The organism is Corynebacterium sp. HMSC058E07, from assembly GCF_001809885.1.
In the GTDB taxonomy this organism is placed as follows: Bacteria; Actinomycetota; Actinomycetes; order Mycobacteriales; family Mycobacteriaceae; genus Corynebacterium; species Corynebacterium macclintockiae.
Genome location: NZ_KV799268.1, coordinates 1 through 57,285, shown reverse-complemented (window position 1 = coordinate 57,285; position 57,285 = coordinate 1). Strand labels below are relative to the sequence as shown.

At 63.6% G+C, this 57,285-nt stretch carries 49 protein-coding genes, 2 tRNA genes and 1 other RNA gene (1 of these 52 only partly in view); 30 read left to right on the top strand and 22 right to left on the bottom strand.

The genetic code is table 11. From position 1 onward, the window contains the following. Both HMPREF2678_RS03510 and HMPREF2678_RS03505 read left to right on the top strand, forming a co-directional pair. Positions 1-401, top strand: the 3' portion of a protein-coding gene (locus HMPREF2678_RS03510; RefSeq protein ID WP_034968785.1) for a phage holin family protein. The gene continues 109 nt to the left of window position 1, outside the view; 401 of the gene's 510 nt are visible here — the last part of the coding sequence; its start codon lies off the left edge, out of view; the stop codon is at positions 399-401. A gap of 18 nt (positions 402-419) precedes the next feature. Further along, entirely contained in the window at positions 420-1,343 is a 924-nt protein-coding gene (locus HMPREF2678_RS03505; RefSeq protein WP_070550913.1) for an alpha/beta fold hydrolase, read from the top strand. 6 nt (positions 1,344-1,349) lie between these two features. On the opposite strand, the gene HMPREF2678_RS03500 is transcribed toward HMPREF2678_RS03505, so the two are convergent. Genes HMPREF2678_RS03500 through nth form a run of 4 tightly spaced genes read right to left on the bottom strand, consistent with a single transcriptional unit; the run spans position 1,350 to position 4,971 of the window. Beyond that, the gene (locus HMPREF2678_RS03500; RefSeq protein ID WP_034971934.1) at positions 1,350-2,567 is read right to left on the bottom strand and encodes a MarP family serine protease; all 1,218 of its coding nucleotides are present in this window, start codon (positions 2,565-2,567) and stop codon (positions 1,350-1,352) included. Then, positions 2,564-3,445: an NUDIX hydrolase gene (locus tag HMPREF2678_RS03495; RefSeq protein WP_034993165.1), complete on the bottom strand. Its 882-nt coding sequence runs from the start codon at positions 3,443-3,445 to the stop codon at positions 2,564-2,566. Before HMPREF2678_RS03495 ends, HMPREF2678_RS03500 begins: the two co-directional genes overlap by 4 nt. Beyond that, positions 3,442-4,137: a TlpA family protein disulfide reductase gene (locus tag HMPREF2678_RS03490; RefSeq protein ID WP_070550911.1), complete on the bottom strand. Its 696-nt coding sequence runs from the start codon at positions 4,135-4,137 to the stop codon at positions 3,442-3,444. The genes HMPREF2678_RS03495 and HMPREF2678_RS03490 overlap by 4 nt, the downstream gene beginning before the upstream one ends. A gap of 9 nt (positions 4,138-4,146) precedes the next feature. Continuing rightward, positions 4,147-4,971 carry an endonuclease III gene (gene nth, locus HMPREF2678_RS03485; protein WP_043012394.1) on the bottom strand — a complete coding sequence of 275 codons (825 nt, stop codon included), beginning with the start codon at positions 4,969-4,971 and terminating at the stop codon, positions 4,147-4,149. 188 nt (positions 4,972-5,159) lie between these two features. Between nth and glxR the strand changes: the two genes are divergently transcribed. Beyond that, positions 5,160-5,843 carry a CRP-like cAMP-activated global transcriptional regulator GlxR gene (gene glxR, locus HMPREF2678_RS03480; protein ID WP_034968775.1) on the top strand — a complete coding sequence of 228 codons (684 nt, stop codon included), beginning with the start codon at positions 5,160-5,162 and terminating at the stop codon, positions 5,841-5,843. Between the two features lie 72 nt (positions 5,844-5,915). Here the strand turns inward: glxR and HMPREF2678_RS03475 are convergent, their stop codons facing one another. From HMPREF2678_RS03475 to HMPREF2678_RS03465, 4 genes are read right to left on the bottom strand one after another with little or no spacing between them, the layout of a single operon-like run. Continuing rightward, positions 5,916-6,746, bottom strand: a complete 831-nt coding sequence (locus tag HMPREF2678_RS03475; RefSeq protein WP_034968773.1) for an MBL fold metallo-hydrolase — start codon at positions 6,744-6,746, stop codon at positions 5,916-5,918. A 28-nt stretch (positions 6,747-6,774) separates the two neighbouring features. Further along, entirely contained in the window at positions 6,775-7,242 is a 468-nt protein-coding gene (locus HMPREF2678_RS03470; RefSeq protein WP_070550909.1) for a RidA family protein, read from the bottom strand. A gap of 43 nt (positions 7,243-7,285) precedes the next feature. Further along, on the bottom strand, positions 7,286-7,444 hold the full coding sequence (locus tag HMPREF2678_RS10175) for a Sp36 family protein (RefSeq protein ID WP_011274258.1): 159 nt from the start codon (positions 7,442-7,444) through the stop codon (positions 7,286-7,288). 41 nt (positions 7,445-7,485) lie between these two features. Further along, a complete protein-coding gene (locus HMPREF2678_RS03465; protein ID WP_034980087.1) occupies positions 7,486-7,860 on the bottom strand; it encodes a WhiB family transcriptional regulator in 375 nt (124 codons plus the stop codon). A gap of 451 nt (positions 7,861-8,311) precedes the next feature. Here HMPREF2678_RS03465 and HMPREF2678_RS03460 point away from each other — a divergent pair, with 451 nt between their 5' ends. The 13 genes from HMPREF2678_RS03460 (at position 8,312) to HMPREF2678_RS03400 (ending at position 24,101) form a co-directional block, all read left to right on the top strand. Beyond that, positions 8,312-10,546 (top strand): transglycosylase domain-containing protein, encoded by a 2,235-nt coding sequence (locus HMPREF2678_RS03460; RefSeq protein WP_246817872.1) that lies wholly within the window; start codon positions 8,312-8,314, stop codon positions 10,544-10,546. 73 nt (positions 10,547-10,619) lie between these two features. Beyond that, entirely contained in the window at positions 10,620-11,612 is a 993-nt protein-coding gene (locus tag HMPREF2678_RS03455; RefSeq protein ID WP_371325829.1) for a metallophosphoesterase, read from the top strand. Between the two features lie 123 nt (positions 11,613-11,735). Then, positions 11,736-11,812 (top strand) — tRNA-Pro (locus HMPREF2678_RS03450). Positions 11,813-12,241: 429 nt separating this feature from the next. Beyond that, positions 12,242-13,603, top strand: coding sequence for an MATE family efflux transporter (locus HMPREF2678_RS03445; protein ID WP_246817871.1), 1,362 nt, complete (start codon positions 12,242-12,244; stop codon positions 13,601-13,603). A 161-nt stretch (positions 13,604-13,764) separates the two neighbouring features. Beyond that, entirely contained in the window at positions 13,765-14,922 is a 1,158-nt protein-coding gene (locus HMPREF2678_RS03440; RefSeq protein WP_083303404.1) for an ABC transporter substrate-binding protein, read from the top strand. Beyond that, positions 14,919-16,046 (top strand): FecCD family ABC transporter permease, encoded by a 1,128-nt coding sequence (locus HMPREF2678_RS03435; RefSeq protein ID WP_034993171.1) that lies wholly within the window; start codon positions 14,919-14,921, stop codon positions 16,044-16,046. The genes HMPREF2678_RS03440 and HMPREF2678_RS03435 overlap by 4 nt, the downstream gene beginning before the upstream one ends. Before the next feature lie 67 nt (positions 16,047-16,113). After that, positions 16,114-16,884 carry an ABC transporter ATP-binding protein gene (locus HMPREF2678_RS03430; RefSeq protein ID WP_034968754.1) on the top strand — a complete coding sequence of 257 codons (771 nt, stop codon included), beginning with the start codon at positions 16,114-16,116 and terminating at the stop codon, positions 16,882-16,884. A 217-nt stretch (positions 16,885-17,101) separates the two neighbouring features. Then, complete coding sequence (locus HMPREF2678_RS03425) at positions 17,102-20,341, top strand: DUF4040 family protein (RefSeq protein WP_371325828.1); 3,240 nt, start codon at positions 17,102-17,104, stop codon at positions 20,339-20,341. Continuing rightward, on the top strand, positions 20,338-20,841 hold the full coding sequence (locus HMPREF2678_RS03420; RefSeq protein WP_070550903.1) for a cation:proton antiporter subunit C: 504 nt from the start codon (positions 20,338-20,340) through the stop codon (positions 20,839-20,841). Before HMPREF2678_RS03425 ends, HMPREF2678_RS03420 begins: the two co-directional genes overlap by 4 nt. Then, positions 20,841-22,523: a monovalent cation/H+ antiporter subunit D family protein gene (locus HMPREF2678_RS03415; RefSeq protein ID WP_070550901.1), complete on the top strand. Its 1,683-nt coding sequence runs from the start codon at positions 20,841-20,843 to the stop codon at positions 22,521-22,523. Before HMPREF2678_RS03420 ends, HMPREF2678_RS03415 begins: the two co-directional genes overlap by 1 nt. 3 nt (positions 22,524-22,526) lie before the next feature. Then, positions 22,527-23,420 (top strand): Na+/H+ antiporter subunit E, encoded by an 894-nt coding sequence (locus tag HMPREF2678_RS03410; RefSeq protein ID WP_070550899.1) that lies wholly within the window; start codon positions 22,527-22,529, stop codon positions 23,418-23,420. Continuing rightward, positions 23,421-23,699 (top strand): monovalent cation/H+ antiporter complex subunit F, encoded by a 279-nt coding sequence (locus HMPREF2678_RS03405; protein WP_034975626.1) that lies wholly within the window; start codon positions 23,421-23,423, stop codon positions 23,697-23,699. Continuing rightward, a complete protein-coding gene (locus HMPREF2678_RS03400; protein WP_034968740.1) occupies positions 23,700-24,101 on the top strand; it encodes a Na+/H+ antiporter subunit G in 402 nt (133 codons plus the stop codon). Between the two features lie 75 nt (positions 24,102-24,176). Here the strand turns inward: HMPREF2678_RS03400 and HMPREF2678_RS03395 are convergent, their stop codons facing one another. Both HMPREF2678_RS03395 and HMPREF2678_RS03390 read right to left on the bottom strand, forming a co-directional pair. Continuing rightward, entirely contained in the window at positions 24,177-24,602 is a 426-nt protein-coding gene (locus HMPREF2678_RS03395; RefSeq protein ID WP_034971955.1) for an organic hydroperoxide resistance protein, read from the bottom strand. A gap of 74 nt (positions 24,603-24,676) precedes the next feature. Next, positions 24,677-26,287, bottom strand: coding sequence for a catalase (locus tag HMPREF2678_RS03390; protein ID WP_070550897.1), 1,611 nt, complete (start codon positions 26,285-26,287; stop codon positions 24,677-24,679). Positions 26,288-26,424: 137 nt separating this feature from the next. Between HMPREF2678_RS03390 and HMPREF2678_RS03385 the strand changes: the two genes are divergently transcribed. Further along, complete coding sequence (locus tag HMPREF2678_RS03385) at positions 26,425-27,042, top strand: RNA polymerase sigma factor (protein ID WP_070550895.1); 618 nt, start codon at positions 26,425-26,427, stop codon at positions 27,040-27,042. Positions 27,043-27,108: 66 nt separating this feature from the next. Beyond that, positions 27,109-28,383: a ferrochelatase gene (locus HMPREF2678_RS03380; protein ID WP_070550892.1), complete on the top strand. Its 1,275-nt coding sequence runs from the start codon at positions 27,109-27,111 to the stop codon at positions 28,381-28,383. 37 nt (positions 28,384-28,420) lie between these two features. Here the strand turns inward: HMPREF2678_RS03380 and HMPREF2678_RS03375 are convergent, their stop codons facing one another. Beyond that, positions 28,421-29,500 (bottom strand): aspartate-semialdehyde dehydrogenase, encoded by a 1,080-nt coding sequence (locus HMPREF2678_RS03375; protein ID WP_035007747.1) that lies wholly within the window; start codon positions 29,498-29,500, stop codon positions 28,421-28,423. A 38-nt stretch (positions 29,501-29,538) separates the two neighbouring features. After that, entirely contained in the window at positions 29,539-30,804 is a 1,266-nt protein-coding gene (locus tag HMPREF2678_RS03370) for an aspartate kinase (protein WP_034975637.1), read from the bottom strand. Between the two features lie 249 nt (positions 30,805-31,053). Between HMPREF2678_RS03370 and HMPREF2678_RS03365 the strand changes: the two genes are divergently transcribed. The 3 genes from HMPREF2678_RS03365 (at position 31,054) to HMPREF2678_RS03355 (ending at position 36,162) form a co-directional block, all read left to right on the top strand. Beyond that, positions 31,054-31,992, top strand: coding sequence for a DMT family transporter (locus HMPREF2678_RS03365; RefSeq protein WP_034968714.1), 939 nt, complete (start codon positions 31,054-31,056; stop codon positions 31,990-31,992). Between the two features lie 301 nt (positions 31,993-32,293). Continuing rightward, positions 32,294-34,081: a 2-isopropylmalate synthase gene (leuA, locus tag HMPREF2678_RS03360; protein WP_070550890.1), complete on the top strand. Its 1,788-nt coding sequence runs from the start codon at positions 32,294-32,296 to the stop codon at positions 34,079-34,081. 62 nt (positions 34,082-34,143) lie between these two features. Next, positions 34,144-36,162, top strand: a complete 2,019-nt coding sequence (locus tag HMPREF2678_RS03355; protein WP_070550888.1) for a hypothetical protein — start codon at positions 34,144-34,146, stop codon at positions 36,160-36,162. Positions 36,163-36,461: 299 nt separating this feature from the next. Here HMPREF2678_RS03355 and HMPREF2678_RS03350 read toward each other — a convergent pair whose 3' ends face one another. After that, positions 36,462-36,890: an arsenate-mycothiol transferase ArsC gene (locus tag HMPREF2678_RS03350; protein ID WP_034968694.1), complete on the bottom strand. Its 429-nt coding sequence runs from the start codon at positions 36,888-36,890 to the stop codon at positions 36,462-36,464. Positions 36,891-36,907: 17 nt separating this feature from the next. After that, positions 36,908-37,999 (bottom strand): ACR3 family arsenite efflux transporter, encoded by a 1,092-nt coding sequence (gene arsB, locus HMPREF2678_RS03345; protein ID WP_070550886.1) that lies wholly within the window; start codon positions 37,997-37,999, stop codon positions 36,908-36,910. 79 nt (positions 38,000-38,078) lie between these two features. Here arsB and HMPREF2678_RS03340 point away from each other — a divergent pair, with 79 nt between their 5' ends. The 3 genes from HMPREF2678_RS03340 (at position 38,079) to HMPREF2678_RS03330 (ending at position 40,805) form a co-directional block, all read left to right on the top strand. Further along, a complete protein-coding gene (locus HMPREF2678_RS03340; RefSeq protein ID WP_034968915.1) occupies positions 38,079-38,426 on the top strand; it encodes an ArsR/SmtB family transcription factor in 348 nt (115 codons plus the stop codon). Positions 38,427-38,492: 66 nt separating this feature from the next. Then, entirely contained in the window at positions 38,493-39,983 is a 1,491-nt protein-coding gene (locus HMPREF2678_RS03335) for a Mur ligase family protein (protein WP_035002482.1), read from the top strand. Next, positions 39,984-40,805, top strand: coding sequence for a type 1 glutamine amidotransferase (locus HMPREF2678_RS03330; protein WP_070550884.1), 822 nt, complete (start codon positions 39,984-39,986; stop codon positions 40,803-40,805). It begins immediately after the preceding gene. 9 nt (positions 40,806-40,814) lie between these two features. Here the strand turns inward: HMPREF2678_RS03330 and recR are convergent, their stop codons facing one another. The 4 genes from recR to HMPREF2678_RS03310 all read right to left on the bottom strand — a co-directional run bounded on the left by recR (position 40,815) and on the right by HMPREF2678_RS03310 (position 45,462). Beyond that, positions 40,815-41,555, bottom strand: a complete 741-nt coding sequence (recR, locus tag HMPREF2678_RS03325) for a recombination mediator RecR (protein WP_034975648.1) — start codon at positions 41,553-41,555, stop codon at positions 40,815-40,817. Positions 41,556-41,585: 30 nt separating this feature from the next. After that, positions 41,586-41,900, bottom strand: coding sequence for a YbaB/EbfC family nucleoid-associated protein (locus HMPREF2678_RS03320; RefSeq protein ID WP_034968685.1), 315 nt, complete (start codon positions 41,898-41,900; stop codon positions 41,586-41,588). Between the two features lie 110 nt (positions 41,901-42,010). Continuing rightward, positions 42,011-44,881, bottom strand: a complete 2,871-nt coding sequence (locus HMPREF2678_RS03315) for a DNA polymerase III subunit gamma and tau (RefSeq protein WP_070550882.1) — start codon at positions 44,879-44,881, stop codon at positions 42,011-42,013. Positions 44,882-44,925: 44 nt separating this feature from the next. Further along, positions 44,926-45,462, bottom strand: coding sequence for a suppressor of fused domain protein (locus HMPREF2678_RS03310; protein ID WP_246817870.1), 537 nt, complete (start codon positions 45,460-45,462; stop codon positions 44,926-44,928). A 25-nt stretch (positions 45,463-45,487) separates the two neighbouring features. Here HMPREF2678_RS03310 and HMPREF2678_RS10335 point away from each other — a divergent pair, with 25 nt between their 5' ends. Beyond that, positions 45,488-45,655: a hypothetical protein gene (locus HMPREF2678_RS10335; RefSeq protein WP_168163082.1), complete on the top strand. Its 168-nt coding sequence runs from the start codon at positions 45,488-45,490 to the stop codon at positions 45,653-45,655. Here HMPREF2678_RS10335 and HMPREF2678_RS03305 read toward each other — a convergent pair. Then, positions 45,652-46,935: an aspartate aminotransferase type Ic gene (locus HMPREF2678_RS03305; RefSeq protein ID WP_070550880.1), complete on the bottom strand. Its 1,284-nt coding sequence runs from the start codon at positions 46,933-46,935 to the stop codon at positions 45,652-45,654. The genes HMPREF2678_RS10335 and HMPREF2678_RS03305 overlap by 4 nt on opposite strands. Positions 46,936-47,210: 275 nt before the next feature. On the opposite strand from HMPREF2678_RS03305, the gene HMPREF2678_RS03300 reads away from it, so the two are divergent. After that, entirely contained in the window at positions 47,211-48,254 is a 1,044-nt protein-coding gene (locus tag HMPREF2678_RS03300; protein WP_070550878.1) for a magnesium and cobalt transport protein CorA, read from the top strand. A 34-nt stretch (positions 48,255-48,288) separates the two neighbouring features. On the opposite strand, the gene ffs is transcribed toward HMPREF2678_RS03300, so the two are convergent. Further along, positions 48,289-48,383: signal recognition particle sRNA small type (gene ffs, locus HMPREF2678_RS03295), an RNA gene on the bottom strand. A gap of 163 nt (positions 48,384-48,546) precedes the next feature. On the opposite strand from ffs, the gene HMPREF2678_RS03290 reads away from it, so the two are divergent. Both HMPREF2678_RS03290 and HMPREF2678_RS03285 read left to right on the top strand, forming a co-directional pair. Further along, positions 48,547-48,635, top strand: a tRNA-Ser gene (locus HMPREF2678_RS03290). A 153-nt stretch (positions 48,636-48,788) separates the two neighbouring features. Then, positions 48,789-49,619, top strand: coding sequence for a crotonase/enoyl-CoA hydratase family protein (locus HMPREF2678_RS03285; protein ID WP_070550876.1), 831 nt, complete (start codon positions 48,789-48,791; stop codon positions 49,617-49,619). On the opposite strand, the gene HMPREF2678_RS03280 is transcribed toward HMPREF2678_RS03285, so the two are convergent. Next, positions 49,616-50,803: a glutamate--tRNA ligase family protein gene (locus tag HMPREF2678_RS03280; protein ID WP_070550946.1), complete on the bottom strand. Its 1,188-nt coding sequence runs from the start codon at positions 50,801-50,803 to the stop codon at positions 49,616-49,618. The genes HMPREF2678_RS03285 and HMPREF2678_RS03280 overlap by 4 nt on opposite strands. A gap of 98 nt (positions 50,804-50,901) precedes the next feature. Here HMPREF2678_RS03280 and HMPREF2678_RS03275 point away from each other — a divergent pair, with 98 nt between their 5' ends. Both HMPREF2678_RS03275 and tgt read left to right on the top strand, forming a co-directional pair. Next, positions 50,902-51,990: a hypothetical protein gene (locus HMPREF2678_RS03275; RefSeq protein ID WP_070550874.1), complete on the top strand. Its 1,089-nt coding sequence runs from the start codon at positions 50,902-50,904 to the stop codon at positions 51,988-51,990. Between the two features lie 641 nt (positions 51,991-52,631). Further along, entirely contained in the window at positions 52,632-54,026 is a 1,395-nt protein-coding gene (gene tgt / locus HMPREF2678_RS03270; RefSeq protein ID WP_070550871.1) for a tRNA guanosine(34) transglycosylase Tgt, read from the top strand. Between the two features lie 59 nt (positions 54,027-54,085). Here tgt and HMPREF2678_RS03265 read toward each other — a convergent pair whose 3' ends face one another. Then, positions 54,086-56,764 (bottom strand): MMPL family transporter, encoded by a 2,679-nt coding sequence (locus HMPREF2678_RS03265; protein WP_070550869.1) that lies wholly within the window; start codon positions 56,762-56,764, stop codon positions 54,086-54,088. Between the last annotated feature and the right edge of the window lie 521 nt (positions 56,765-57,285).

Sequence of the window (57,285 nt, the reverse complement as noted above, 5' to 3'; positions counted from 1 at the left end):
GCATCAGCGATCTGGTGAAGGACGCTTCCGCACAGGTCTCCTCCCTCGTCCGTTCTGAGGTCGAACTGGCGAAGACCGAGATCGCTACCTCCGCCAAGAAGGCCGGCATCGGTGTGGGCCTGTTCGGCGCCGCCGCCATCATCCTGGCCTACAGCTCCTTCTTCCTCTTCTTCACCATCGCCGAGGCTCTGGATACCTTCCTGCCGCGCTGGCTGGCATTCCTGATCGTCTTCCTGTTCATGCTGCTGCTGGTCATCATCCTGGCTCTGGTTGGTGTGAAGCAGGTCAAGGGCGTGAAGAAGCCGGAAAAGACCATCGAGTCCGTCAGCGAGCTAAAGACCGTCATCCCGCAGGGTGGCAAGAACTCTGCGTCTGGCCGCAAGTCGGGAATGTACACCTAAATTCCTTAAGCTCTTTACATGACGTCCGAAGACCCCCACGCTTCAGATCCGCACACCCCGCATGCCACTTTCGTGCATTCGCGGGGTGTGCGCCTTCGTGTAGACGTACAAGGCCCCCGCTACGCACCGTTGGTGTTGTTCATCCACGGCTTCGGCGGTGGCGCCTTCGACTGGCACCCGCTAATGCAGCAGCTGGCTGGCGAGGATCTGCGCCTGGCCGCCGTCGACCTTCGCGGCTATGGGCGCTCGGACAAAACGCCACGCGGCTACGACCTGACCACCGCAGCCAGCGACATGGCCGGGGTGATCCGGGGCCTGGGCTACACGACCGCCACGGTGGTCGGTCACGGCTACGGCGGCATGGTCGCCTGGACGTTGGTGGCGCACCACCCGGATCGCGTCCGCCGCTTCATCACTTTGTCTTCAATTAACCCGCTGTTGCGCTTCCGCGGCATTCTGGCGCAGCCTTTTTCCCAGCCGCACTTCGCCCGTCGCATTCTTTCCGCCCAGCTGCCGCGCCTTCCGGAGCGCAAGTTGCTGGCGGACAACGCTGCGGCCGCCGAAAAGATCTTTAGGGCTGGTGTGGCCCCAGGTTTTAGGGATACGGACGCCTACTTCCGCAACGCCACACTTCGCCGCGAAGCTATGCAGGTGGATAAGGTCGCACATCTTTCCTGCGAATACCTACGTTGGCCCTTCCGCAGCCGCTTCCGCCCCGAGGGCACTAGGTTCGAGCGGACTTTCCCCGACCACGTTGAGGTGCCGCTGCTAGCCATCGACGGCAACATGGATCCCGTTTTCGACGAAGCCTTGGCGGAGAAGTCCGCTCGGCGCGCCGCAACGGCCGACCGGCGGGTGCTGTTCGGCGTGGGGCATTATCCGCACGTCGAAGATCCCCACTGCATTGCAGAGATCATCCGCGAACAGGCGAACGCACGCTAGGCGGCACTACTCCGCCACGCAGGCCCCGGTGTCGGCACTGTCGTGGTGCTTGTTCACGTCCCCGACATGGCTGAGGACTTCCTGCTTCGTCAAAGCGTAGCCCGTGTCCTTCTCATTCACGTCCGCACCGAAGACCAACCCCAGCACGTGCCCGTTCGTGTCAATCAGCGGACCGCCGGAGTTCCCCTGCACCACGGATCCGCGCAGCGAGTAGCTTTCGCGCTCCACGCGGGCATTGGCATAGATATTCGGGCCACTGACCACGAACTTCTCGCGGATACGCGCGGGCGATGCCTGGAACGGCCCGCCGTGCGGGTACCCCATGACGATTGCGTCCTGCCCTTGCTTACCCTCGTCCTCGGCCCACTTCATCGGCACGAAGGGCAGGTCGGCGCTGTGCAGCAGCGCGATATCCTGCTGCGGGTTGTAGTAGACAACCTTGGCCTCGTGTGGCCCGTCCTTGGTGGCCAGCGTGACCTTGTCGGTACCGGCAACGACGTGGGCGTTCGTCATCACCATATCCTTGTCGATCACCCATCCACTGCCCTGCAGGATGCGGCTGCATTGTTCCGCCTCTCCCACAACGCGCACCACGCTTTCGCGTGTGTTCTTGACCGCCGGGGATCGCATTAAGGCGTTGTCAGGCGGGTCGACTTCCGTGGTCGGGAGGTTCTCCATCGGATCCGCGATCATCGGGAAGCCCGAGTCGTTGATCAGCTGGGATGTCTGCGCCGGTAGCTGCTTAAACCAGGCTGGGGCGGAATTGCCGACCGCGCCGAGGATCTTGCTGCCCTTGATCGCTTTGCCGAACCCGCCGACGTTTCCGGTGGCAATTGGCACCAGCACTAGCCACACGATCAGCAGCGTCGTAAAAACCTGCACGATCGCGCCGACGACCGATTCCAATCGCAGCAGCTCGCGGGTGCGGATCTTATCCCGCAGGTTCGCGCCGATGCTGGAGCCAATGGCGTAGCCCACGACCACGACCACCGTCACCGTGATCAGCGCCGCAAAGAAGCGGGCGCTGTGGTTATCGCTGAAGTTTTCCTCCGCCACTCGCACCGCGATCGGCACCAGTTTCACGCCGAAGAAGCCGCCGAGGATCACGCCCACAAAGCTCAGCGCAGCGCTAAACCCGCCCTGGCGGTACCCGGAGGTCAACGCGCCGAGGCACACGAACACCAGCACGATGTCGAGGATCGTTGCTCCCGTCATCCCGGTCATGGTGCGCCTCCGTTTCTGCCTTGTTCTTCTGCTCTGTCGAACCCTTCTTTCATCTCCCCTAGCGCCTCGCCGTTGGCGGAGCTGGCCAGGGTTGTAAAGAGGTTATGCGGCCTTTCGGTATCATCTTCGCTTCCGCCGCTGGACCAGGGTTCCTCCCAGCCTGCGCGGCGTAAGAGCGCGTTGATCACGCCTCCGGTGAAGCCCCACAGCACCAGCGGTTTCTCCTCACCGATGGGCAGCGTCCAGGCGGGGCCACGCCAGCCGTACACCCCGACCTCGAAGCGCTGTTGAGGGTTGACCAGCTCGGGCAGCGGGTAGGGCTCTACCCAATCGTTTTCGGTCGTGGGGCACTCTACTCGATGGGGATGACGCCACCACGCCACCACCGGCACCACCGCGAAGTTCGTGCGATCAATGTAGATCGGCTGCAGCACTGCAAACGGCTCCACCGTGTCCGGGTTCAGCCCTGTTTCCTCTTCGGCCTCCCGCAGGGCAGTGTCGATCGGCCCAGCGTCCGCTTCCTCCACGCCTCCCCCGGGGAAGGCCACTTGTCCGCTGTGGTTGCGCATCGTCGGCGCGCGGTGGGTCAGCAGCATGGTTGCGTCGGCGGGGATGGCCTGCCTTCCTGTGGCGCCGGCGGGGCGGATGAAGGTGGCGTCACCTGAAAGAAGAATCAGCACCGCAGAGTAGCGCGGCGGGCGGCCGTGCTCGTCGGTCTCCGGGACGATGCGGGCGGAGTCGTTGAGGTATTGGTGGATGTCCACCTCGCGGCAGTCGCGGGCGAAGCCGCGCAGCCATTCGGGCAGGTCGGCGGACAGTTCCGGTTGGGTCTGCGCATGGGCGAGCCACTGGGCTAGGTGCGAACTCGGGCGGGTCATAGGGCTTCCTTCACCGCCTTTTCCATCTCCTCTGCACTGCGGAAGGTCTGCGCGTACAGGCGCGCCCGGGTGCCGTCGGGGCGGTAGACCACGGTCAGCGGCACGACCTTCGGCAGCTTCGCCGCGGAGTCGAAGGTGTGGTTGGAATCCTGGAAGCTCGGCAGGCCATCCACGCCCAGATCCCGCAGCATGTCGGCACCGGCCTGGCCCTTCACATCCAGGTGCACGCCCACGACGTTCCACTCGGGGTGGTCGGCGGCGAGCTGCTGAATCATCGGCAGTTCCTTGCGGCACGGCGCGCACCACCAGGCCCACACGTTCACGACGGCGGGCTTGCCGGCCAGGCGCTCGGCCAGGGAGGTACTCGCCTTCGCGTCGGCGCTGCTCTTACCGTCCGTGCTGCCCTCCGTCAGGCACGGCAGGCGCACGTCCTGCAGCTCAGCGTGAGGGCTCACGGAGGCCTCCCCCGCGCCTTCCGGGCAGCGGACCTTGTGCGTGACCTCGACAGGACCTTCGGCGGCGGAGGCCGAGGGGGCGTCCTCCACCGAAGAACTAGCCCCACCCGCGTTGTCCGCAGAATCCCCGCGCAACGCCATGACCAGCGGCACGCAAGCAATCGCAATACCGACGACCAGCGTGACGGCGATGATGATCGCGCGCGTGCGAGCGGAGTGTTCGACAGGTGCAGACATAACAAGAAATCAGTCTACCTGGCCACTCGGCCCGAACCCCGCCATATCCAGGAGGTGCTCGCGGTCGTCCGACTTAATCATTGTGGACGCCACCTCGGGGTCAGCCGGCCCCGCGACCCCGAAGCTAGGGCACTGGTGTGCCAGGAAGCAGGCTCCACAGGCTGCCCGGCGGGAGTGGCAAATGCGGCGGCCGTGGAAGATCGCCCGGTGGGAAAAGAGGGTCCATTCTTTTCGCTCGATGAGCTCCATGAGGTCGCGTTCGACCTGCACGGGGTCTTCGTGCTCCGTCAGCTTCCAGCGACGAGCCAAACGCCCCAGGTGCGTATCGACGGTGATGCCCGGGGTGTCGAAAGCGTTGCCGAGCACCACGTTGGCGGTTTTGCGCCCCACGCCGGGGAGCTTCACCAGCTGCTCTAACGTGTCCGGGACTTCGCCGCCGTAGTTGTCCTCGATGGCCTGGCCGAGGCCGACGATGCTCTTAGCCTTGGAGCGATAAAAGCCAGTGGACTTGATGATCTGTTCGACCTCCTCGAGGTTGGCCTCCGCATAGTCGGCCGCGGTGCGATAGCGACGGAACAGCGCCGGGGTCACAGCATTCACGCGCTTGTCCGTGCACTGGGCGGACAGAACGGTGGCTACCAGCAGCTCCAGGGGATTGCTAAAGTCCAGCTCACAGAATGCATTCGGGTAGGCCACGGCGAGGGTGCGGTTGATTTTCCGGGCGCGACGCTTGCGCCCCAGAGGGGTTTCCTTTCCCTTCGCCGCGATGTGCGAGCCGATGCGGGGTAGCGTCGGGGGCGTGGGCTGAGCAGACATGGAACCTTCAGCGGACATGGAACCTGTGGAACCTTCAGAATCGGCAGAACTGATCGATAATATTCCTAATGTACCCGGGCTCGGATTAGGTCTGTGACATAGTTGGGTATGGTTTAACAAAAGAGACGAACCCTACATTCGAGCGCGACATAGACCAGGTGGTCACCCCAGCCACCGCGACGCCAGAAACGGAAGTGAAACTTAGGATGGCAGAAGTATCCGAGATACTATCAAGGGCAGGCATCTTCCAAGGTGTTGAACCCACCGCGGTGCGTACCCTTATTGACCAGCTGGATACCGTCAAGTTCCCGCGTGGCACCACCATTTTCGAAGAAGGCGAGCCCGGCGACCGTCTGTACATCATCATCAGCGGCAAGGTGAAGCTCGCCCGTCATTCGGTCGATGGGCGCGAAAACCTACTGACGGTCATGGGGCCATCCGACATGTTCGGCGAGCTGTCTATCTTCGATCCGGGCCCGCGCACCTCATCTGCCGTCTGCGTGACGGAGCTCCACGCAGCGACGATGGATTCCGTCATGCTGCACAACTGGATCAGCGAGCACCCGGAGATCGCCGAGCAGCTGCTGCGCGTGCTGGCTCGCCGTCTGCGCCGTACCAACAACTCCCTGGCGGACCTGATTTTCACGGACGTTCCCGGCCGCGTGGCCAAGGCTCTGCTGCAGCTGGCCAACCGCTTCGGCACGCAGGAGGGCACGGCGCTGCGCGTGCACCACGACCTGACGCAGGAAGAGATCGCCCAGCTGGTGGGCGCTTCGCGCGAGACGGTGAACAAGGCGCTGGCAGAGTTCGCCCACCGCGGTTGGATCCGCCTGGAGGGCAAGTCGGTGCTGATCTCCGACACTGAGCGCCTGGCTAAGCGCGCTCGTTAAGCGCTAAACGCTAAGCGGTGCAAGCCAGCGCTAGCGCTGCACTGGGGGTTGAGCGCTAGGGGGTAGCGCGCGCTAGTTTTCATCGCCGCGCAGGAAGCGCAGCGTCACGCGAGTGGACTGTGCGGCTGCGTTACGCAGAACCGGGTCGACATCCGTGTAGATCTCATCCACAATGTCGTTCACCGAGGCATCGTCGCCCAGCTTCTTCAGAGCTTCCTTGACCTGCTCCAGGCGCTGCTCGCGACGGTCGATGTACTTCTGTGCCACCTCGGCCAGGTTCGGCTGATCCGGACCGTGGCCCGGCAGCAGTGGCTTGTCCTGTCCGCGCTCGCGCAGCTTAGCCAGCGTCTCCAGGTAAGCCCCCAGGTCGCCGTCGGTCTCGGAGATCATGGTGGTGTGGCGACCGGCCAGAGTATCGCCGGTGATGATGCCCTCCACGTCGGAATCATCGGTACCACCGTTGGAGTGGATGAAGAAGGCCACGCAGTCGGAGGTGTGACCAGGGCAGTGCACAACCTCAATGGTCGGGGTCAGGCCTTCGAAGGAGATGATCTCCCCGTCCTTAAGCTCGTCAGCGGCAATGCAGTACTGCTTGTCGAAGGCGCGGATCGGCGCACCGGAGATCTGACGGAAGCGCTGGGCACCATTGGCGTGATCCGCATGGCGGTGCGTCAGCAGCACAACTCCGATGTTTGCGCCCCCTTCGGTGGCCTTGGTGTTCAGCACGTTCAGGTGACCTTCGTCTTGCGGACCCGGATCCACCACAACGGATACTGTGTCGTTTTCCCCTCGAATCACCCAGGAGTTCGTACCTTCCAGGGCAGCGTAGCTGGGGTTCGGCGCGAGTACGACGCCGACGTTCGGGGTTACTGGGCGTAGTTGGCTATAAGCAGGGTGCTCCATGCCTCCCAGTGTAGATCGAACCGCCAAATTATGCGCTGATCTGCGCGATGATTTCTACCTCTACGGGGGCATTCAGCGGCAGTGCGGCCACACCGACTGCGGCGCGGGCGTGCACACCAGCCTCGCCGAAAATCTGGCCTAACAGTTCCGAAGCCCCGTTAATCACTCCCGGCTGGCCACCGAAGTCGGCCGTAGAGGCTACGAATCCGTTGACCTTCACGATCCGCTCGATGTTTTCGATACCCACCAGGTCGTCGATGGCGGCAATGGCGTTCAGTGCGGCGGTACGGGCGGCGTCATAAGCCTGCTCCTCTGTCACATCGGCGCCTACCAGACCCGTGACGGGCAATGCACCGTCGACGAAGGGCAGCTGGCCGGAAGTGTAGACGATATTGCCGCTGCGCACGGCGGGAACATAGGCGGCCACTGGTGCGGCCACCGGCGGTAGTTGCAGACCCAGTTCCTCGAGCTTTGCGTGGAAATTGTTCTGTGCCATGTGTTTTCGTGTGCTTGAGCTTGTGGTTTCTAGCTTTTAGTTTTTACTGCTCCAGCGGGCGCTTCATGTATGCCACGTGCTGCTCGCCGGTCGGGCCAGGCAGGACGGATACGAGCTCCCAGCCATCCTGACCCCAGTTGTCCAGGATCTGCTTAGTGGCGTGAGTGAGCAGCGGTACGGTTACGTATTCCCAGTTAGTCATGGCCACCACTGTAGCGCGTGCGGAAGTTCTTACTGCGGCAATTACTGCTTTGCTGCCTGGGTAGCCTCCAGCTGGCCTGCGAAGAAGTCCGCCCAGCTGTTGATTTCGGGGTGCTTGCGCAGAAGTGCACGACGCTGGCGCTCGGTCATGCCACCCCACACGCCGAATTCCACCTTGTTATCCAGAGCATCGGCACGGCACTGCAGCACCACTGGGCAGTGGCGGCAGATCGCTACGGCCTTGCGCTGCGCTGCACCCTTTACAAATAGCTCGTCCGGATCCACGTTGCGGCAGTGCGCCTGCGTAATCCACTCACCGCGGTTGTTGAAGGACTCGCGGGTCGTGATTTGTTCGGCTGGCTGGCAGGTCGGCTTGGCGCCACTGTTGGCCGTCGTGCGGGCAAGCGATGCAGTCATTCTCTTCCTCCGAAACGTGCCCCTGACAGTGTGGCTGTGGCGCCTTGTGCGCCGGCTGGTTTCTGTTGCCGCCAACTGCCTTGGAGGCTTGCTCTACTGGTAATTTTATTCACAAGTTTTTAGAAGTGTCGAATGCGTCACATTTTGGGGGTAATTGATATCCACATGACATTTCGCTGTAAGCATTCAGGGAGCCACCTTCAGCCATACGCCTAACTTCCTGCGTTTTCGCTCTTCTTTTTGACGCCCTCACAATCCCGCTGGTCACACCACCAAACAAAGTGGCGTAAATCACATGGCTGGTTGGATCCAGCCCTGTAGCCCGAACAGGCGTTGCCTACTTATATGCGCATACCCCGTCGGGGGGACGCAGCACCCCCAGCGGTGGGGAAGGAGGGCGTCCTAAAGAAAGGGCAAAGGGTTGTCCGGGGCGTGGGTTAAGGTGTTACGCGTGGACGCACCGAAGCCATTTCTTAAACTCTTCCTCGCCATCCTGGCCGGTGGCGTGCTGCTCGCTGCCGCAATCCTGCCTTTCGCGGGCGCAAGCGGATGGGTGGTAAACGCCAGCACGGACACCATGAACTCCAACGTTCAGGACATCTCGGAGAACAACACTGTGCCGCTGCGCTCGCGGATCACCGACCGGGATGGCCAGACGATTGCCTGGATATACAACCAAAACAGGACGGAGGTGCCGTCGAAGAAGATCTCTCGGGCCATGAAGGACAGCATCGTGGCCATCGAGGATCGACGGTTCTACGACCACAAGGGCGTGGATATCCGTGGCACCATGCGTGCGGCTCTGGCGAACCTTTCCAGCGGCGGGGTCTCCGAGGGCGCCTCGACGATTAACCAGCAGTATGTGAAGAACTACCTGTGGTTGATTGATGCGGAGAACGAGGACGAGGCAGCGCAGGCCATCGAGACCTCCCTGCCCCGCAAGCTGCGCGAGATGAAGATGGCGAGAGACCTGGACAGGGAGCTATCTAAGGATGAAATCCTAACCCGGTACCTCAACCTGGTCTCTTTCGGCAATAGCGCGTTCGGTGTGCAGGCGGCTGCGCAGACATATTTCGGTGTCAACGCAGAGGACCTGGATGATAACCAGTCGGCCTTCCTGGCCGGCATTGTGCAATCGACCAGCGCGCTAGACCCGTACACCAACCCGGAAGGCGCCAAGAAACGCCGCAACGCCGTTCTGCAGGCGCGCGTGACGGCGAAGACGTTGCCCCAGAGCAAGGCCGATGAGCTAGCCGCCAAGCCTTTGGGCGTGTTGGAAGAGCCAGCGATACCAACCAACGGCTGCATCGGCGCTGGCCGTTCCGGATTCTTCTGCGACTACGTCCTGCAGTACCTGGAAGGAAAGGGAATCTCCAAGGACGAGATCACGAAGGGCGGATACACCATCCGCACCACCCTCGATTCGAAGGCGCAGAGGAGCGCGGAGAACGCTGCCCGCGGTAAGGTCGCCCCCGATCAGGACGGTGTAGCGGCCGCGACCGACTATCTGGCCCCGATCGATGGAAAACACCAGGTGTTGGCCATGGCATCGTCGCGCACGTACGGGCTGAACCAGAAGAAGCGGGAATCCGTGTTGCCGCTGACGCACTCCCTGCAGGGCCACGGCGCGGGCTCCGTGTTCAAGATTTTCGCCGCGGCCGCCGCGATGGAGGAAGGAATGGGTCTGAACACCAACCTTGCCGTGCCCGCCCGCGCCGAAGTTGAAGGCATGGGCGCCGGCGGTGCGCGAGGTTGCCCCGCAAACAAGTACTGCGTGGAGAATGCGGGCGCTTACAAGCCGAATATGACATTGAAGGAGACCCTGGCGACCAGCCCGAACACCCCCTTCATCGAAATGGCTGAGAAGATCGGTATGAAGCGCATCGTGGATATCGCCATCAAGCTGGGTCTGCGCTCTTACAAGGACAAGGGCAGCTTTGACGGCGAAAACTCCGTGGAAAGCTATGTGAAAGACAACAACCTGGGATCCTTCGTGCTGGGACCGACCGCCGTCGACCCGCTGGAACTATCCAACGTGGCAGCCAGCCTGGCCGACCACGGGCGCTGGTGCGAACCCCTGCCCGTTCTGTCTATTAAGGATCGCAACGGCGAGGCCGTTGAACTGAAGGAGGCCGACTGCGAGCAGGCCATCGACAAGTCCATCGCCGACGCGCTGGCCAACGGCATGGGCAGCGATGCACAAAGCGGTACGGCCGCAGCCGCCGCGCGGGCGGAAGGCTGGAGTGCCTCGGTATCCGCCAAGACCGGTACGACGGAAACCAGCTTCTCTGCCGCATTCCTGGGCTTCACGCCTGGCTGGGCTGGCTCCACCTACATCTTCAACGACGGTGGAACTCCCCAGAACCTGTGTACCTCCCCGGTGCGCCAGTGTGGCTCTGGCAACCTCTACGGCGGTAACGAGCCCGCCCGGATCTTCTTCGAAGCCTCCAAGCCGATGATCGACAAGTACGGTGGCGGGAAGCTACCTAGCTACGACAAGAAGTACGACGCGGGCACGGATCCCGGCAAGTGGGGTTCGTCATCCAATTCGGGAAATGGCTCCGGTGGAGGGGAGGGCACAACCCGCCCACAGCCAGCGGATAGCCCGCCGCCGGAACTCAACCTGCCGCCGGAAGTCCAGCGGGGACTGGAAGACCTCGACGATTTCCTGCGCCAGTTCCAGTAGCCACCACCCGGCACTGAGCCACCCAGCCCGGCGCACACTTCCCGCCAGCGCGGGAAGCGATACGCTGGAGAGCGTGAAGAATCAACGCCGAACCTCCCAACCCCAGTCCCGCACACGCCTACTCACCCCCGCCAACGTGCTGAAATGCGCGCTCGGAATTGGGGCGGTCGGCGCGGCGGTCGCTGCGGCGTCATATAGAGAAACCCTCAAGTTCCAGCTACACGAGGTAACGGTGCCACTGCTAGAACCCGGCACGCTACCCGACGATTGGGACAGCTTCCGGGTGCTGCACGTCAGCGACCTGCACATGCTGGACAGCCAGCGACAAAAGCAGGAGTGGGTCGCTGCGCTGGACCGCCTGGACCCGGACCTGGTGGTCAACACGGGCGACAACCTCGGCGAGAAGGAAGGCGTGCCGGGGGTACTGCGCGCGCTCGGGCCACTGCTGGAGCGCCCCGGCGTGTTCGTCTTCGGCAGCAACGACTACTTCGCGCCGCGGCCGGTGAATCCGTTCATCTATCTGCTCGGAAAGAAGCGCAAGCCCTCCAAGGAGGAGCTGCCGTGGAAGGGCATGCGCGCGGCCTTCATCGAACGGGGCTGGCGTGATGCCTCGAACGCCACCGTCGAGTTCGCCATCGACCCCGCCGCCACAGGATCCCTCGCCAGCCCGGCCAAGATCAAGCTGGCCATCGCGGGAGTGGACGACCCTCACCACGATCTGGACGATTACTCGCGGATCGCTGGTCGCCCTAATAATGACGCCAACCTGGCCATCGGGCTAAGCCACTCCCCGGAACCGCGCGTTCTGGATAGCTTTGCCGCCGATGGATACCAGCTGGTGCTGAGCGGTCACACGCACGGCGGGCAGCTATGCCTGCCGGGTGGGCGCGCGATTGTGACGAATTGCGGCATCGACAGGAGCCGGGCGCGCGGGCTTTCCCGCTGGACCGAGCGCATGTGGCTGCATGTGACCAACGGGCTGGGCAGCTCTAAGTACGTGCCCTTCCGCATTTTCTGCCGCCCGTCGGCGACGTTGATCCACATCGTGGAGAAGCCGGCGGAGTAGCTGGGTAGCCGAAAAGGTGCGATACGCTGCCATTTTGAAAAATACACCTCGTGCGGGCTATAGTAATTCGAGTTGCAGCCGTTGGCTTTGCACAGTTTGCAAAACTAGCGTGCCGCTCCAGACCGGGATATGGCGCAGCTTGGTAGCGCACCTCGTTCGGGACGAGGGGGTCGCAGGTTCAAATCCTGTTATCCCGACCAGATTTTGCCCCAGTCAGTGGCCCACACGGGTCACAGGCTGGGGCTTTTTCGCATCCTTGCACTCCCCATTGCCCACCGTGTAAGAAGTTAATAGCCCCCGCGTTAGTAGCCTAGCCTTACCTAATGTTTCCAAAGGTTTGTTTCCGCAAGGCTCACTACCACTGTGGCCACCGGGATTGCATCGCAGGCAGCCCGGGACAATTAGAAACTTCCCCTCACGAGACAAGGCTCAACAAGCGCAACCATGGAACACCTAGCCAATTCCGGCCCGTCGCTACGTGTCCTCACCCGTAATGCCCCGCATCTCCTGGGCGGGAAGAAAGCGACCGGTTCCGTCTTGCTGCGCACCTACCACGATTCGCGTTCCTTGTGTGCCAACTGCCAGGCGCCACGATGCAGCGCGGTGCGGAGATGAGGGTGGCTGCGAGGTTGAACTCCATTCAGAAGTACCGCGAAGTCCTTGGAATTTCTCTTCCCATCGCCGGGGTGCAGCTCGCCGGGGTGGCGCTGACCACCACGGACGTCTTGATGCTGCAATCCGTGGGGGTGCTGGCGATCGCTGGCGGTGGCTTGGCCATGCAGCTATACAACCAGATCCGCACGATGTGCGTGGGCATGGTGACGGCCAGCTCAAATCTCGTGGCCGAGGCTGCGGCAGAGATGGAGCGGGAGGAAGCCTCTGGTCAGCCCTCGGAGGAAGGCGCGGAGCGGATCCGGCGAGCCGTGCGATCCTCCTTCGCCGTAGGCACAGGCACTGCGATCCTCGGCGCGCTACTGGTCATCACCTTCGGCGCACTGGTTCTTGCTCTGCCTATCGACGAGCAGGTCGCCCGTCTCACCTTCGCCATGACCCTCACATTGGCGCCGGGACTCATCCCCATGTTGTGGCTCAACGTCTTGCGCCAGTTCGCGGTGGGCATGCGCAAGCCTGGCTCCCTGCTTGCCATCACGCTGGTATCAATCTTCGTCAACATCGCCCTGAACTGGTCGTTTATGGCTTGGGCAACGTCGGACACATGGAAGGTGGCGGGCATCGGGCTATCCACGACCACCGTCCAACTATTCACGTTGCTAGCCTTCCGCGTGGTCGTGCTGCGTATACCCGAGCTGCAACCCTACTTTCAGGTTCTGCCCCGCGCCGGCGACGGGGAGACTATACGCCACCTCGTGCGCCTCGGAGTACCAGTTAGCCTGACCTATGGCTCGGAGGCAGCGATTACGACAATCGCCGGGTTGGTGATGGGAACCCTCAGCCCACAGATGTTGGCAGCGCATAACGTTGTCAACCAGCTGGCGTACATCGTCTACCAGGTTTGCATCGGCTTCTCCCACGGCGGGTCGGTGCTCATCACGAGGGCACGAGCCGAAGGTGCCAACGCGGTGCGTGCGGTGACCCGGCACGTGCTACTCGTCGTGGTCGTGTACCTGGGGGTTATGGGCGCACTGTGGCTCCTGTTGGGGCGGTGGGTACTGCGCCCGTTCCTGGGAAGTGCAGACGCCACCACCTTCCATATCGCCGTCCTGCTTCTGTGCCTCGCCGTGCTTCAGCAGTTCTCTAAGGGAATTCAGAACGTGACAGTGGGCTTGTTGAGGGGTCTCAAGGACACCACTTCTGGGCTGCGCTGCACTCTCATTGGATATTGGCTAGTCGGCGTACCCGGAATTCTGGTGATGGGCAAGCTCCTGAGGTGGGAGGGCTACGGCGTGTGGTGGGGACTGATCGCGGGCTTCGCAACCACTGCCGTGCTGCTATTGCGGACCTATTCTCGACACCTCGCTTCAATTTCCTAACGGGGCGTGGGGCGGTGGAAGAACGGCTTCTACCTCCAAGCATTGCCATTGCTTTAAGGTGTGGCTAACCTAAGTAAGTCAACCCAAAGAAAGGAACACAGTTGTCCCTCACGACACTTAGGGCTCGCAGTTCTCGAACCCCCATGCGCCCTCATCTTCGCATGGCTCGCGCAGTTGTCTCGGCCGTCGCCGCCGCCGGCCTCTTCATGACCGCCGCCTGCAGCGCCAGCGACGGACCACACTCCGCAATCAGCGGAGAAAAACAGCAGATCACCGACATCCTCGGGCGCAATGTTGAGGTTCCGAAGAAGGTCGAGCGGATCCTCATGGGTGGGCAGAGAATGCTCTACACCACCGCTATCCTCAACAAGGAAAACCCGCTCCAGGGGATCGTCGCCTGGCCCGATGACCTGCAGCAGAACGATCCCGGCACGTACAAAAAGTACCAACAGAAATTCTCGAAGATCGGGGATATCAAGCAGACCGGCGAGGTTTACGACGGCTCGATGTCCGTCGAACAGGCCCTGGAGTCCCGCCCAGATGTCTTCATTGTCTCTGCGAACAGTTTTGAGGCAGCCCAAGACGCTGGCATCGTCGACGGCCTTGAAAAGGCCGGAATCCCCACTGTCACCGTCGACTACTTCACCGACCCGGTGAAAAACACCGCACCGAGCGTGCGATTGCTCGGCAAAGTGCTCGGGCACGAAAAGGAGGCGGAGAAGTACGCCCGATTCTACGAATCCAAGGTGGACATGGTTCACGACCGGTTGGAAAAAGCCAAGGCCACTCCCACCCCGACCTTCCTCTGGCGGGCTCCCGGCTACTTCGACTGCTGCTCCACTTTCGCCAAGTCCAACCTGGCTCAACTGGTCACCGCAGCGGGCGGCAAGAACCTGGGAGACGACATGATTGAAGGTAAGCAAGGCCAAGTCTCCCCCGAAGCGCTGGCTGGAAAAGACCCGGACGTCATCATCGCCACCGGCGCTGACTGGACTGATGCCAAGCAGCAGCCAAAAAAGACTGGCTTTGTCCCCCTCGGCTACGACGAGTCCGCCGATCAGGCAGCCCAGGATTTTCAGCGCGTCGTTAACGGGCAACCTGTCCTCAAGGAAATGCGAGCCGTCAAGGACAAGAGAGCCTACGCCGCGTGGCATCACTTCTACGACTCTCCGTACAACTACCTGGCCATCGAGTGGTTCGCCAAGGCCATGCACCCCGACCTGTTTGCCGACATTGACCCGCAGGCTGACATGAAGGAACTGCACGAAAAATTCCTCCCCGTGGAGGCGAGCGGCACCTTCTGGACTGGTTTGCCATGAGCCACGTCGCCCCGACACGGTCAATCCCTGCCGTAAACGGAAAGGATCACAAAGACAGCATCCCGCGACGTCAACGTCCCGGCGTGAGCTGGTACCGAGCAGCCAGCAGGCGCAAGGTGGCAATCATCGCCGGGCTCGCGGCTCTGCTATGTGCAGTCACCGCCACAGATTTCCTCATCGGCAGCAGTATGCCTGCTAATGAGGCGATATATGTGCTATTTCACCCCAGCGATTCCCGCCCTGTTGACCGACAGATCATCTTTGATATTCGCCTGCCAATGACCATTACGGCGGTCCTCATCGGCGCTGCCCTCGCTGCCGCTGGTGCAGAGATGCAAACCATCCTGGGCAACCCCCTCGCAGAGCCCTATACACTGGGCATTTCCGCTGCCTCCAGCTTCGGCGCCGCTTTCGCCACCGTCTCCGGATTCACCGCGGCAGGAATTGGAGCAACGCTGGGGATGGCCGGCAGCGCGTGGGTGTTCGGCATCGCAGCCTGCGCGGTGATTGTCCTCTTCTCCCGGTCAAAGAGCGCCGGCACCGAGGGAATGATCTTGTTAGGCATTGCAATCGTGTTCCTTTTCGACGCGCTCCTGGCACTGATGCAGTACCTCGCCTCGCAGACCCAGCTAGAGCAGGTGGTCTTCTGGACGATGGGCAGTCTCACGCGCGCCAAATGGCCCCAGATCGGCCTCCTGGCACTCGTCTCGCTGATCGTCATTGCATTCTTCTACCGCAATGCGTGGACGCTGACGGCGTTTCGAATGGGAGACGACCGCGCCAGGTCCATGGGAATCAACGTCAACAGGCTGCGCACGCTCACACTGGTGGGCGTCTCCCTCATGGCTGCGACTGCCGTTTCTATGGCCGGGACGATTGGCTTTATCGGCCTCGTCGGCCCGCACATCGCCAGGATGCTCGTCGGCGAGGATCAGCGCTTTTTCCTCACTACATCCATCTTCTCCGGGGCACTCTTGCTTACCTCAGCCTCCGTGGTCTCCAAGCTGATCCAGCCCGGCGCGATCCTGCCCGTCGGCATCATCACGGCGATTGTGGGCGTGCCAGCGTTCGTCGTCCTCATTGTTCTGCGCCGCCGGCCCCGAACCGTCTCCTCTCCCACCTAAAGCTCCGTCGCCGCGCCTCACTTCTTCTCGCTCCAGCCCCCTCCCTCACCCCAGAAAGGACAACCTCGTGGAACAGCCCGCCAAGGTTCCGTCAGCCACCGCGCTGCAGGTCACCGACCTGAGCTTTTCCCATGGAGCAGCGCAGATCCTGAATGGCGTGTCTCTTCCGGGGATCGACGCCGGAACCGTCACCGCACTTGTAGGCCCCAATGGCGCTGGTAAATCCACCCTGCTGCGCTGCATGGCTCAGCTGTGCCGATTCAGCGGCAGTGTCACCGGACCCGACGCGGTGTATTTGCCACAGGATCCCCCGCCGGAAAGCACCCTTACAGTGTTTGAATCGGTGCTGCTGGCGCTCCAGCACTCACGCACGGGATTCAGTGGGCTGCGCGTGGCCACATCCACCCAGGATAGAGTCAGCGCGGTACTCACACGACTGGGTCTGAATGAGTTCGAGTCTCGCACGATGTCCCAGCTCTCCGGCGGCCAGCGCCAGCTGGTGAGCTTCGCACAGGCGATCGTGCGCCGTCCCCGAGCTCTTCTGTTGGACGAGCCAACCAGTGCCCTCGACCTGCGCAATCAGCTGACCCTCATGGAGCACATTTGCACCTACGCCGTTGAAGCACCCGCGGCAGTGGTGGTCACGATGCACGACCTCTCGCACGCGGCACGCTTCGCCGATCGCATCGCAGTGCTTCACAACGGCGCCGTTTACGCACATGGAGCCGTGGAGGATGTGCTCACCGAAGAAATGCTGCGCGAGGTCTACCGAGTCGATGGAACGATTACGCCCACCGGTGATGGAAATGTAGCGATCACCACGTCAAGGGCAATATGAGGGTCTGCTAAACTTTGGCGAGTCGCATAAAATATTTCCGTTCATGTTCCGACGTGACGGACCGCCCAATTTTTTCTAGCCCTCCGAGGTCACCCTCCCGCGCATCTTGGAGACACTAGGAGCGATCGATCGGCTCCGCAGTTCGGGACGTTGAAGGCGATTGTGCGTTTGCCTAAGATATCGTCGTCGAACTCATTGGTTAGGGTGTTTTAGACACGTGGCAGTGCTGGCCATCCCCGTCACCATAGCGGTGGCGCTCATCCTCGTCCCCTTGCTGGTCAAAACACTTGATCGTAAAGCCGGTTGGCCTTTAGGCCTGACTTTCCTGGCACTCGCAGGGTACGTGATCAAGCATGCGGATCCGATACTCAACGGCAAGACCGCCACGTGGTCCGTGACATGGATCCAAGGTTTCCTCACAGGCGCGGGCGGTGCAGCGGGCACAGCAGGCGCGGGCGGCACAGCGGGCGCGGGCGGTGCAGGCAACGCAAACTCAGGCGCCCTCGACCTGGCCCTGAAGATGGATTCCCTGGGGCTGTTCTTCACCCTCCTAGCGCTGCTCATCGGCGCGGTTGTTTTCATCTACTCCACCGCTTACCTGCACAAGGGCGACAAGATCATGAGCTTCTACGTGCTCATGACCTCCTTCATGCTGGCAGTCCTCCTGCTGGTGCTGGCGGACGACGTTGCGCTGCTGTTCATCGGCTGGGAGCTAGTCTCCCTGGCCTCGTTCTTCCTCATCGCCCGCTCGGGCTCCGGCGGCGAGGCCGGTTCGATCCGCACCCTCCTCCTCACCTTCGTCGGCGGCCTGTTCCTGCTGGCAGCCCTGGGTATTGGCGTGATCACCACGGGCACGACGAACCTCACGGCCATGCTGCACTCCCCTGCCTGGGAGGGCCAGGATGTCCGCCTGGCTATCGTTGCCGTCCTCATCGCCCTGGCGGCGTTCTCCAAGGCTGCACAGATTCCCTTCCACTTCTGGCTGCCGGAGGCAATGGCCGCGGACACTCCGGTCTCCGCCTTCCTGCACGCCGCCGCTGTGGTCAAGGCGGGTGTTTACCTGCTGCTTCGCTTCTCCGGCCTGTTTGAGGGCGTGATGGCCTGGCACACGCTGTTGATTGTCATCGGCATGACGACCGCCATCATGGCCGCCGTGTTCGCCGTGCAGAAGACGGATTTGAAGAAGCTCACGGCGTATTCCACGGTCTCCCAGCTGGGTTGGATCGTCGCCACCATCGGCGTGGGCACTCCCTTCGCCATCAGCGCCGCGCTGGTCCACACGGCTGCTCACGCGTTGTTCAAGTCCTCCCTGTTCATGATCGCCGGTGTGGTTGACCACCAAGCCGGGTCGCGAGACATTCGTCGCCTCGGCCCGCTGTGGCGCCAGATGCCTTTTACTTTTGTTTCCGCTGTGATCGCGGCGGCGTCAATGGCTGCGATTCCCCCGACCTTCGGCTTCGTGTCGAAGGAAGGCATGCTCACCGCGTTCGAAGAGGCGCCGTTTAGCAACGTCGGCGTAGTTACCCTGCTGGTCACGGCGAGTATCGGCGCGCTGGCGACGTTCGTGTACTCCGCCCGCTATGTATTCGGCGCGTTTATCGACGGCCCGAAGGATATGTCGCACGTCAAGGAGGCGCCGGTGAGCCTGTGGCTGCCCGCGGTTCTGCCTGGCGTGCTGTCGCTGCCGGTTGTCACGTTCATGGGCATCTTCGACGAGACGATTGATCACGTGGTTGATGCCACGGATCTTGGCCACGCGCACACGCACTTGGCGCTGTGGCACGGCCTGACGGTGCCGTTGGGTATTTCTGTCGCAGTGCTGGTCGCGGGCGTTATTGTTGTTATTTATCGACGCCCCCTGCTCCAGCCCCTGGAGGGCAAGCGACTCGGGGTGGCAACCGGCGCGGAGATCATCACCGCGTTCATCGCGCGGTCGACGAAAATCGGCCGCATGTTTGGCCGCCTGGCGAATTCTGTGAACCCGAACCGGCACGTGGTGTGGATCTTCGCCATGTTGATTCTGCTAGCGGGATTCTCCCTGATGGGGCCGGGGCGCCTGGAGGGCGTGGCAGACCTGAACCCGCGGGTCGAGGGCATCGACAGCATCGTGGACTTGGTAGGGCTCGTGATTGTGGGCCTGGGTGTGCTGGTGATGATCGGCACCCGCTCGCGACTGGCCTCCGTGGTGCTGGTCGGTGTGGTCGGTGTGGGTGTTTCCTGGGTCATGCTGACTTTGGGCGCGCCCGATGTGGCGACAACTCAGCTGCTGGTCGAGTTCTGCGTGGTGGTCATCATGATGCTGGTGATCCGCCACCAGCCTCGCCTGTACCTCCGCGAGGGGGCGAACCGCTCCCGCTTTGCCACAGTGCTGGCGGTGCTGGTCGGTCTGATCACGTTCCTGGGCGTGTGGCTGCTCATCGGCCGGCACGACAAGCCCGCGATCTCGCAGTGGTACCTGGAAAACACCCCGGAGATCTCCGGCGGCAACAACGTGGTCGCCGTGATCCTGGTGGAGTTCCGTGCATTCGATACCTTGGGCGAGCTGTCGGTTCTGGGCATGGCGGGCATCGTGATCGCCGCGCTGATCAAGTCCATCCCCCGCTCGCCGGTGCCGGGTTACGGCCCGGGGTCCACCGCGGAGCTGTTCCGCGCGCCCGGCTCCACCCGCTTCCCGGATGTGCACAAGGTGCCGGAGCTGGCGCCGTTCTACTCCAAGTACCTGCGTTCCACGCACTTGAACTCGATTAACTCGCGGATGACGATGTATCCGGTGATCCCGATTCTGGCGCTACTGTCCGCCGCGACTTTCTGGCGCGGGCACCAGGCACCCGGCGGCGGCTTCGTCGCCGCGCTGATCGCAGCCTGCGGCATTTTCATGTACTACCTGGGGCAGTCCCGCGCGAAGAAGCTGTTCTCCGACCAGGTGGCTTATTCCCTCGTCGGGTCCGGCATGGTTATGGCTCTCCTCGCCGGATTGGTCGGCTACGCCAAGGACGGGTTCCTGTCCCCCATCCATGGGGAAATTCTGGGGCAGCACATGACCACCTCCCTGATCTTCGACGGTGGCGTGTACCTGGCCGTGCTCGGCCTGGTGGTTATCGTCATCAACCAGATGGGTGGCCGCGACCGCCCGGGTACGGATCCGGCAACGCTGAAGTCGAAGTTCCGCGCCCCGGAAGCGAAGCAAAAGATGGGTCTGAACTCGAAGGGCAAGCGCCCCACCCCTATCGAGGCCAAGGCGGATCCCGCCAAGAGGCGCTCCCCGGTGGCAATCACTGCCGGCGGCAGCGACATCCTGCTCAATCCCTCCCAGGTCTCCGCAGCGGCGAAGGCAGAGGAGGAAGCCCACCGGGCAGAGCGCGAAGCGGCCCGCGCGCCGGTTTCCCCCGACAAGAAAAAGCTGGAGACCGAGTCTGCTGAGGCTGAGGGCGTCGACAAGAAGGGAGAGCACCAGTGATCATCGCAGCTATCATCGCCATCCTGGTGGCGGGCGGAGGGTACCTGGTGATGCAGCGCGGAATGCTGCGCATCATCATGGGCATCACGCTGCTGGGCCACGGCGTGAACCTGCTCATCCTCGCCGCGGGCATTGGCGCGTGGCGCATGGATCCGCTGATGGACCGCGCCACGCCCGAGCAGGCCGCTGACCCGCTCCCCCAGGCGTTCGTGCTCACGGCGATTGTGATTTCCATGGCGTCCACGGCCGTGATGCTCGCGATGGCCGCGCTGGGTCGCGATGATGACACGGTCGGTAGCGACGACGTGGAGACCGCCTCCCGGCGCCTGCGCACCCTGCAGACCATGGGGTGGAAGAACTACGAAGAGGCCAAGGCTCAGGGTGGCGTGGTCGAGGAAAACAAGGCCACCAAGCTCGGCGCGAACGACTACACCGAGGTGCACTCGTCCGCAGATGAGGACGGGGCCAAGGACTCCAGCAAGAAGGGAGCGCAGAAGTAATGCCCGGAAGTTCCCTGCTTAGCCTGTTCATCGTTGTTCCGCTGCTGGCTGCTGCTATCGCAGCAATGGCTCCGTGGAGCAGCGTGCGCCGCGTTCTCGGCCTGCTGGTGCCCGCTTTCGGCATCGTCGCCAGCATCTGGGTACTGGTGAAGGTCAGCGACCCCCACACCGTGATGGTCGATAACGTCGGCGGGTTCGTCGGCGGCATCTCCATCCCGCTGGCTGCGGACAACCTGGCGGGCATCATGATCCTCACGACCTCTGTGGTCGCGCTGGCCGCCAACTGGTTTGCCGACGTGGTAGGCGAGACGCGTGCCCGCTTCTACCCCGCCCTCACGCTGATGCTGATCGGCGGCGTGTGGGGCGCGCTGCTGACCGCGGATCTGTTTAACCTGTTCGTGTTCATCGAAGTCATGCTCATGCCCTCGTTCGGCCTGCTGGCGATGACCGGCACCTGGGCGCGCCTGGCCGCGGGCAGGATGTTCATCGTGGTGAACCTGGTTACCTCCCTGCTGCTGCTCAGCGGCGTGGTGCTGGTCTACGCCGTCGTCGGCACCACCAACCTGGCAGCCCTGGCAGGCGCAGCCGGCCCGCGCGGCACCGAATTCGCCGAGGGCGTGTTCGGCAACCAGTGGCAGCTGGTGGTGCCGCTCGGCATAGTGCTGCTGGCGCTGGCCGTGAAGGCGGGCGTGGCACCGATCCACACATGGCTGCCACGCGCCTACCCTTCGACCTCCCCAGCCGTGATGGCTCTGTTCTCCGGTCTGCACACCAAGGTCGGCATTTACGCGATCTTCCGCGTGTACCTGACCGTCTTCGAGGGCGACCCCACCTGGTCCTGGGGCATCCTAGTGATCATGGTGCTGGGCATGCTGATCGGCGGCTTTGCCGGCCTAGGCGAAACCACGATGCGCAGCGTGATCGCCTACCAGATGGTCAACGGCATTCCGTTTATGCTGATCGGCCTGGCTTTCCTCGGCGACAACGCACGGCTGATGCTCAGCGCGGCACTGTTCTACATGCTGCACCACATGATCGTCGCCGGGTCGCTAATCATGGCCTCCGGCGCGATCGAGGAGACCTATGGCTCCGGTCGCCTGCGCAAGCTGTCCGGCCTGATGCGCCGCGACCGTTTCGTCGCCATCGTCTTCGCCGCGGGCGCGCTGGCGATTGTCGGCCTGCCTCCGTTCTCCGGCCTTTGGGGCAAGCTCGCGCTGGTATTCGGCGTGGCTCAAAACGGCACGTGGAAAACCTGGCTGGCGATCGGCGCGATCATCGTCTCCTCCATCGGAGCCTTGGTCTCCATGATCTACGTGTGGCGCGAGGTGTTCTGGGGGCGTCAGATGAACTCCAACGAGACCGACCCAGACTTGCGGGTCCCGCACCGCTACGTGTGGCCATCCGCAGTCATGATGCTGATTTCCGTCGGCATGTTCATCGGCGCCGGCCCGATCTTCCAGCAGGTCAACAAGGCTGCCGACAACCTGACCGATACGACGGCCTACGTCGAAGCGGTACTTGGCGATCCGGATCAGGCCATCGGCGCGGTGCTGCCGCCCGGGCCGAGCGGGTTGGACAACGTCCCTACCGGTGCTCGTAGTACGACGAATGATGACGCCCTCCGGGAGCGCACCGAACGGGACAACGCGGAGCAACCGGCTCAGCACGGGAAGGAGAACTAAGCCATGGCGAGGTTCAATGTCGTCCAAGCAATAAAGTCCACCGGCCACGCGCTGGGATACGTCGTGTGGCTAACCGGGCAGATCATCAAGGAATCCGTCGTAATGGCAGTCGATACCCTCGGCACCGGCCGCAACATCGCGCCCGTGGTGATCTACTACCCGCTGCGCGTAACCAGCGAGCGGGACATAGCGGCCTTCATCGCCTCGATCACCATGACCCCCGGCACGCTCTCCCTGGGCGTGACCGGTCCGAAGGAAGTCGACTACGACGCAGCTGCGGGTGAGCGCAGTTCGAAGGACGCCTTCGCCGTGGCCCGCTCGGAGTTCAATACCCACGGGCTGAACCACGTGCAGCGCTTCCTAGCGGTCCACGCCATGTACGGTTCAGATCCCCAGGAACTGCTGGATGGCTTGGCGGATATGGAGGAGCACCTCGCCCCCTCGGTGAAGGACAAGCCGCTGAACTTCGACGTGCAGTACCTGGTGGAGAAAGGCCGCCCCGGCCCGCGCGGTTTCCGCGGCTCCCGCGGCGGACGCGCGTCGGACGAGACTGTCTTCGATGTGGAGAAGGTGGATTCCACCCCGCACGCCGCCGCGTTCGTCGCCGCGATCCTCCAATCCGACGAGGAGGAAAAGAACCCCGACGACGTCCGCGACATGGATCGTAAGGAGCGCTACGAGATCGCCCGCCGAAACGCGGAACGCGCCAAGGCGCGGATCTCTAACGCAACCCCCGATATTGATACGTTCCGCGGGGACAACCTGGGGGCGTCCCAACCCGACCAGGAAGGGCGCACCAAACCTGGAGAGACCTTGTACGATCCGCTCTACCCGAGAGAAAACCCGGATAGAGCCAAGAAGCGAGCGAAGAAAACCCCGAGAAAGAAAGGCAAGTAGATGGAGCCCAAGGACCTACTCAACATCCTGGTGGGCATCGCCGCCGCCATCGTGGTCATCGCGCTGTTTACGGTGCTGTGGCGCGCGGTATCTACTCACAATGACGCCCGCCGCGCCGTCCTTTCCGACATGGTATTCATGGCGATGGCAGGGCTGTTCCTGTGCTATTCGATCTTCCACCGCACGTCGATCACCTACGAGGTCGCGCTGTTCGCCGGGCTTTTCGGCGCGCTGTCGACGATCGCTTACGCCCGCATCATTTCCCGAGGGAGGCGCTAAATGTCCACAACAATCCTCGCCGCCGCTGGCGACATGGTCGAGTTCAGCGAACCCGGGTGGCTCGGCGCGATTACCGCAGGTGTGCTCGCCATTCTCGGGGCGGTCTTTATCTTTGTTTCTGCCCGCGCGATGTATCTTGCTCCGGACGCCCTCAGTCAGGTCAACATGGTGGGCCCAGCCATCGGCGTGGGACTTCCACTGCTGATCAGCGCCAACCTGGTGTATTCCTGGTCGACGGAAGGGTTCATCCTGGGCGAGCTGATCCGCGCCATCGTCGCCATCACCGCTTTGCTGGTGATCGGCGCCACCGGCTCCTACGTGATGGGCCGTGCGCTGCACGCAACGCACTGGGATCACACGGTACCTCTGTCCGGCGGACAGAAGGCGAAGGAACCGAAGTAGCACCCAGCGCACACAAAAACGAGCCCGCCCCCACGAACTTGGTGGGGCGGGCTCGTTTTTCGCTGTGTATCGAGACTAGCCGACGGTGGCGACGGCCTCCACGTCGATCTCGCCGCGCATTGCCTTGGAGTAGGGGCAGAATGCGTGGGCATCCGCGACCAGCTCGTCGGCCTTGGCCTGGTCAACGCCGAAAACGGTGGCGGTGATCTTCGCGGACAGGCGGAAGCCCTCCGGAACCTTGTTCAGTGCGGTCTCGACGGTGACCTCCGGGGACTGGGTCATCTCCACACCAGCCTCCTTGATGGTCTTTTGCAGAGCACCGTTGAAGCAGGCTGCCCAGCCGGCGGAAACCAGCTGCTCTGGGTTCGTGCCCTCGCCAGAGCCACCCAGTGCCTTCGGCGGGCGAACATCCAAGTCGATCTGACGGTCGTCGGTGGCGACGTGGCCGTCGCGGCCACCGCCGGTAGAAATTGCCTTTGCTGTGTACAGTGCGTCGCTCATGTGAAGAACAATCCTTTCTTCAAACTGATCTTTGTAACCATCGGTCGGCGCCCAGCCTACGTGAACCCGCAGGCTTAGTTGCCGGTGAAGATTTCCTTCACCCGGTCGCGCAGGTTCTCGTCGACCTTGCCCCAGTAGGTCCAGCACTGCTCTGCGACCTGGTCAGAGACCCCCTCCATCGCGCCCGCGATGTTGTTGGCCAGGCGCTCCCGGGCGGCGTCATCCAGAACCTCACGCACAAGCTGGCCGGCCTGGATGAAGTCGTCGTCCTCGGGGTGGCGGACGTAGGCGCCGCGGGTTAGGTCGGTGCCGTGCAGGTCGTCGAATAGTCCAAGTTCCTCCGCCGCGGTCACGGCAGATTCCTGGCCACGGCCGAAGCCGTACTGCGATTCACCGACGGCCACGCCCTGTTCGACGGCACCGGAGCCATCGTTGACGTCGTTGGCGCCCTCCCCACGCTCGAAGCGGTTCGGGGAGTACACCGGGGTACCTGCCGGTGGGAACTCCTGGTTACCCGCGCCGTCCTTGGCGGTGTAGTAGTTCTTCTCCGGAACCACGGAACGGTTGGAAGGCAGCTGGTGGAAGTTCACGCCCAGTCGGTAGCGCTGCGTGTCGGCGTAGGCGAAGGAACGGGCCAGCAGCATCTTGTCCGGGGACAGGCCAATGCCCGGCACCAGGTTCGACGGCGCGAAGGCGGCCTGCTCGATCTGGGCGAAGAAGTTCTGGGGGTTCTCGTTCAGTGTGAAGTGGCCGACCGGGATCAGCGGGTAATCCTTCTGCGACCAGGTCTTCGTCAGGTCGAAGGGATTCCAACGGTAATCCTCCGCCTCAGCGACCGGCATGATCTGCACCTTCACATCCCACGTGGGGTAATCGCCGCGCTCAATGGCGTCATAAAGATCCTGACGGGAGGAATCGAAGTTGCCCGAAGCAATGACCTTAGCGGCCTCGTCGTCAGTGTAGAACTTCCAGCCCTGGCGGGTCTTGAAGTGGTACTTCACCCAGAAACGCTCGTCGGCGGCGTTGATCCACTGATAGGTGTGGGAGCCGAAGCCGTCCATGTGGCGGAAGTCGCACGGGATGCCGCGGTCGCCCATCAGGTAGGTCACCTGGTGTGCGGTCTCCGGGGAGCGGGTCCAAAAGTCCCACTGCATGTCCGCGGAGCGCAGGCCGGAATCCGCCAGGCGCTTCTGGGAGCGGATGAAGTCCGGGAACTTAATGCCGTCGCGCAGGAAGAACACCGGGGTGTTGTTGCCCACGATGTCGTAGTTGCCCTGCTGGGTGTAGAACTTCAGCGAGAATCCGCGCACGTCGCGCACCGCATCGGGGAAGCCCTGTTCGCCCGCGACAGTGGAAAAGCGGGCCAGCATCGGGGTCACGCGTCCCGGCTGGAACAGATCCGCCTTGGTGTACTTGGACACATCCTCGGTGATGGTCAGCTCGCCGAAGGCGCCGGAGCCCTTCGCGTGGACGTTTCGCTCGGGAATGCGCTCGCGGTTGAAGTGCGCGTGCTTTTCCACCAGGTGCACGTCGGACAGCAGCAGCGGGCCTTGGTCGCCCACGGTCGCGGAGTGCTCCTCGGTGCTGACCGGGGAGCCGTTGACGTTCGTCGAATTCCCGGAGTACGGGCACACTCCACGGGAGGCGACGTCCTTAGCTGTGGCGATTGGGTCGTCGTTGGTCATTGGTACCTCCTTGATACCTGGCCTTGATACAGAGCCTGATACCTGGCCTCTAGTGCCGCACTAGAACCCGTGTGGCTCTAGTGGTTCTAGCACCCCACCTTGCCAGAATTTCGCGCCCTGCGTGTTAGGCTTTTTCCATGACCAGCCAGGCAACCGACAGCCAGGCACGTGATGCCGCTGTGACCGACCTCGCCCTGCGCGCCGCCAGTGGCGACCGCCGAGCCCTCACGGAGTTCATCTCCGCCACGCACGATGACGTGTGGCGCCTGCTGGCTCACTTGGCCGATACCGACCGCGCGGACGACCTCACGCAGGAGACCTACCTGCGAGTGTTGAGCGCCCTGCCTCGCTTCGCCGCCCGCTCCACCGCGCGCACCTGGATCCTTTCCCTCGCCCACCGCGTGTGGGTGGATAGCGTGCGCCACGACATGGCCCGCCCCCGCAGCTCCTCCACGGAGATCGAGGACGCCACCAGCTCCACCCCCGCCGCCGAGACGACCGGTGGGCAGAGCTGGGCCGAGTGGGTAGATACCCGCGCCCTCATCGACCAGCTGGAGGCCGACCGCCGCGAGGCTCTGATCCTCACGCAGGTTCTGGGTTACACCTACGCCGAGGCTGCGAAGATCGCAAACGTCCGCGTAGGCACGATCCGCTCCCGCGTCGCCCGCGCGCGTGCCGACCTGGTTGAGATGGCCGCCGGTGGGAAAGGTGGCGTCACAAAGAAGAACAACAAGCGCCGCTTCGGTGTGGCCTAAATCGGGTACAGCCACGACCCCGCCACGTTTAAAGAACTGCGGGGTCAACGGGCTAGGCTGGTGAATATGAGCACGAGCCCCAGCAACCCGTCCATCGCCGCCGACTCCGCCCTGCTACTGCTATCTTTCGGCGGCCCGGAGAAGTCCGAGGACGTGGTCCCCTTCCTGGAAAACGTCACGCGCGGCCGCGGCATCCCCCGCGCGCGTTTGGAGAAGGTGGGCGAGCACTACTTCGCCCTCGGTGGCCGCTCCCCCATCAACGACCAGAACAAGCAGCTGATCAGCAACATTGAGGCCGAGCTTTCCCGCCGGGGCATCGACATGCCGGTGTACTTCGGCAACCGCAACTGGGAGCCCTACGTGGAGGACGCACTGCAGCAGATGTCCCGCGATGGCATCCGCCACGTCTACGTCTTCGCCACCAGCGCCTGGGGCGGCTACTCGGGTTGCTCGCAGTACCAAGAGGACCTGCGCCGCGCCATCGCCGCCTGCGAGGAGGCCGGCCTGGATGTACCGACGGTGGAACGACTGCCGCAGTTCCACTCCCACCCGACCTTCATCGCGGAGTTCGCCCAGGCAGTGGATGCTGCCCGCGAAGAGCTGCGTGCCGAGCATGGCGAGGAAGCCGCGGCGGAGGCCGACCTGGTCTTCACTGCCCACTCCGTGCCGACGGTGGCGGATAAGGCAGCAGGTCCGCACAAGTTCGGCGGGAACCTGTACTCCCAGCAGGTTCTGGATGCCTCCCGCCTGATCCAGCAGGCCAGCAGCTTCGCCGATACCCCCGGCAGCGGCGCGGACTATGCCTGGACTGGCCGCCTTTCCCGTCACGAAAACGTTGGAGGCCGTGGCGACGGACCCGCCCACACTGGTGAGAAGGTGGGGGTTGATGTTGGCGTCGGCACCGCACTCGACGTCGAGCTCGTGTGGCAGTCACGGTCGGGCTCCCCGCATGTGCCGTGGCTAGAGCCGGACGTATGCGACCACATCGAGGCGCGCGCGAAGGCCGGCAACAAACGCGCGATCGTGCTGTGCCCGGTGGGCTTCATCACCGACCATATGGAGGTCAAGTGGGACCTGGACACGGAGGCTCGCAAGGCCGCCGCAGAGGCGGGCATCCCCTTCGCGCGCGTTGCTACCCCGGGTTTGACCGCCGGTTTCGCGGAGATGGTGGTCGATCTTGTTGTTGCTGATGACGCCCCGCTCCCCGGCCTAACCGAAGATCAGCACGCCGCGCGAGCTCTGGCGGCGAAGGTGGTGGGCGACCTGGCGACGGTGCCGGACTTCGGCCACACGTTCAACGGCAAGCCGTGTGCCCCGGGTTGCTGCGGCAGCGAGGCCTAGAGGCCGGGCGAGCTACCCGGCGCGACGCGGCGCAACGCTAGACCAGCAGCTCCGCGATCTGGATGGTGTTCAGCGCCGCGCCCTTGCGCAGGTTATCTCCGGCGACGACCAGCACTAGGCCGCGGTTGCCGTCGACGGTCTGATCCTGGCGGATGCGACCGACCAGGCTTTCGTCGATTCCCGTGGCGGCCAGCGGGGTGGGCACGTCCACGACCTTCACACCTGGGGTGTCGGCCAGTAGCTGGCGGGCGGTATCCGGGGTGATCTCCCGGTCGAACTCCGCGTGGATGGTCATGGTGTGGCCGGTGAAGACGGGCACGCGCACGCAGGTGCCGGCCACGCGCAGCTCTGGGATTCCCAGGATTTTGCGGGATTCGTTGCGCAGCTTCTGCTCCTCGTCGGTCTCCTCGGAGCCATCATCGACGAGGTTGCCCGCCAGCGGCAGGGCGTTAAAGGCGATGGGGGCGACGTAGGGGCCCAGGTCCTCTGCCTTCAGCGCGGAGCCGTCGTGCACCAGCTTGCGCAGGGCGTCGGCCGCGGCGCCACTCTCGATGCCAGCTTCGCCACCGTCAGCGCCACCCAGGTTGTCCAGCACCTGGCGCACCAGTGCGTCCACGCCAGCCAGCCCGGAGCCGGAAACTGCCTGGTAGGAGCTCACGTGCATGCGGTTCAGCCCCGCCGCCTTGTGCAGCGCACCCATCACCGGCATGGCGGCCATAGTGGTGCAGTTTGGGTTGGCGATGATGCCCTTGGGGGTGTTCTTGACGTCCTGCGGGTTCACCTCGGAGACGACCAGCGGGACCTCCGGGTCCTTGCGGAAGGCCGAGGAGTTGTCCACGACGATCGCCCCGGCCTCTGCGAAGCGCGGGGAGTGCTCGCGGGAAGTTCCGCCGCCTGCGGAGAACAGCGCGATGTCGATACCACGCAGATCCTCGGTGGCGGTGGCGGCGACGTCCTCGATGACGATCTGCTCGCCGCGGAACTCCAGCGTCTTACCTGCAGAACGTGCGGAGGCGAAGAAGCGCACCTTGTCCGCCGGGAAGTTCCGCTCGACGAGGATGTCGCGCATCACGCGACCTACTTGGCCGGTTGCTCCGACGACGGCGATGGTGGTCATACGGGGATCTACCTCTTCTATCTGCTTAAGCTGCTGGTTTAGCGTCCCGTTCCAGCGTACACGGTGGCCACTTCGTCGCCGCCCAGCTGGAAACGGTCGTGGATGGCGCGCACGGCCTTATCCACGTCCGTGTCGCGGATTAGTACGGAGATGCGGATCTCGGAGGTGCTGATCAGTTCAATGTTCACGCCTGCGTCGCGCAGGGCCTCGCAGAAGTCGGCGGTCACGCCGGGGTGGGATTTCATACCAGCGCCGACCAGGGAGACCTTGCCCACGTGGTCGTCAAAGATGATGTCCTGCCAGTCGTTTTGCTCCTTGATGCCCTTCAGCAGTTGCATGGCGCGGGTGGCGTCGGTGCGCGGGCAGGTGAAGGTGATGTCGGTGCGATTGTTGTCGATCTTGCTGATGTTCTGCACGACCATGTCGATGTTGATCTCGGCATCAGCGACGGCGCGGAAGACCTTCGCTGCCTCCCCCGGGGAGTCCGGGATGCCGAGGACGGCGATCTTGGCCTCGGAGCGGTCGTGAGCCACGCCGGTGAGTACTGCTTCTTCCATGGGAATATCCTCCATTGATCCAGAGACGAGGGTGCCGATATCGGTGCTGTACGAGGAACGGACGCGCAGTGGCACGTCGAATGCGCGGGCGTACTCCACGCTGCGCAGCATCAGCACTTTCGCGCCGACGGCCGCCATCTCCAGCATTTCTTCGAAAGAGATCGTGTCGAGCTTCTTGGCGTTCGACACGATGCGCGGGTCCGCGGTGTACACGCCGTCGACGTCGGAGTAGATCTCGCACACGTCGGCGTTCAGCGCGGCGGCCAGGGCTACGGCGGTGGCGTCCGATCCGCCGCGGCCGAGGGTGGTTACGTCGCGCGTTTCGCGGTTCACGCCCTGGAATCCGGCGACCAGGCAGATCTTGCCTTCGTCCAGAGCCTCCTGCACGCGGCCGGGGGTGACGTCCACGATGCGTGCGTTGCCGTGCCGTTCGGTGGTCAGCACGCCTGCCTGCGAGCCGGTGAAGGACTGCGCCTCCGCGCCGAAGGAGGCGATAGCCATGGCCACCAGTGCGTTGGAGATGCGCTCACCAGCGGTCAGCAGCATGTCCATCTCGCGTGCGGGCGGCACGGGGTTGACCTGCTCGGCGAGTTCCAGCAGGTCGTCAGTGGTATCTCCCATGGCGGAGCAGACGACAACCACGTCGTTGCCCTGTTTCTTTGTTTCCACGATTCGCTCGGCTACGCGCCGGATCCTCTCCGCGCTTTCCAGCGAGGAGCCGCCGTATTTCTGAACGATGAGCGCCACTGGTTGTTGCCACCTTCCGGTTCTAGTCTTAACAAGTCCTTAGACTACTCGGTCTGTTTCCCTGGGGCTAGGTTTCGGGTAACTCTTTTTTACTTTATGACGCCACCTCTTCCGTAAACCACATTCGTCACATACGTAACACGCGCACCGCAGACTAATGATCGGCGCAGCCCCCGGAGTCCGATAAAGTACCCAGAGACCGACCCGGCGAACTAGACCAGCAAATCCAAAGAGAAGTGAGGGGGCACGATGCTCGAAAACAACGCTCTCGCAGTTGTTTTCGCTTTGGGCTCCGCACTCACCATCGCCTGGGGGACGGTGGTGCGCCACCGCATCGCCGTCGCCTCCGGCGAGAATCGCAGCGGCGCTATCTGGGATGCCATCAAGCAGCCCATGTGGTGGGTCGGCGTGGCCAGCGCACTGTTCGGATACCTGCTGCAGATCGTGGCGCTGGCGTTCGGAACACTACTGGTAGTACAGCCGATCCTCGTATTGTCTTTGATGTTCACACTGCCACTGTCGGCGAAGTACGACGGGCGGCGGATATCGGCGTCCGAAACAGCATGGGCAGGGCTTTTGACGGCCGCAGTAGCCATCCTCGTTGTGCGCGGCAACCCGGCGCCCGGGCACCGCGAGCCAGACCTGAGCGTGTGGCTGGTATGCCTGGGCATCGGCGCGGTGATTCTGCTGGCGTTCTTCGTGTATGCGCTGCAGCAGGCGGCGGCGCTGCGCGCGCTGGTACTGGGTTCGATCACCGGCGCGATCATGGGATACGTCGCCGTACTCTCGAAAGCCGTGGTGGATGTTTTCAGCGATGCCGGGACGGCCGCACTGCTGGCTTCATGGGAACTGTGGACACTCATCGCCTTCGCAGCCATTGGCACGGCGGTGCAGCAGGCCTCCTTTAATGCGGGACCGCTAAAGAACTCCCTGCCCGCGATGACGGTGGTGGAGCCGCTGGTGGCATTCGTGCTGGGCTACATCGTGCTGGGCGAGAAGTTCCAGATCGAAGGCTGGGAGTATGCCTACATGGCGGCCGCCATTGCAGTGATGACGATCTCGACGGTGATCCTGAGTCGTAAGTCGATCGACGAGGAAGAGGCCTCAGCCGCAGGCGGGGCGAACCATACAGACACGGAAGCGGCACCGAATGCTGGAGCCACAGGGGCGGAGACGGCGGCGTCATAAAGAAGGCGCCATAAAGAAAAGCAGCAACAAACACCACACAATGAGGGACAGATTTCCCAATATGTGGGATTTGGGGCGCGTTTGTCTCGTTTTCCTGTGACGCAGCTAATACTCGGGCTATAGTCGGAGCCATGACAACGCTAGCGCGCAACCTGCTTCTGTGACGCGGCGGGGCTCAAAGGTTTAAGCGATTGTGGGCTAACAGCTCACCCACCGACCGGCACCCCGTCGCGGAGTTTGGCGTTGCCGGTCGGGAAATACAGACAAGAACACCCACTTCTTTCCCAGGAGCCCCGCACCCATGTCCAACGACACTTTCATCTCCGCACCCGCCCGCATCAACACCCCGAACGGTGAGATCCCCGCAGACCAGCCGGCGTGGAACAAGCAACGCAACTCCACCATGCCGCACGCGCGCTACCAGCCGTTCTTCGAAGAAGTAGAAGAGATCACCCTGCCGGATCGCACCTGGCCCGACAAGGTCATCGACCGCGCTCCGCAGTGGTGCGCCGTGGATCTGCGCGACGGCAACCAGGCGCTGATCGACCCTATGAGCCCCGAGCGCAAGCGCCGCATGTTCGAACTGCTGGTCGACATGGGCTACAAGGAGATCGAGGTCGGCTTCCCCTCCGCCTCCCAGACCGACTTCAACTTCGTCCGCGAGATCATCGAGAACAACATGATCCCCGACGACGTCACCATCCAGGTACTGGTCCAGGCCCGCGAGCACCTGATCCGCCGCACCTTCGAAGCCTGCGAGGGCGCGAAGAACGTCATCGTCCACTTCTACAACTCCACCTCGAAGCTGCAGCGCAAGGTTGTGTTCCGCAAGGACAAGGAGGCCATCAAGAAGCTGGCCACCGACGCAGCCGAGCTGATCAGAACAATCGCCAAGGACTACCCGGACACCAACTGGCGCTGGGAGTACTCCCCGGAGTCCTACACCGGCACCGAGGTCGCCTACGCCAAGGAAGTCTGCGACGCTGTCGTCGAGATTATGGACCCGACGCCGGAGAACCCGATCATCCTGAACCTGCCTTCCACCGTCGAGATGATCACCCCGAACGTGTACGCGGACTCCATCGAGTGGATGCACCGCAACCTGAACCGCCGCGACTCCATCATCCTGTCGCTGCACCCGCACAACGACCGCGGCACCGGTGTGGCCGCCGCCGAGCTGGGCTACATGGCCGGCGCCGACCGCATCGAGGGCTGTCTGTTCGGCAACGGCGAGCGCACCGGCAACGTCTGCCTGGTCACCTTGGGCCTGAACATGCTGACCCAGGGCGTGGACCCGCAAATCGACTTCTCCGACATCGACCAGGTGCGCCGCACCGTCGAGTACTGCAACCAGCTGCGCGTGCCGGAGCGCCACCCCTACGGTGGCGACCTGGTGTTCACCGCGTTCTCCGGCTCCCACCAGGATGCGATTAACAAGGGCCTGGACGCTCTCGAGGAGGAGACCTGGGAGGTTCCGTACCTGCCGATCGACCCGAAGGACGTGGGCCGTTCCTACGAGGCCGTGATCCGCGTGAACTCCCAGTCCGGCAAGGGCGGCGTGGCCTACATCATGAAGACCGACCACAACCTGCAGCTGCCGCGCCCGATGCAGGTGGAGTTCTCTTCCGTCGTGCAGGCCGTCACCGATGCCGAGGGCGGCGAGGTGAACCCGAAGGCCATGTGGGACATTTTCTCCGGCGAATACCTGGACCGCGTCACCCCGATCGAAACGATCTCCCTGACCGTCGACGGCGGCCAGAACGAGGGCGAAGAGTCCAAGGTCACCGGCCAGATCGAGTTCAACGGCGAAGGCAAGACGGTGCAGGGCCGCGGCAACGGTCCGATCAGCGCATACTGCAACGCACTGGAGGAACTGGGCTACGACGTGGAGGTTCAAGAGTACAGCCAGCACGCCCGCACCTCGGGCGACGACGCGGAGGCCGCCGCCTACGTCCTGGCCGAGGTCAACGGGGCGAAGTACTGGGGAGTGGGCATCGCCAGCTCCATTACCTACGCGTCGCTGAAGGCCATCACCTCTGCGGTGAACCGTTCGCAGGATGCCGCGGCTGGGGTTTCCCAGGGGGTCTAGGGTCCGGGGAACCGCGCAACCTGCCAGCGGGGCGCGGTTCCCCGCTGGGTAGTATGTAGTCCATGAACGAGAACGATCACTCGGCCGCCCCCGGCCCCGAGCACACCGGCTCAGGGCACACCGGCGCGCGCCGTCGCAGGCGCCCGCGCCGCAGGGTGACTCGCCCTGCAGGTTCTCTCGCTGTTTCTTTTTCTGACGGTACTTTTTCGGACGCCCACACCCCCGCCCCTCACCACTCCCCCGAAGGCGCCGAGGCTCATGCCGAGCCGGTGGCAACTCCGGCAACAACCTCGGTACCAACCCCCGAGTTCCAATCCGCCGCGGCCACCAACGACAATTCCGACGGTTCCCCCGGCGATAACTCCAACGGCGACCCCAGCGGTGCCCCCGGCGGTAACTCCAATGGCGACTCCAGCGGTGCCTCCAACGACAACAGTGAGACCACCGACCAGTCCAGCCCGCGCGAAGAGCTGGAGTCCGCCCTGCACGAACTCCCCTCCCCAGAGGAGGCTCCCTTCGCCGCAGTGAGCATCTCCACCTCCGGCATCCATCCGAAAACCTCCCGCCTGGTGGCACTTTCCGTGGTGTTCTTCGGCTCCGGCGCAGGCACTCCCGCCAGCGCCGAGGAGCTGCCGACCATCAACATCGGCCAGGAAGTCGGCGCTCTGACCCGCCACCTCAACCCCGGCGAAGATGCGGGTCCTTGGCACCTCCACGGCTACCAAGTCACCGAATTGTCCCAGGCACTGGGCTTCAATTCCAGCGCGCAGCTGATCCACCAGGCCTTGGACGGACGCACGCTCATCATGCACGAGTCCGACTACGTGTGGGGCTTCCTCACCCACGAGTTCAAACTGTCGCAGCGTTCAGCGAACCGCGGCCGTCGCAGCCGCGGCCGCGGCCGCGCCGGTCGCCGCTTGCCAACCCCCGCACCGGTCTCCATCATCGACACTCTCGCCACCGCCCGTCGCCAGGCCGCCGACGCCACCGACCCGCGCCTCCGCGCCATCGTCGCCAGCTACGGCCTCGCCCCCAACTCCGCTCACACCGACTCCGCCCCAACCACTGAGGCTCACACCAGCGCAAACGTCCCCGCAAACGCCAGCCGGTCCGCCGTGCAGGCCTCTGCGGCGGCGCTGCCAGAGGTGGGCGCGGTGGCGTCAATAAGTAACAAAGACATCGACCCCGACACGCTGCTCGAGGCGAACGCGCGCCTCACCGCCGCACTCGCCCTCGCGCAGCAGCGCAGCGGCGAGCTGACTGTGCTGGACCCTGAGGACCTCGCGGCCGATCAATTTGGGCTGCGCCGTAGCGGCCTTCGTATTGACGCCGCAAGCTCCCCCCGGCCCTACGTGAACCCCGGGGCGTGGAAGCGCGGGGAACCGCTGGTCGAAGGTATGGAATTCGTGGTCAGCCCGGATGTGGAGATCGACCCGGACGTGCTGATCGGACAGGGTGTTGCGGCCGGGCTGGCGTATAGCGAGAAGTTGAATCGTCGCAGCTCGCTGGTGGTGTGCAACGAAAACTACGAGTTGCGCGGCAAGGCCATGCACGCCGACCGGAAGGGGATTCCCCTGATCCGGGATGAGGACTTCCTGGCTCTGCTCGATAGCGTGCAGCCCGGCGAGAAGGAGGCCGTTCCGACGAAGCCGGGTGCGGACGCGCGCCCGCGAACCAGCGGTTTGGCCGGCCCTCAGGGCGGTTCCGGTAAATCTGGCAGCTCTTCCGGCAATTCCGGCAGCTCTTCCGGCGAATCCGGCCACTCCGGCAGCTCCTCTAATGCTGGTAACTCTGGCACCTCTGCCCACAATTCCAGTAACTCCGGCAACCCTGGCCCCAATTCCGGAGGTCACAGAGGACATATCCCTGGCCCCAACAAGAAGCGAAATCGTCGGAGGCGCCGGCGCCGCAAGGGCTCCAGAGGATCCAATGGATCCGGCGGGTCCGGCGGCAAGAGTGGATCCGGTGGTTCCGGTGGCAAAAACAGTAGTAGCGGCAAGAATGGCGGCCAAGGCGGCGGTAAGCGTGGCAAGAACATCAACCACAGCGGCAGCAGTGGCCGTGGAAGCAATTCCCACTAGCCCCACGGGTCTCACTGACCCCGCCAGCACCACGCGGGAGCGCCCCGGCTGGCCTGCAAAATTACGGATGTCCCAAATCTTCGAGTTATTGAAAGTAGCGAACATGAAGCCCAAAAACACAACCCTCTGACCTGCGCAAACAGAATAGTTATGTTTTAAGACGTGGAATTTGGGACACTGAACCCCTTGAGTGTCGGAAATGTTGCAAAACTCGCGGCAAACCTACGACGTCCGTCAGGCCGATTTGCACGCACCCGGCCCCGCGGGCGCCAATAAAACCGCTTAAACGGGATTAGGGACTATCCGCTCCAACCGTCGAGCAGTTCGGCAACGAGAGTCTGCACACGGGCGTCGATATCATCACGGATCAGCCGCATGCGCTCCATACCCTCTACCCCACGCGCGGAAGGCTCGTCAGTAACCCACCGCTGAAGACTGCCTCGCGCTTCATCTGGAAGCTCTAGCTGCGCATCCTTTCCGAGAATGATCACGCGATCAGCCTCCCGCAACAATGTTGAATCAACTTCCTTCGGGTGGCCCCCGGACATATCAGCGCCGACTTCACTTACAGCTTCCACCGATTCAGCGTTTAGGTTTTCGGCTGGTTTGGTGCCAGCGGAAAATATCTCAATCATCTCACCAGCATGCTTTTCGGCTATGGCAGCCGCCATCTGTGACTTCCCGCCGTTACCTACACAGACAAAGAGAACTTTAGGTTTCGCACTCATTTTGATTTGCTTCCTCATTAACCGAATCGTGTGGGGCTACCAGCCTGAGTGGGCAGCGTAGGATCCCCAGCAAAAAGTTTTGGCCCCATCCAGAGCATGACATAAACCAGTCCAACCAGCACAGGAATCTCAATAAGCGGACCAATCGTTCCGGCCAATGCCTGCGCAGAAGTCGCTCCAAAAGTTCCGATTGACACAGCGATAGCAAGCTCGAAGTTATTTCCCGCAGCAGTGAAAGAAACCGATGCAGACTGCGCGTAGCTCAACCCCGTTACCTTTGAAACGACCAAGCTAATCGCGAACATGCCAGCGAAGTATGCGACCAGTGGAACAGCCGTACGTGCCACCGCCCATGGGTGTTCGGAGATCTGCTCCCCCTGCAGTGAAAACAAGAGCACGATCGTGTACAGCAGCCCAACCAATGCAAGTGGAGAAATTGCTGGCAGAAACTTGGTTTCGTACCACTCCCGCCCCTTGATCTTCTCACCAAACACGCGAGAAGCCAGACCAGCCGCCAATGGGATACCCAGAAACACTAAGACAGAAATCACAATTGACCAGAACGAGAAGTCGGCCGAGGTTGTAGGCAGCCCCAACCAACCCGGGAGTACCTGCAGGTAGAACCACCCCAACACGCCAAACATAAGCACTTGGAACACGGAGTTAACTGCCACCAGTACCGCAGTTAACTCCCTATCACCGCAAGAAAGCTCCGACCAGACCAGAACCATGGCTATGCACCGTGCCAAGCCAACGACAATCAAACCGGTGCGCAGTTCAGGCTCATCTGGCAAACACAGCCACGCCAAGACAAACATTAATGCCGGCCCCACGATCCAGTTCAAGACAATGGAAACTGTCATCAAGCGTCTATCAGAAGCGATCTGGCGAGTCTTGTCATACTGAACCTTTGTCAGAGGCGGATACATCATTACCAATAAGCCGAGTGCAATAGGAAACGAAATGCCCCCGACTTCTAGAGCTCCGAGCTTCTCCCCAATTCCCGGAACTACATGGTTCACTAACAGCCCCGCGACCATTGCGAAGATAATCCAAACAGGTAAGAACCGATCCAAAAAAGACATACGAGAGCGCGAGGAAGCTACCATGAGATCTTCTCCATATATTGATTAGTATCAATATTAAACTAGGTGCCGTATCGACATGTGTCAATATATGATTGTTGGCATGGCCACTCCACAGATTCTTCCGCTTTCCGACCTCTCAACATGTTGTTCACTTGGTAGCGGACCATTGTCGGACTTCGAGGCCACCAGGTATGCCATCTTGTTCAAAGTCCTAGCCGACCCTGCCCGCCTGCAAATACTCTCCCACCTGGCAGCCGAGGGCTGCGAGCCTATCAGTGTAAACCGGCTGGCAGATATCACTGGACTGAGCCAGCCTACTGTCTCCCATCATTTAAAGCGGCTCACCCAGGCAGGCCTGCTCCGCAAGATACGAACCGGTCGCACAGTCACGCACCAGATACAACCCCAACTTTTTGCCGAACTCCGCACGGTTCTCCAGATGGACTAATGATCATCAGGCCCGGCGCGCCAGCCTCCAATTTCCAGCACACCCCGGCGGGTACACTTAGTCCCCATGGATAACTCTGATCAAACCGGCACTCAGCCTGCGGGGGCACAAGCCGCAGGTGCCCAGCAGAGCCAGGGCGCTCAAGCCGCAGGCGCACAAGCCGCAGGCGCTCAGCCTGCAGCCGCTCAGCCCGCCGGCACTCAGCCCGCCGGCACACGCCGCTCCGGGCTGCAGCGGTTCCGCAGCTCCGTTGCGATCCGCATGGCGCAACTGGCGACGTGGGCGTCCAAAAAGGCGGGCCGAGGAGCCGGCGGCATGATCGGCGGCCTGGTCGGCGGGGCAATCGACCCGCAGCTGATGGCGAGCCTCGGCGCCGGAAAGGGTGGCACCAAACGCCCAACGGTGCTGGTCACAGGCACAAACGGCAAGTCCACGACCACCCGCATGTTGGCGAGCGCCGTCCGCACGGCTGCGACTGTCTGCACCAATGAGGGTGGCGACAACATGGACGCGGGCGTGATCAGCGCGCTGCTCGCCGGGCGCGATGCGGAAGCAGTCGTGCTCGAAGTCGACGAGCTGCACGTCCCCAACATTGCCGAGAAACTCGACGCGGACGTGCTGGTGCTGCTGAACCTCTCGCGCGACCAGCTAGACCGCGTCGGCGAGATCAACAAGATCGAGCGCGCCCTGCGCGCGTGCGTGGAGGCACGGCCAAACATGCAGGTCATCGCCAACTGCGACGACGTATCCGTTACCTCCGCCGCGTGGGATTCCCCGAACGTCCAATGGGTCAGTGCTGGCTTCGGCTGGACGGGCGATTCGACAAGCTGCCCGCGCACCGAAGGCGCAATCATCCACCGCACGGGCGAGGACGGCGTGGTGGACTGGTTAGCGGCGAAGAAGCTGCCGGACGGGCGCGAATTCCGCAGGCCAACGCCCGATTGGCACATCACCGACGAGGGGCTGATCGACCGCGAGGGCACTCTGCACCCGATGAACCTGACGCTCCCGGGCAATGCGAACCGCGGCAACGCCACCCAGGCCGTCGCCGCCGCCGTCGCGGTGGGCGAGTTGCTAGCGCAGGGCACCGAACACTCCGCGCCAGCCACGCCAGCCATCTCCACCGAACAGGCCATCGCCGCTGCGGAGAAGGTGGATAACGTCGCGGGCCGCTACTCTGTGGTCCGCTTCGGCAACCACGAGGTCCGCCTGATGCTGGCGAAGAACCCCGCCGGCTGGCAGGAAGCTCTGTCGATGGTGGATCGTACCGCCGATAGCCTCGTGATCAGCGTAAACGGCCAGGTTGCGGACGGGCAGGACCTGTCGTGGCTGTGGGACGTGCGCTTTGAAAACTTCGAGGGCGTGCACGTGGTGGCCGCGGGCGAGCGCGGCACGGATCTGGCGGTCCGCCTGGGCTACGCCTCCGTCGAGCACAATCTGATCAAGGACACGGTCGAGGCGATCCGTTCGTGCCCGCCGGGCCGCGTGGAGGTTCTGGCGAACTACACGGCGTTCCGCGATTTGAAGCGGGTGCTGGACAAGGAAGGGGATGCGTAAATGAGCACCACCGGAGCCGCAGGCGCCACCAAGCCTGCCGACCTGAACATCGGCCTGATCATGCCGGACGTGCTGGGCACGTATGGCGACGACGGCAACGCCCTGGTTCTGCGCCAGCGCGCCCGCATGCGGCGCATTTCCGCGGAGATTCACCCCATTCACCTGGGCGAGCCCGTCCCGGAGACTCTCGACGTGTACACCGTCGGCGGCGGCGAGGATACCGCGCAGGTTCTGGCCGCAGAGCACCTCATCAGCGACGGCGGCATCGCCCGCGCGGTCGCCGCCGGCCGCCCGGTTCTGGCTATTTGCGCAGGTCTGCAGGTGTTTGGCCGGTCCTTCACCAGCCATGGTCGCACGGTCGAAGGTCTTGGTCTTATTGACGCCACCACGTCCCAACTCGCCGAGCGCATGATCGGCGAGATCGCCTCCACCCCGACAGCCTCCGCTGTGACCGGCGCAGCAGGCCTGACCGAGCCGCTGACGGGGTTCGCCAACCACATGGGTGCGACAATCCTGGGCGCGGATGCGGAGCCTCTGGGGCGCTTAACCCGCGGCACGGGCAACACCGATAGCCACGGCGCGGAGGCCGCCGGGCTTTCCGGCGAAGATGCCCACCGGCAGACGCGTGCCGAAGGCGCCGTGCAGGGATCCGTCGTGGCGACGTACATGCACGGCCCCGTGCTGGCCAGGAATCCGCAGTTGGCGGACTGGCTGCTGGCCCGCGCGATGGGGGTTGCGCTGAACGAGCTCCCCGAGTTTCAGGGTGAGCTGGCCGGGCAGTTGGAGCGCGAGGTGGCGTCGCTAAGAAAGGAACGCCTCTAAGCGCCTACGCTACAGCGCGGTGCGGCCTGCGAAGGCGCGGGATAGTGTGAGCTCGTCGACGAACTCCAAGTCCCCGCCCATCGGGATGCCCGAGGCCAGGCGCGTGACCGTCAGCCCGGGGAAGTCACGCAACAGGCGACCCAGGTAGGAGGCCGTCGCTTCGCCCTCCGTGTTCGGGTCGGTGGCGATGATGACCTCGGTGATCTCGGGCGCAGTGTCGTACTCGACGTCGCCGGTGGCGCTGGGGTCGGCGGTGGCGCTGGGATCGCCACCGGCGGGTGTGTCGGCGTCGCCCAGAGAAGCACCGCCACCCTTCGCGGCCCCTTTCGCGCCGAGCGCAACGTCCGGCAGCGCCCCGCCGATGCGTTGCACCAGCGGCGTGACGTTCAGCTCCTTCGGGCCGATGCCGTTCAGCGGGTCAAGCGCCCCGCCGAGCACATGGTAGCGCCCGCGATACTCTGCGGTGCGCTCGATCACCTGTATATCTTTGGACTCTTCGACAACGCAGATGATGCTCTTGTCGCGGTTAGAGTCCGCGCAGATCCGGCACACATCTTCTTGGGAGATGTTGTGGCAGATTCGGCAGAACGTCACTCCGCGCTGCAGGCGGCCGAGTGCGCTTTGGAAGCGTTCGATATCTTCCGGCTCCTCGTTCAGCAGGTGCAGCGCGATGCGTTGCGCGCTTTTCGGCCCGATGCCGGGCAGCCGGGAGAATTCGTCGATGACGTCCTGTAGGGGTCCTTCGAACAACTAGGTCTCTCTTTGAACTTGCAGAAAGTTTTAGAAGCCCAGGCCACCCATGCCCTGGGACAGCGGGCCCATCTTCTCCTCGGCGAGGGTCTGCAGCTTCTGGTTGGCGTCCTTGAATGCGCCGAGCAGCAGGTCCTTCAGGGTGTCGATGTCCTCGGGGTCGACGATTTTCGGGTCGATCTCCATGTCGGTGACCTCGCCGGTGCCTGCGATGGAGATGGTGACCAGGCCGTTGCCAGCCTCGCCCTTGACGGTGGACGCTGCGATCTCGCGCTGTGCTTCCTGCAGCTGTGCCTGCATCTGCTGAGCCTGCTGCATCAGTTGGTTCATATCTGGCTGGGTCATGTTCTTAACCTTTCGTCGGCTTTTACTGGCTTTGTTCTTCCACAACTGTACCGGTCGGCCCGGACAGGCGCGTGAGGCGCTGTCGCGTGTGGGCGGCGCGCTGTTCACGCTTAGCGAACTCGCTCCGCACCGAGGCTCTTTTCGATCAGTTCACCTGCGATTTCCAGCGGCGTGCGGTGGTCGCGCTGCCCGGGCGCGCTCTCTAGGTCGGCGAGCAGCTCGTCGCGTTCCCTCTGCTCATTTCTTTGGGACGCCCCCTCGTCCTCGCCAGCAACCGTTTCAGCCTGGGGCTGGCGGTGTACGGCCTGGGCCATGGGACCTTCCGTCGGGCCGGTCGGGTCAGTCGGTTCGGATGGGCCGGTCTGGCCGGTCGAGCCGGTCGAGCCGGTCGGTTCAGCCGGTTCGGGAGGCAACGGCACGTCGGCGGCATAGCCGGGGTCGGCTGCTGCGTTGGTGCCGGCGGCTGCGCCGCCATTCCAGTTGTCGACGGGGCCGTCTCCGTAGGCATCAACTGGCGGCTCGTCGGGTAAGGGTACGCCGTTGAAGCCGTTCTCCATGTTGTATTTCTTGCGTGCCTTGGCGCGTTCAGCGCGGGCGCGCCAGCCGGAGTTCGGGTCTTCCTGCGAGTCAGCCTGGTTGGCGTTGGTCGCCGTCCCAGCGCCAGCACCAGTTCCAGTGCCATTCCCAGTTCCAGCGCCAGCTCTTGCGCCTTTGCCTGCTGCGCCTGCGTTGCGGTGGGAGTGCGAAGCCTTGCGCATGGCTTCTTCCATCGCGCGGGCGCGCTCCAGGGCACTGCTGGCTGCACTGCGGGAGGCCGCTACGTCCATCGGGGTTTCCGCTGGCACGGGGTTCACCGGTGTGGAGGCTGGCGTTGGTCCCTCACCGGCGGTGGGCTGTGCCGCCGCCGGTTCAGATTTTCCCGGCTCATCGCCTCCCGTGGATTCATTGCTCCCGGCAGCTTCAGCAGCTCCGGTGGCTCCGGCAGCTTCGGCGGCTCCGTTTGAACCAGCGCCGATAGCTTCGTCGCCGACGAAGACGACGATGCGGGCGGTGTTCCCTGTGACGTCCTTGATCGCCCGAGCATAGGCTTCCGCGTTCTTCTGCTCGCTGACCAGTCGCGCCAGCGAACCGGTGTGGTGGTCAACGTGGATCTCGCCTGGGTTGGGCTGGGTCGAACGAAGCGTGGCACCACGGAGGGCAATCCAGGCGCTTAGATCCTGGTCATGGATGGCTTCCATGACGCGACCCCAGGTTTCAGAGTCGATCGTGGCGGCCTTAGCCGGTGCGGACGCGGACTGTGCGGACGCGGACTGTGCGGACGCAGACTTGGCGGATTCTGCCGGTACGGACGCCTCCTGGGACGCGGCCTCCGCGGGCGCAGACTCCGCAGCGCTGGCCTGACGGTGACGCTGCAAGATGTCGCGAGCCCGGCGCGCCTCAGCGATGGCCGGGGATTCCTGCTCTGGGGAAGTTTCCGCTGCCGCTGCTACAGCCTCCGTTGTCGCTGCGGACTTCGCCTCTTGAGCCTGGGTCTGCTCCGTGACGGGAGTCTGCCCCGCGGCCGAGGATTCAGCAGCTCGCGCCGGTTCGGCGTTCTGGGGTTCGGCGTTCTGGGGCTCAGCCTGGGGCACGGCCTGCTGCGCGGCCTTCCTTCGACGCGCGAACATCTCCGCACGGCTGCCGCGCACGCCAGTGTCGACGCTCGTGCGCGAGCCTGAACCCGCACCTGCGCCAGTGCCAGCACCGCTGGCGCCCGCGCCCATTCCCGAGCTAGCCACGGCACCAGGCAAAGCACCCACGCCGCCACCAGCACCCGCAGCACCAGCTCCGCCGTGCCCTTTCTCCAGGGCCTCTACCCGCTGCGCCAGCGCTTCCACCGTCATGCCTGCGGCGGGCAGCGCCATGCGAGCACACAGAATCTCCAGCAGCAGTCGCGGTGCCGTGGCGCCGCGCATCTGCGCCAGGCCCTCGTTAACCAGGGACGCGCACCGCGTCAGCGTCGCCTGCCCCAGCTTCTGCGCCTGCTCGCGCAGCACGTCGCGGGATTCCTCCGGCGCATTCACCAGCCCGCGATCGAAAGCATCCGGCACGGCCTGTACCACCAGCAGATCGCGGAAGCGATCCAGCAGGTCCTCGCCGAAGCGGCGCGGGTCGTAGCCCGCGTCAATCACCTCGTCAACCACGGCGAATAGCGCCGCAGAGTCATGCTCCGCCAGCGCATCCACCGCGCGGTCGATCAGGGTGGAATCCGTCACCCCCAGCAGAGCTAGCGCGCGGTTGTACGTCACGCCCTCCGGCCCGGCACCGGCCAGCAGCTGGTCCATAATCGACAGCGAGTCACGCGGTGAACCACCACCCGCGCGGATGACCAGCGGGTACACGGCACCTTCCACCGGCACTCCCTCGCCGGACACCACCGATTCCAGCAGCCCGCGCATATCTGGTGGAGCCAATAGTCGGAACGGGTAATTGTGGGTTCGGGAACGGATCGTCTGCAGCAGCTTCTCCGGCTCCGTCGTGGCGAAGATGAAGATAAGGTGCTCCGGCGGCTCTTCCACGATCTTCAGCAGCGCGTTGAAGCCTGCCGTGGAGATCATGTGCGCCTCGTCGATAATGAACACCCGGTAGCGCGATTCCGCAGGCGCATAGAAGGCGCGTTCGCGCAGCTCGCGCATGTCGTCCACGCCGTTGTGCGTGGCGGCGTCCAGCTCCGTAACATCCAGGTTCCCCGGCCCGCCAGGAGCCAGCGATACGCAGGATTCGCACTTTCCGCACGGGGTGGACGTCGGCCCTTCCACGCAGTTCAGCGACCGCGCCAGAATGCGCGCCGACGACGTCTTGCCGCAGCCGCGCGGCCCGGAGAACAGGTACGCGTGGTTGATCCGCCCGCTGTCCAGCGCCACCGACAACGGCTCGGTCACGTGAGATTGCCCCACGACCTCGGCAAACGTCGCCGGACGATATTTCCTATAAAGTGCCACGAACCTACCCTACATTCCGCTGAGGACGACCAGTTGCGGTTGCCTTAGCGCCAGATGTTGTTGATATTGACGCCCTCACGCACCAACCGCTCCTGCACCGCAGCCACACCGGCCGTCTGCGCTAGCTCAGCTTCCTCGTCGGTGAGCATCACCAGTTGTGCGACGATCGTCAGCCGGCCGGGGTGGGTGAACTCCACGTCCGTGTCGCCTTCCTTCGAGTGGCGGCTCGCGCCGCCGGAGGTGACTTCGTGGACGTGCGGCACACCGTCGTCCCATACGTAGGGAACCACCAGCAGGCCGTTGCGGGCGGTGATCTTCCGTTCGGAATCCGCATCCATCTGCTGCACCACGTTCGGCAGCAAGGTGCCCGGCTGTGGCGGCCAGTGGCTGGGGCCCTGGGAGATCATCGAGGCCGCATGTGCCAGCAGGTCGGCGGCGGTGTCGTCGTGCCCGCTGACCACTGTCAGCAGCTCAACGCGCAGGTCGGAACCATCTTCTGTTTCCAGTCCCGATTCCAATCGCCCCGCGTCGATGGTCATGGCCACCGTCTCCGCTAACACGGCTTCATCGCCACCCTCCACGGACGCATCCCCACCCTCCTGGGGTGTGTCGTTCTGGCCCGTGGGGGCGTCACCAAGAAACACCTCGGCGACAGCGAACTCGGGGAAGGAATCGCCGATCCTGCGGCGCGCGATGGTCGGCTCGCCGGGCAGTAGGCCCTGGACCCAGACGAATGTTTCCTCTGTGTTGATGGCGACCTCCTCCCGTGTTTAGCGCTGGCCCGCGGCGTGCTCGACCATCTCGATCGCGGCGTAGAGCACGCAGGTGGCAAAGCCCTCCATGGCGATCTCCAGCTGTTCGATCGTCGGCATGGACGGCGCCAGGCGCAGGTTGCGATCGTTCGGATCCTGCTTCAGCGGGTAGGTGGAGCCCGCGGCGGTCAGGGCCACGCCGGCCTTCTTCGCCAGCTCCACAACGCGGGAGGCAGTGCCGTCCAGCAGGTTCACGGAGATGAAGTAGCCACCCTCCGGGACGGTCCACTCGGCAACGTTGGCCTCGCCCAGGCGGCGCTCCAGGATCTCCACCACACGGGTGAACTTCGGCCCCAGGGAACCCGCGTGCTTGCGCATGAGGTCGCGCACACCCTCGGCATCCTTCAGGTACTGCAGGTGAGCCAGCTGGTTGACCTTGTTCGGACCAATGCCACGCACGTTGGCGATCTTCTTGTACCACTCCAGGTTCTCCGTGGAGGAGGCGAAGAAGGCCAGGCCCGCGCCCGCGAAAGTGATCTTAGAGGTGGAGGACATGGACCAGAAACGGTTCGGGTTGCCCGCCTTCTCGGCGACGTCGAGGATGTTGATAATCTCCGGGAACTCGCCGGTCAGCGTGTGTACCGCGTAGGCGTTATCCCAAACGATGCGGAAGTCCGGGGCGCCGGTTTCCATCGCAGCCAGCGCCTCGGCGGTCTGCTGCGAGTACGTCACGCCCGTCGGGTTGGCGAACATCGGCACGGCCCACATGCCCTTCACTGCCGGGTCCTTCGCCAACTCGCGAACCTGGTCCATGTCGGGACCTTCGTCGGTCATGTCGACGGTCAGCATCTCGAAGCCAAACAGCTCGGTGATGGAGTGGTGGCGGTCGTAGCCCGGCACGGGGCAGATCCACTTCAGCTTCTCCTCGGCCGACCACGGGCGCTCGGAATCGTTGGTGCCGAAAGTGTAGGCCCAGCTGATCAGGTCGAACATGATGTTCAGGCTGGAGGCATCGCCGGCGATGACGTTATCCACCGGCAGGCCCAGGACGTCCGCCCACAGCTGACGGACCTCCGTCAGGCCAACGCCACCGCCGTAGTTGCGCACGTCAACCCCGGAGGGCGAGGTGAAGTTCTCCCCCGGCAGGCTCAGCAGATCCACCGAGAAATCCAGCTGCTCCGCCGACGGCTTGCCGCGGGTGAGGTCCAGGTTCAGCCCCTTGGAGTGGAGCTCTTCATAAGCCTGACGGACATCCTCCTTCATGCTGAGGAGGAGTTCGGCGTTGACGTTATCGATATTCATATGCAGTCTCTCCCGCTTGTGGCGTGCTGGGCTAGCCATCGGTGTGGCTTTCTTTCTGCAAGTCTAACCGAAGCCCCGGACAGCGCGCCCCGGCGCTGTGGGCGCCGGGGTCCCGGCGATCCGCACCATCGCTACCTGCAGGCAGCACCGCCGAGCGCTAGGATATCGACGAGCTGAAACGCGCAAGCATGCCCTAGCGCCCTCCCGCGCCCCGCGCGCACTACCCACGCACTGCCCGCGCACCGTCTGTCGGATTGAGTTGGAAAGGATCCACCATGGCACACACACCACCCAACCGAATCCGGGTACCCGTCGAACGCGCCATCCGTGAATGTCGCCTTTACGTGCAGGGCAAGCAGTACCCAGGCCAGGCGAACTACGCCACGGCGCTGAAAGACATTGAAGCGCTGTCGGACGGCACCAGCAAGGACTTCGTCCTGGTCGACCTGGAGGAACCCTCCGAGGAGCAGATGACGAAGGTGGCCCAGCGCTACGACGTCGACGAGCTCATCGTCGAGGATGCCGTTAACGCCCACCAGCGCGCCAAGCTGGAGCGCTACGAAGATCAGCTGTTCACCGTCGTCCGTTCCGTCCGCTACGCGGGCAACAAGGACCTGGTCGACCGGCGCGACATCATTCAGACCGGCGAGGTGCAGATGGTCATCGGCCGGAAGTTCATCATCGTCGTGTCCCACGGCACGGATCTGCCCAACCCGGAAAGGCGTCTAGAGCAGGCGCCGGAGCTGCGCAGCAAGGGGCCGCTGTCGATTGCCTGGGCGATCACGGACTACCTCGTCGACGAATACACGCGCATTGCGGAGGCTCTGGAAGACCGAGTTGATGGACTGGAAGAGGAAGTCTTCACCCTCGGCGCGGAGTTCGACATCGAGAATATCTACGTCCTCAAGCGCGAGATCCTGGAGATGCGCCACGCCATCGACCCCCTGATCCCCGCCCTGCGCGCGCTGATCGACAACCACAAGGATCTCACGTCGAAGCAGATCAGAGCCTTCTTCCGCGATGTTTTGGACCACGCCATGCTGGCCAAGGACAAGGTCGACTCTTTCGACGAGCGCCTGACTTCCCTTATTCACGCGGGTTCGGCGATCATTTCTTTGCGTCAAAACCAAGATATGCGCACGATTTCCGCGGTCGTCGGCATGGCCGCCGCCCCCACGATGATTGCGGGTGTGTACGGCATGAACTTCGAAAACATGCCGGAGCTGCAGTGGCACTACGCCTACTACGTCTGCTTGGCCGCGATGGTCGGCGTGGTTGTGCTGATGTGGTGGTGGTTCAAGCGCAATAACTGGCTGTAGCGCGGGCACCGAAGCGGGCACAGTGCGGGCATAAAAAAGGGGACCCCGCGCACCCGTCAGAGCTCGTTGACCCTTGCTGCATTCCTGCCCTGGGGGAGTTCACAAGATACACGCCGCGCGGAATCCGCTGCCCATACTAACTCACGTGCACTCGTTGTTCCAAAGGCTCGTTCTTTCTTTCTTATCGACGCCCACTTCCCAACCCCTAGCACCGGATTTGGAAACTAAAGGCAGCGTTGTGTAGCCTGTCATGAGTACGTCAGAGCTACTATTTTGTTCTGCCGTTCGGCATGGAGGATTCGACTAGCGGCCTATGTCACACGCCTGGAACGCGTGCGGGAGTCACATCCCTCAGGGGTTCAAATCCCCTATCCTCCGCCACATCTCACATAGTGAGGCACCGGCGCTCGGTGACCGCAACGCGGTTCCCGGCGCCGGTTTTGTTTTTCTATTGCTTACCCTGGTGAACCTGCCTAGCCCCTGGTTTCTCCAATCCCGCCACTGCACGATCCGCCGTGCCCTAGGTTGAAAGGCATGACTGCTACCAGCGCGTCCAGCACCGACCCACTCGTCACCACGGAATACTCCGAGTCCATCCCCGGCCTCGTCCACGTCCGCCTGAACCGCCCCCGCAAGCTGAACTCGCTGACGATCGACCTGCTCCAGCAGCTCATCTCCACCGCGCACACGCTCCGCCGCGACCGCTCCGTCCGCGTGGTCATCCTCTCTGGCGCGGAAGGCAACTTCTCCGCGGGCCTTGACTTCGCGGATACGCTGAAAAGCCCGCCGCGCATGCTTTCGCATTTCATCCCGCGTCCCCTGCGCGGCACCAACACATTCCAGGAGGCGCCGTGGACGTGGCGTCGCCTCCCCTTCCCGGTGATCGCCGCGGTGGAGGGCTACTGCTTCGGCGGTGGCGTGCAGATCGCTCTGGGTGCGGACTTTAGGTTTACTAGTACTGACGCCCACTGGTCAGTGCTGGAAGCGAAATGGGGCCTCGTGCCGGACATGTCGGGGATCATGTCCCTGAAGCAGCTGCTGCCGATCGACGAGGTGAAGCGGCTGGCCATGACCGGGGAGATCTTCTCCGGGGAACGCGCCGCGGAGCTAGGCCTGGCCAGGGCTGCGGAGGATCCGCTGGCTGCGGCGGAGGAGTTGGCGCGGCAGATCATTGAGCGTTCGCCGGACTCAGTGGCGTTGGCAAAGAAGCTGGTCGACGAGACGTGGGAGACCGGCGCGCGTCGCACCTTCGCCCGCGAGCGCCTGCGCCAGGCTCGCCTGCTGGTGAGTAAGAACGCCGCCATCGCGCGCACGGCCGCGCAGAAGAAGCTCCCGCCGAAGTTCCGCCCGCGCGCGGTGCGCTAGCGCGCTGGAGTGTCCTCCGGGCGCCAGGTCACGGGCTCGCGGGGAAGTAGTTCGGGCCGGAACGTCCGCAGCATGTCAGCGGGCGTGATACCCCCGGCGCTCGCCACCTCAGGCTCGCCAGCGACCCCGGCCACTCCCGCCGCCTCCACTTCAGCGCCTACTGTTTCTGCCGCCGACACGTCCACCGCCTCACCGAGCGAGTCCGCGATCCACCGCAGCATCCCCTGCGCCCCGCCCGGGAAGTCCCGCAGCGTGACGGCCCCGTCCCGCTTCGCCAGGCGCTTCCCGTCCGGCCCCAACACCAGAGGAACGTGCACATACTCCACCGGAGGCAACCCCAGCAGGTGTGCCAGATACGCCTGCCTCGGCGCGGAACTCAGCAGGTCATCCCCGCGCACGACCTGCCCCACCCCGGCCAGCGCATCGTCAACAACCACGGCCAGGTTGTAGGCGTAGTCCCGGTTCACCTGCCCGCCCGCAGCAGCTCCGCCTGCCGACGCCCCCACGCCTGGTCTCGCAGCTCCGCCACCGTCCGGCGCGCCCGCGCCCACGCCGGCCCCCGCGCCCTTCGGCGCGTTCCCGCCGCGCCGCAGCACCATGTCATCCACCGCCCCGCGGTACACCCCGCCGCCCACGGCGAACCGCTCGCGCACTTCCCACTCGTCCACGCCCGCGCGCAGCCGCAACGCCGGCACTCGCCCCCGCGCCGCTAACTCCGCGCGCTTGGCCGCCCGCTCCGATTCCCCCAGGTCGCGGCACGTTCCCGGGTACGCTCCCGGCGCGGCGTGCGGCGCGCGGACCGCTTCGGCGATATCCTTCCGCGAGCAGTAGCACTCGTACACGAGCCCCCTCACTCGCAGTGCCTCTAGCGCTTTTTCGTACTCTGACCAGCACTCTTGTTGACGCCACAGCCTCCCCTCGTGCCCAACCCCCATAGTTGCAAGACCCAGTAGTTGTTGTTTCGCGCTTTCTTCCGACGAGCGCTGAGCATCAATATCGTCGATCCGCATCCGAAACTGGCGCCCCTCGTGCTTGGCGAACAACCACGCCAGCACGGCGGTCCGAAAATTCCCCAGGTGCAGATCTCCCGAGGGGCTGGGCGCGTACCGCCCCGCCCCTCGCCGTCCCCCGCTCGCAACCTCAGCCAACTCCCCCGCCTGCGCTGCTTGCGCCTCCGCTCGCATCATGCCGTCGCCTCCTGTTTCCACTTTCTCTGGCAAGGCTACCCGCGGATCTGCGATACTTTGAAGCCAAGGGGACAAGCTCAACGAGTGGGGGAAATGTGAATTCGTTGGCGTGGGGGCGTCATGAAGAGAAGATAACAACAACGCTGCTCATCGAGGCGAAAGAGCTTCCGGAAAGCGCGCGGCGTGGGCTGGCGCGCGGGCGGAAACATCACAAGATTGCGCCGGGGATCTACGCCGAGCGCGCGCATTGGGACGAGCTGCCGCGTGCCGAGAAGGTGCGCCTTCATGCGATTGCACATGGCCTGAGCTGCGCAAACGGCGTGCTGTGCGGGCGCTCCGCGGCGCTGCTGCACGGGCTGCCGATCGCGGGACGGGCGGAACCGAACGCCGAGATCGGGTACTACCCGCCGGGTGGTAGCAACGTGACACGCCACCTCCGAACAGCGCGGCCGTTGCATGCAAAAGCTACGCAACGTCTAGAAATGCTACAAGTAATAACCGCGAATGGGCTGCGTGAAGTGCGGCTCACCTGCATAACGGACACAATCATCGACCTCGCCCGTTGGCACAGCGTGGCGGATGCTGTCGTGGCCGCGGAATTCGCCGCACGGGCCGGTGCCGACGGCGTGGGGATTTCGGAATTTATTACGGCTCTGCTCGCTGACGCAGGCAAACTGCGGAAACTCCGGGGTATCTCAAAGGTGAGGGACGCATTGCGACTGATCAACGGTGCATCCGAGAGCCCGCGAGAATCTGAGCTAAAAGTGAAACTGTGGGAGGCCGGACTGCCTGCGCCTCTCCAGCAGGTGGAGTTACACTACGAGGGCTACTTCGCAGGTCGCGTGGACTTTTTCTATCCCTGCGGACTGGTGATCGAATATGACGGCCAGGGAAAGTACCAACCCGGTTCCACGAAATTCGGCGATGGCAAACTGAGCGGCGCTGGTGTTGACGCAGGCGGCGTGATCAACGAGGAAGTCTTCGCCGCGCGGCAGATCCTCAGTGAACGCGAGCGCGAGCGGAAATTGCAGAACCTAGGGCTGCGCATTTACCGAGTAGATCGCAATAACTTCCGCGATGGAAGCGCCGTGGCGGACATCTGCAGGATTCATAAGCAAATGACGCAGCATGGCCTCGAATTCCCCACCACCAACTACCGGGGAGGTGTGCCGGCGTGGGAGTAGCAGCTCCTAGCTGGAGGTAGTTGCTTTCCTAAGGAAGAAGAATGGCGTCGGCGCGGGAATAAGTTCGCCTGTAGGGCGTGCATCGAGTCGGCACGGAAGACGCCAAATCCGGCAGAGCGATTCTAAGCCCGTTTAAGCGATTTTCTCCGCGCCGAAAGGGGCGAGAGTGCGCCGATCAGTCAGACGAGCCGACGCCGTTCTGCAGGTTTTCCGACGCTTGGACGGCCAAATGTCCCAAATTCCACGTCTTAAAATATAACCATTCTGTTTGCGCAGGTCAGAGCGTTGAGTTTTTACGCTTCATATCTGCTACTTTCAATAACTCGAAGATTTGGGACATTCGCATTTTAGCCCGCCCCGAGATTCGGCAGCTGTGGGGCTGGTGGGACTAGAGAGACAGATGGGGCGGGCCGGAGGGAGGGGTAAATGCTCAGCCAATAGACCCGGACGGAAGATGGGACCAGTGGGACTGATGTGGCGGCACGGGAGCCCGGCAAGCGGGAATGGGGAGGAATGCAGGCGGGAAATCGACCACGCGGGAAGGGGAACCCGCGGTGCGGAAGGGGAACCGGCGGTGCGGGAGAGGAAATCGGCGGCGTGGAAGGGGGCGCCGACGGAAGCGGAGGATAAAATAGGGCGCCATGGCCGACAATCAGGGAAACACCAGCGCAGGTACAGGCGCACGCACTGCAGACCTATCCTTCGAGGTCACCTCCCGCCTGGACGAAACAGCAGGCAAGCAGGGGACCGGGCAGGCGAGTAGGCAGGCAAGCGGGCAAGCAAGCGGAAGCGCGCGCCTTAACGGAAGCGCGGGCGCGCTGGGGCGTACGGGCGTCATAAAGACTCCGCATGGGAACATCCACACCCCAGCGTTCATCCCGGTAGCGACAAAAGCAACGGTCAAGACCCTCACGCCCGAGCAGGTGCGGTCGACGGGCGCGCAGGCGATGCTGTCCAACGCGTACCACCTGTACCTGCAGCCGGGCCCGGACATTGTGGACGAAGGCGGCGGGCTCGCGGAGTTCGAGAACTGGCACGGGCCGACGTACACAGACTCCGGCGGCTTCCAAGTCATGAGCCTCGGCGTGGGCTACAAGAAAGTCCTGGCCATGGACACAAAAGGCCGCAGCGAGGCGGACATTATCCAGCAGCAGAAGAAGCGCATGGCCGTTGTGGACGAGGACGGCGTGGACTTCCGCAGCGTCATCGACGGCAGCAAACACCGCTTCACGCCGGAGGTCTCGATGCAGATCCAGCACCAGCTAGGCGCGGACATTATGTTCGCGTTCGACGAGCTCACCACGCTGGTGAATCCCCGCCCCTACCAGGAACAATCCGTCGCGCGCACGCACCGCTGGGCCCGCCGCTGCCTGGCGGAGCACCAGCGCCTGACGGATCTGCGCCCGCACCGTCCGCTGCAGTCGCTGTGGGGCGTGGTGCAGGGCGCGCAGTACGAGGATCTGCGCAGGCAGGCAGCCCGCGGCCTGGTGCAGCTGTCCGACGAGGCCGAGGCGCAAGGCAACCGCGGTTTCGGCGGCTTCGGCATCGGCGGAGCGCTGGAGAAGGAGAACCTCGGCACGATCGTCCGCTGGGTCGCCGAGGAGCTGCCGGAGGATAAGCCCCGCCACCTGCTCGGCATCTCGGAGCCGGATGACCTGTTCACGGCGATCGAGGCCGGCGCGGACACGTTCGATTGCGTCGCGCCGACTCGCCTGGGCCGCCGCGGTGGCGTGTACACGCTGGACGGTCGCCTGAATCTTATGGGCGCGCGGTTTAAGAGGGATTTTTCTCCTATTGACGCCGCAGTAGGCGGTTATGTCTCGGAGAATTATTCGCGCGCTTATATTCACCACTTGTTGAAGGCGAAGGAGTACCTGGCCGGGACGTTGTGTACGCTGCACAATCTGCATTTCATGGTGGGGTTGGTGGATCGGATTCGCGAGTCCATGGAGCAGGGGCGTTTCTACGAGTTCCGGAATGAGTTCATGGCGCGCTACTACGGCTCGACGTGGCGGGAGCGCCTGGGCTCGCGCTAACGCGGGCTCGCCGGATGGTCGGCGGGCAGGCGCGGGCAGGCATGTCGCGCGCCCGTTCGCTAGCGCGAGCTCGCCGGGCGCCCGGCATTGTCGAAGCGCTGGATCTCCCCGGAGCGGAAGTCGCGCTCCAGCTGCGAGCCTTCAATGTCGAAGGTCGGCAGCACCCGGTCCAGCCACTTTGGCATGTACCAGGTGGCCTTGCCGAGCAGCATCATCATGGCGGGGGTGAAGGTCATGCGCACGAGGAAGGCGTCGAACAGCACGGCGGCGCCCAGCGCGAAGCCGAAGATCTGCACGAACGGCAGTGGCTGGAAGATGAAGCTGGCGAACACGCCGATCATGATCAGCGCCGCCACGGTGACGACTTTCGCACCCATGCCAAAGCCGAAGATCACCGAGTCTTCGACGGGCGTGTACTTCGAGGTCCGCGCCGCCTCAGCGGATTCGTGCTTGAAGCGTTCCCGCATGCGCGACACGATGAACACTTGGTAGTCCATCGCCAACCCGAATGTCACGCCGATGAGGAAGATCGGCATGAAGCTGATCAGCGGCCCCGGCGAGCTCCACAGCCCGCCCCAACCTTCCTGCCAGACCAGCACGGTCAGGCCAAAGGCACCGCCGACGGACAGCAGGAATCCGAGTGCCGCCATGATCGGCACGGTAATGCTGCGGAAGATCATCAGCAGCAGCACGAGCGCCAACCCCACGACCAACGCAAGGTAGATCGGCATGGCTTCCGACAGCTGGCTGGTGACGTCCTGCTGGATGGGGATTAGTCCGGTGATGCCCATGTCCACGCCGGTTTCCTTCTCGATCACGCTCTGCTGGCTGCGCAGAGCGTGGATCAGCGAAGCGGTGCCTTCGTCCGTCGGCCCGCCCTGGGGTGTGATCAGCAGCTGCGCCACGTACCCATCGTCGCTCTGGCCGATGAGCTGCGCATGCTTGACATGAATGTTGCTGCCCAGGTTCTCCATTGTGTAAATAAATGACGCCTGCGCCGCGGCCTTAGCCCGGTCGCCAGCTCCCTGGCCAGTCTCCGCGGCCTGCTCGTTTCCGCCCGATGCGTCCCCGCCCGGCGCCTCCGGCGCATCCGCGCCCGGTGCGTCCCCGCCCGGCGCCTCCGGCGCATCCGCGCCCGGTGCGTCCCCGCCCGGCGCCTCCGCGGCCTGCATGTCCGCCTGGCCCTTGATGTACGTCGCCAGCGCGGGCGAATCCGGATCCGCATTCTTGCCGTTGACGATCACGAGGAACGGGGCGTTGCGCCCCGGGCCGAAGCCCGCCTCCGTCATCTCGGCGGCCTTGCGCTGGGTGGAGTCCACGTTCGCCGTCTTGTCATTCGGCAGCGATAGCTGCAGGTTCAGCGCCGGCAGAGTCAGCGCTGCCAGCACCAGCATCACCACCGCGATCGAAATCCCTGGGAAGCGGTACACCAAGCTAATCCACCGGCTCGCCAGGCCGCGCTTCCGCGCACCGTCGTCCACGCGCTGGCGCTCCCCGCGAGTGTTCTCGCCGTCAACGCGCACCGCGCGCCTGCGACCCGCCGGACCGCCCGTGAAATACCCGTGCGCCGAATCCTCCCCCACGAGGGCGGAGGCGTACTGCTGCCCGAAATTGGCGTCCTTACGAAAGACCCGCGAGCCACACGCCCCCAGCAGCGCGGGCAAGAACGTCAACGCCACAGCCACCGCGACCACCACACTGATCGCCGCGAAGAGGCCCATGTATGACAGGAACGGGATGTTCGCCAGGCGCAGCCCCAGCAGCGCAACCGTCACCGTCAGGCCCGCGAACACCACCGCCGAACCCGCAGTGCCCGAGGCCAGGCCGATCGCATCCGGGCGCGACCTGCCCTGCCGCAGCTCGTCGCGGTAGCGCGACATGATGAACAGCGCATAGTCGATGCCGACAGCCAGGCCGATCATCAGCCCCAGCGTCGGGGTGATGGAGTTCAGCGGCAGCAGCGCCGTCGCGCCCACCGTCACCAGCGCGCCAATTCCCACGCCCACGATCGCAGTGGCCAGCGGCAGCCCCGCCGCCAGCAGCGAACCGAACGTGAACGCCAGGATGATCAGCGCCACGACCACACCCGCGATCTCAGAGATCGGCTCGACCGCAATCGGATCGCCGAAGCCGGGGCCGCCGACCTCAACCTCCATACCTGCGTCGCGCGAGATCTGGATCGCGTCGTACACCGCCTGCCGGTCCTCGTCGGTCACGTCGGCAGGCAGCGGCACGTCGTAGCTGAAGGTCGTCGTGCCGTAGCGCCCGTCGGCGGAGTACATCCGCAGATTCTCCGCGTCGGACTTCGCCGTGGCTTCGGGCAACCCCTGCTTCGTCATCTGCTGGACCAGCAATTTGCCCAGCTTGTCGTTGAGCTCTACGGGGTTGCCGAACTGCTGCCCTTCTTTGAAGTCGGGGACGTTCTTTCTTAATGACGCCACCGTCTCATCCATCGCCGCCATCAGCTCTGGGTCTTCGAGCTTCTTCCCCTCGGGGGCTGCGAAGACGATGTTGACGTCGGTGGATTCGGCCGGGTTTTTGGTGCCAGGGAAGTTCTCTTGCAGCATTTCCGTGGCGTGCGTGGAGGGGACGTTCTTGATTTCGAAGACGTCGTTGAAGCCCTTTTGGAATCCCAGGGCGGCGGCTGCGATGCCGACGAACAGCAGTAGCCAGGCGGCAATCACCCGCTTTTTGTGCAGGTAGGACCATCGTCCGAGGTTAAACAGGATTTTCGCCACTGGTTGACCTTCCGCCGGCTGGTGCGTTCGCTGTGTTTGCGTTTCGGATTGCTCGCGCTTGCTTCTAGTTTGCTCGCACTCGCTTGCGTTTCCGTTCACTTGCGCTTGCTTGCGTTTCCGTTCACTTGCGCACGCACTTACGCGCGCTCGCGCTTGCTTTCGTGGAACTTCTGCACAGTGAGTATTTCCCAGCTTCGCAAATAGTTCTCGAAATATACATCCTACAGTAACTAAAACTGCAGGTGGAATGTTACAAGAGTTGCGCGTGTTGCCAGAGTTTCCCGCCCCACCTGCGCCTCCAGTCTCCTCGTTCGCAACCGCCACATCACACTAACCCCACACCCTCACACAACCGCCACCCCACACCCCCACGCCACACACCCACCACACCCCTCCCACAACCATTCACTCAAGCCATTCCGAACCTTCACCCCCACCTACAGAGGCCAGTCACGCGGGCCAATGTCCCAAATCTTCGAGTTATTGAAAGGGTTGCGTCCCTTAGTGTGGTGTAACGCTTG

Excerpts from the sequence above, each read along its gene's own strand:
- HMPREF2678_RS03505 (WP_070550913.1), top strand. The coding sequence starts at position 420 with ATGACGTCCGAAGACCCCCACGCTTCAGATCCGCACACCCCGCATGCC.
- HMPREF2678_RS03500 (WP_034971934.1), bottom strand. The coding sequence starts at position 2,567 with ATGACCGGGATGACGGGAGCAACGATCCTCGACATCGTGCTGGTGTTC.
- HMPREF2678_RS03495 (WP_034993165.1), bottom strand. The coding sequence starts at position 3,445 with ATGACCCGCCCGAGTTCGCACCTAGCCCAGTGGCTCGCCCATGCGCAG.
- HMPREF2678_RS03490 (WP_070550911.1), bottom strand. The coding sequence starts at position 4,137 with ATGTCTGCACCTGTCGAACACTCCGCTCGCACGCGCGCGATCATCATC.
- nth (WP_043012394.1), bottom strand. The coding sequence starts at position 4,971 with ATGTCCGCTGAAGGTTCCATGTCTGCTCAGCCCACGCCCCCGACGCTA.
- glxR (WP_034968775.1), top strand. The coding sequence starts at position 5,160 with ATGGCAGAAGTATCCGAGATACTATCAAGGGCAGGCATCTTCCAAGGT.
- HMPREF2678_RS03475 (WP_034968773.1), bottom strand. The coding sequence starts at position 6,746 with ATGGAGCACCCTGCTTATAGCCAACTACGCCCAGTAACCCCGAACGTC.
- HMPREF2678_RS03470 (WP_070550909.1), bottom strand. The coding sequence starts at position 7,242 with ATGGCACAGAACAATTTCCACGCAAAGCTCGAGGAACTGGGTCTGCAA.
- HMPREF2678_RS10175 (WP_011274258.1), bottom strand. The coding sequence starts at position 7,444 with ATGACTAACTGGGAATACGTAACCGTACCGCTGCTCACTCACGCCACT.
- HMPREF2678_RS03465 (WP_034980087.1), bottom strand. The coding sequence starts at position 7,860 with ATGACTGCATCGCTTGCCCGCACGACGGCCAACAGTGGCGCCAAGCCG.
- HMPREF2678_RS03440 (WP_083303404.1), top strand. The coding sequence starts at position 13,765 with ATGGCTCGCGCAGTTGTCTCGGCCGTCGCCGCCGCCGGCCTCTTCATG.
- HMPREF2678_RS03435 (WP_034993171.1), top strand. The coding sequence starts at position 14,919 with ATGAGCCACGTCGCCCCGACACGGTCAATCCCTGCCGTAAACGGAAAG.
- HMPREF2678_RS03415 (WP_070550901.1), top strand. The coding sequence starts at position 20,841 with ATGCCCGGAAGTTCCCTGCTTAGCCTGTTCATCGTTGTTCCGCTGCTG.
- HMPREF2678_RS03410 (WP_070550899.1), top strand. The coding sequence starts at position 22,527 with ATGGCGAGGTTCAATGTCGTCCAAGCAATAAAGTCCACCGGCCACGCG.
- HMPREF2678_RS03405 (WP_034975626.1), top strand. The coding sequence starts at position 23,421 with ATGGAGCCCAAGGACCTACTCAACATCCTGGTGGGCATCGCCGCCGCC.
- HMPREF2678_RS03400 (WP_034968740.1), top strand. The coding sequence starts at position 23,700 with ATGTCCACAACAATCCTCGCCGCCGCTGGCGACATGGTCGAGTTCAGC.
- HMPREF2678_RS03395 (WP_034971955.1), bottom strand. The coding sequence starts at position 24,602 with ATGAGCGACGCACTGTACACAGCAAAGGCAATTTCTACCGGCGGTGGC.
- HMPREF2678_RS03390 (WP_070550897.1), bottom strand. The coding sequence starts at position 26,287 with ATGACCAACGACGACCCAATCGCCACAGCTAAGGACGTCGCCTCCCGT.
- HMPREF2678_RS03385 (WP_070550895.1), top strand. The coding sequence starts at position 26,425 with ATGACCAGCCAGGCAACCGACAGCCAGGCACGTGATGCCGCTGTGACC.
- HMPREF2678_RS03380 (WP_070550892.1), top strand. The coding sequence starts at position 27,109 with ATGAGCACGAGCCCCAGCAACCCGTCCATCGCCGCCGACTCCGCCCTG.
- HMPREF2678_RS03375 (WP_035007747.1), bottom strand. The coding sequence starts at position 29,500 with ATGACCACCATCGCCGTCGTCGGAGCAACCGGCCAAGTAGGTCGCGTG.
- HMPREF2678_RS03365 (WP_034968714.1), top strand. The coding sequence starts at position 31,054 with ATGCTCGAAAACAACGCTCTCGCAGTTGTTTTCGCTTTGGGCTCCGCA.
- leuA (WP_070550890.1), top strand. The coding sequence starts at position 32,294 with ATGTCCAACGACACTTTCATCTCCGCACCCGCCCGCATCAACACCCCG.
- HMPREF2678_RS03355 (WP_070550888.1), top strand. The coding sequence starts at position 34,144 with ATGAACGAGAACGATCACTCGGCCGCCCCCGGCCCCGAGCACACCGGC.
- HMPREF2678_RS03350 (WP_034968694.1), bottom strand. The coding sequence starts at position 36,890 with ATGAGTGCGAAACCTAAAGTTCTCTTTGTCTGTGTAGGTAACGGCGGG.
- arsB (WP_070550886.1), bottom strand. The coding sequence starts at position 37,999 with ATGGTAGCTTCCTCGCGCTCTCGTATGTCTTTTTTGGATCGGTTCTTA.
- HMPREF2678_RS03340 (WP_034968915.1), top strand. The coding sequence starts at position 38,079 with ATGGCCACTCCACAGATTCTTCCGCTTTCCGACCTCTCAACATGTTGT.
- HMPREF2678_RS03335 (WP_035002482.1), top strand. The coding sequence starts at position 38,493 with ATGGATAACTCTGATCAAACCGGCACTCAGCCTGCGGGGGCACAAGCC.
- HMPREF2678_RS03330 (WP_070550884.1), top strand. The coding sequence starts at position 39,984 with ATGAGCACCACCGGAGCCGCAGGCGCCACCAAGCCTGCCGACCTGAAC.
- HMPREF2678_RS03320 (WP_034968685.1), bottom strand. The coding sequence starts at position 41,900 with ATGACCCAGCCAGATATGAACCAACTGATGCAGCAGGCTCAGCAGATG.
- HMPREF2678_RS03305 (WP_070550880.1), bottom strand. The coding sequence starts at position 46,935 with ATGAATATCGATAACGTCAACGCCGAACTCCTCCTCAGCATGAAGGAG.
- HMPREF2678_RS03300 (WP_070550878.1), top strand. The coding sequence starts at position 47,211 with ATGGCACACACACCACCCAACCGAATCCGGGTACCCGTCGAACGCGCC.
- HMPREF2678_RS03285 (WP_070550876.1), top strand. The coding sequence starts at position 48,789 with ATGACTGCTACCAGCGCGTCCAGCACCGACCCACTCGTCACCACGGAA.
- HMPREF2678_RS03280 (WP_070550946.1), bottom strand. The coding sequence starts at position 50,803 with ATGCGAGCGGAGGCGCAAGCAGCGCAGGCGGGGGAGTTGGCTGAGGTT.
- tgt (WP_070550871.1), top strand. The coding sequence starts at position 52,632 with ATGGCCGACAATCAGGGAAACACCAGCGCAGGTACAGGCGCACGCACT.